This is a genomic window from Gemmatimonadota bacterium (assembly GCA_016704275.1).
GTDB lineage: Bacteria > Gemmatimonadota > Gemmatimonadetes > Gemmatimonadales > GWC2-71-9 > Palsa-1233.
The window spans coordinates 458,029-514,697 of record JADJAK010000002.1 but is presented as its reverse complement, the minus strand read 5'-3'; the positions used below and the strand labels follow the sequence as shown (position 1 = coordinate 514,697).

The following is a 56,669-nucleotide window of genomic DNA, read 5'->3' as shown; positions in this document are numbered from 1 at the left end:
GTGGACGCTGCGTGGCCGGGAGGCGCCCGTTGCCGAGGCACCGTTGGCGCCGCCGGTGAGCGGGTCCGCCGAGCGCGCCGCCACGGCCGCGTTCTGGCCACCGATCCTCGCGCTCACTCTGCTGGTCGTGAGCCGCCTCCCCGAGACGCTCCTGCTGCTCCACCTGCAGCAGCACGGCGTCGCGCTGGCGCTGATTCCGCTCGCGTGGGCCGGGCTGCACGTGGTCCGGAGCGCCTCGGCGTATCCGGCGGGGTGGCTGGTGGACCGGGTCGGCGAACGCGGCGTGGTGGTCCTCTCCGGCTCGCTCGCCGCGCTCGGCGCCTGGGCGCTGGGGGAGGCGCGGACGCCGGTCGCGATGATGGCGGTCTTCCTCGCCTTCGGGCTGGTGACCGGGATCGGCGAGCCCGCCGAGAAGAGCACCGTCGCCCGGCTGGCGCCCAAGGGAGCGGGGAGCGCCTTCGGTCAGGCGCAGGCGGTGACCGGCGTCACGTCGCTCGCGGCCGCGCTCCTCTTCGGCATGGTGGTCGACGCCCAAGGGACCGCCGCCGCGCTCTGGCTCTCGGCGGTGGCGGGGGTCGCGGCGACGATCGGCTGGTGGTTGGTCACGGCTCCGCAAAACAAATAAGCCATACAACGAAATCTCCGATCAGCGGCCGTGCCTCGCGCAATGCCGCTCGTATGCTCATTTTTTGACATTTCGTAAGACGTGCAATGATGCTTGCACCAAGGCGCGCATCGGTTAGCTTGGCCCCATTCGTGGTGGCCGAGTGTGCCACCCAGCCTCACCCTCTCGCGCCAGGATTCCCCGTGACGGACATCTCGCCCAACGACCGTGTCGACGCCCTGTTCGGGGTGGACACCTTCTCGAAGTCGGTGATGCAGAAGCGGCTCCCGAAGGCCGTCTACAAGTCGTTGCTCCGGACCATCGATCAGGGCGAGCCGCTCGACCCGCAGGTGGCCGACATCGTCGCCGCCTCGATGAAGGACTGGGCGGTCGAGCGCGGAGCGACCCACTTCACGCACTGGTTCCAGCCGCTGACCGGCCTCACCGCCGAGAAGCATGACTCGCTGGTGTCGCCCGACGGCATGGGTGGCGTGATCTACAACTTCTCCGGGGCCGACCTGACGCAGTCCGAGCCGGACGCGTCGTCGTTCCCGTCGGGCGGCCTCCGCGGGACCTTCGAGGCCCGCGGCTACACGGCGTGGGATCCGACCTCGCCGGCGTTCCTGAACCGGAACGGCAAGGCGGTCACCCTCTGCATCCCGACCGGCTTCGTCTCGTGGACCGGTGAGGCGCTGGACACCAAGATCCCGCTGCTCCGCTCGATGGAAGCGCTCTCGAAGCAGGCGATGCGGATCCTCCGCCTCTTCGGCTCCGACACCGGCGTCTCGCGCGTCCTGACGACCCTCGGCCCCGAGCAGGAGTACTTCCTGGTCGACAAGGAGCTCTTCTACCGCCGTCCCGACCTGGTGACCTGCGAGCGCACGCTCTTCGGGGCGCGGCCGCCGAAGGGGCAGCAGCTCGAGGACCACTACTTCGGCGCGATTCCGGCCCGTGTGCTGGCGTTCATGGCCGAGGTCGAGGAGGAGCTGTTCCGCGTCGGCGTGCCGGTGAAGACGCGCCACAACGAAGTCGCGCCGGGGCAGTATGAGTTGGCGCCGCTCTTCGAGGTGTCGCACATCGCGTCCGACCACCAGATGGTCACGATGGAGATCCTGCGCCGCGTCGCCGAGCGTCACGGCCTCAAGGCGATCCTGCATGAGAAGCCGTTCGCCGGCGTCAACGGCAGCGGCAAGCACAACAACTGGTCGATCGCGACGGACACCGGCGTCAACCTGCTCGATCCGCAGGATGACACGCACACCAACATGCAGTTCCTGGTCTTCCTCTGCGCGGTGATCCGCGGCGTCGACATCCACGCCGACCTGCTGCGTGCCTCGATCGCGGCCGCCGGCAACGACCACCGCCTCGGCGCCAACGAGGCGCCGCCGGCGATCATCTCGATCTTCCTCGGCGAGATGCTCTCCGACATCCTGGCGCAGGTCGAGCAGGGCCTCCCGAAGCGCACCATCAAGGGCGGCACCATCGACCTCGGGGCCAAGTCGCTGCCGCAGATCCCGCGGCACTCGGGCGACCGCAACCGCACCTCGCCCTTCGCCTTCACCGGCAACAAGTTCGAGTTCCGCGCCGTCGGCTCGACCGCCTCGGTGGCGTGGCCGACGATGGTCTTCAACGCCATTGCCGCGGAGTCGCTCGACTTCATGGCGACCGAGCTCGAGAAGGCCGCCGGCAACAACCCGACGCCGGCCAAGCTGCAGACCGCGGTGCTTGGCGTCCTGAAGAAGGTCCTCAAGGAGCACAAGCGGATCGTCTTCGACGGCGACGGCTACTCGCAGGACTGGCACAAGGAGGCGGAGAAGCGCGGCCTGCCGCACCTCCGCGATTCGGTCGAGGCATTCCCGGTCCTCAAGGCGAAGAAGACGGTCGACCTCTTCAAGAAGTACGGCGTGCTGAACAAGGCCGAAGTGGACTCGCGCTACCACATCTCGGTCGAGAAGTGGGTCAAGCAGCTGACGATCGAGGCGGAGATGATGGTGTCGATCGCCCGGACGCAGATCCTCCCGGCCGCGTTGAAGCACCAGACGCTGATCGCCGAGGCGGCCACGGCCACCGAGGCCGCCGGCGTCGACTGCGAGGACACGGTGGAGGCGCTGGAGCAGTTCACCGGCCTCGTTTCGGAGTTGCGCACCTCGCTCGCCGCCCTTGATGCGGCCGTCGCCCACGAGGACGCCGACCCGATGAAGCACGCGCAGCAGATCAAGGTGAAGGTCCGCCCGGCGATGGCCGACCTCCGCACGGCGGTGGACACGCTGGAGACGCACGTCGACGCGGGGCTGTGGCCGATGCCGACGTATCGGGAACTGCTGTTCTTGAAGTAAGGACGAGAAGCGAGAAGCGAGAAGCGAGAAGCGAGAAGCGTGGCCCGGCGGAGAGATCTTCCCGCTGGGCCACGCTTCTGGCTTGCTGTGGATCATGCACGGCTCTGACATTGTCCCCCCCCCCCCCCCCCCCCCCCCCCCCCCCCCCCCCCCCCCCCCCCCCCCCCCCCCCCCGCTTCGCGTCCCGGGTGGTGGGGGCCTGCCTGGGGAGGGGCCAGCCGCCGGCCGCGGGCCGGCAGTCGTCGGATCCTGATCTGGCAGCCGGCGGGCTGACCCCCTTCGCGTTGAACAGGGTGAGGCTGCGCCTGGAGCGGTGTAGGGCGCGCCGCCCCCCCTTGCTGGGTGCGGCCAGCGGGGGGAGCCCCACGCCTTCAACAGGCCGGAGGCAGCAGTGGGGCGGGGGGTGGGGTCGCGGGGAGGGCCCTGGACGCCGCTGCGCCAGTTCGGCAGACCCCGTCGGGCTATGACTTTCGCTACCGGCGCCGCCCATAGCGGGCGCGCGACTCAGCAGCAGCGATTCGGTCCACCCTCGTATCTGGCCTTCAGGTAGACGTCGAAATACTCCCGTTCCGTCGGCATCGGCGCCCCGGGATGGGCCTCCCGCACGTGCGCGCAGTACGCCGCGTAGTCCGGCATGCCGAGGATCCGGCGCATGGCGGTGAAGAGGCCCGCGAGCTTCATCACGCCGCCGGCACCTGGTGATCGATCATCGATGATCGATCATCGATGATCGATGATCGCCTCGTCCATACTCGAACCCCACTCACCACCACCGCCCACGTCACCAGCACGAACGCCGCGACGAGCACGGCGTTGATGCGGTCGTTGAGGATCAGCCGCGACGCGGTCGCCTGGACCATCGTCCCGTTGGCGGCGTCGGTGGCGAGCTTGGTGGCGTGCGCCAGGAAGCCGATGCGCGGATCGGTGTGGAAGAGCTTCTGCCATGAGGCGGTGGTGGTGACCAGCAGCACCCAGCAGAGCGGGAGGATGGTGGTCCAGGCGTACCGCGCGCGGCCGCTGCGGATGATCAGCGTGGTGGCGACGGTGAGCGCCACCGCCGCGAGCAGCTGGTTGCTGATGCCGAAGAGCGGCCAGAGGGCGTTGATGCCGCCGAGCGGGTCCTGCACCCCCTGGAGGAGGAACCACCCCCAGGCGGCGACGATCGCCGCCGAGGCCAGGACGGAGGCGGGGTACCACGAGGTGCGGCCCAGCGGCTTCCAGACGTGACCGGCGAGTTCCTGCACCATGAAGCGGCCGACGCGGGTGCCGGTGTCGACGGTGGTCAGAATGAAGAGCGCCTCGAACATGATGGCGAAGTGGTACCAGAGCGCGGTGAGCGACGGACCGAACGCGCCGGCAAAGACCTGCGCCATCCCCACGGCCAGTGACGGCGCGCCGCCGGTGCGGGCCAGCAGCGAACCCTCGCCCATCTGGGCGGCGAGCGCCTCGAGTTGTCCGGGCTCGAGGACGAATCCCCAGCCGCGAATGGTCACGATGGCGGCGTCGATGTTGCCGCCGAGGATCGGCAGCGGGGCATTCATCGCGAAGTAGACGGCCGGGTCGAGCGACGCCGCGGCGATCAGCGCCATGATCGCGACGAACGACTCGGTGAGCATCGCGCCGTAGCCGATGAGGCGCGTGTCCGTCTCGCGGTCGACCATCTTCGGCGTGGTGCCGCTCGCGACCAGCGCGTGGAAGCCGGAGATGGCGCCACAGGCGATCGTGATGAAGCAGAACGGGAAGAGCGACCCGGCGAAGATCGGCCCGCTGCCATCGGTGAAGCGGGTGAGCGCGGGGAGGCGGATCTCCGGCAACGTCAGCAGGATGCCGAGCGCCAGCGCGATGATGGTGCCGACCTTGAGGAAGGTCGAGAGATAGTCGCGGGGGCAGAGCAGCATCCAGACCGGGATCACCGAGGCGATGAAGCCGTAGGCGATGATTCCCCAGCCGATGGTGAGGCCGTCGGCGGTGAACATCGGCGCCAGCGTCGGCGACGCGGCGACGTAGCGGCCGCCCACCAGCGCGGCCATCAGCATGATGATGCCGAAGACCGACGCCTCGACCGTCTTCCCCGGCCGCCAGACCTTCATCCAGAAGCCCATGATCAGGGCGATCGGGATGGTGCAGAGGATGGTGAAGACGCCCCACGGCGAATGCTCGAGCGCGCGCACCACGACCAGCGCCAGCACCGCGAGGAGGATCACCATGATGGCGAGGATCGCGATCATCGCGAGGATGCCGGTAGTGGCGCCGAGCTCCTCCTTCGCCATCTGGCCGAGCGACTTGCCGTCCTGGCGCATCGAGCCGACCAGGATCACGAAGTCCTGCACCGCGCCGCCGAGGATCACGCCGATGATGATCCAGAGGGTGCCGGGGAGATAGCCGAATTGCGCGGCGAGGACGGGCCCCACCAGCGGGCCGGCGCCGGCGATCGCGGCGAAGTGGTGCCCGAAGAGCACCCACTTGGTGGTCACCACGAAGTCGCGGCCGTTGGCGTGGCGGTGCGCCGGCGTGATCCGGGCATCGTCGAGCGCCATAACGCGCGCGGCGAGGAAGCGCGAGTAGAAGCGCCAGGCGATCAGGTAGGAGCCGATCGCCGCGAGCAGCAGCCAGGCGGCGGAGATGGTCTCGCCGCGATGCAGGGCGATCGCACCCCACCCGGCCGCGCTGGCGAGGGCGGCGACGATCCAGAGGATGTTGGGCATGGCCGTGAAGGTAGTGCGGGCTCCGGAGTGGCGCGAGGCTCGGCCGCTAACGTGCCGTCAGCGCCGCCACCGTCTCGTCGACCCAACGCGCCATCGGCGGGCGCATCCGCACGGCCGACGCGTTGACCATCAGGACGACGGTGATCTTCGACGCAGGGTAATAGCGCAACTCCGTGAGATAGCCCGGGAAGAAGCCGCTGTGCCCTCGCACCGGACCCGCCGCGGTGCTGTCGCGGAGGATCATGCCGAGGCCGTAGTTCGTGCCCGCGCCGAGCATCCGCGCCGGCGTGCCATGCGTCGCCTGGGCGAGCAGCGAGTCGCCGTGAATCGCGCCGCCGAAATACGCTGCGCCCCAGCGGGCGGCATCGGCCGCGCTCGCGGCATAGCCTCCACCGGCACCCTCGAATTGCGGGTTGACGATCATCACGCCGCCGTCGAGCATCGCGTCGCGGCCGCCGAAGGGATTCTGCGCACCGGCATACCCCTGCACCACGCCGGGAAGCGTCCGTGAATCCGAGGGGAGCGTGTTGGTCAGCTTCATCGGTACCAGGAAGCGGCGGCGAATCTCGTCGTCGATCGGCTTCCCGGTGATCCGCTCCAGCACCAGCGCGAGCACCAGGTAGTTGGTGTCGGAGTAGTCCCACCCGGCACCGGGGGCAAACGGTGGCGTGGCGCCGTGCAGGTAGCGCACCTGGTCGCGCGGATCCCAGACGCGGCCGGGGTCGGACGTCAGCGTTGCGGTGAACTCGGGGCGAAATTCGTAGCGGACAATTCCCGACGTGTGCGTCATCAGCTGCCGCACGGTGATGCTCGACGCGTTGGCGACCGAGTCCCACCATCCCTGTCCTCCCACATACCGGCTCACCGGCGCATCGAGCGAGAGCTTTCCCTCGCGCACCAGCTGCATCGCGACGGCGGCGACGTAGCTCTTCCCGACGCTCCCCATCAGCAGTCGTGCATCGGGGCGCATCGGCTGCTTCAGGGCGGTGTCGGCCATGCCGCTGGCGATGGCGACGACCCGGCCATCGGGGAAGGCGACGCCCAGGACCGCCCCGGGGACACCGGTCGCGGTGCGATAGCTGTCGAGGCGGGCCTGCAGGGTGCGCTCGACCGTGTCCTGCGGGGCGAGCGTGGCGAGCGCGAGGAGCAGGAGAGGAGTCATGCCTCAAGGATACGGCAATGGTCGGGGCCGGGTTTCCCCGACCCCGACCCCTCGGGTTCACTTCGCCGGCGACACCGCCGTGACGAGGCCTCTCGCGGAGCCGATCCACTCCACGGCCATGCCACGTGCCGCGAGCCGTGCGATCAGCGCCGCCTGCTCGACCTGGTGCGTCGGGGCGCCCGCCGCCGGGAGGTAGAGCCACTTGAGCGTCGGCGAGTAGACCGCCATCGCGCCGACGAGGTCGGGCGCCGTGAACGGCTCGAGCCAGAGCGAGTCGCTGCCGACCCGAATCCAGCGCGGCGTGGTCACGACTGTCCCGGACGCGGCGCGCCCCGTGACGCGCCGGATGATCGGCGCCGCGCCAGGCGCCACGTAGAGCGGCTGCGCTTTGCCGGTGAACCACCGCGCGCCGCCATTCGCGGGGGACGGAATCGTCGCGATGCCGGCGCCGACCGGGACACCCGGTGCGACCTGCGCGAGCCACGCGGTGACCAGTCCGACCGCGCCCTCGTGCTGTGCCGTCTCCATCAGGACCCACGCTCCGCCGATCTGCACCGCGCCCGGGGTGCCCAGCATCGGCGGCGTGGTGGCGAAGCGCTCACGCACCAGCTTCCCCATCGAGGCGAGATCGACCTGCCACATCGGCCGCTGTTCGGTGGCGAGGTAGGCCCGCGCGAGCGAATCGCTGATGGCGAAGGAGTCGGCCGGGGCGGGGGCGTTGGCGACCATCGCCAGCACGGTCATCCGCTTGTAGGGCACGCCGAGCCGGCGCACATCGCGCTGACGCGGCAGCAGCACGCCGGGCGCGATGCGCTGCCACCCGGAGTACCAGAACTCCACCTCGTGGCGCCCCCACGGTGCGAGGCCGAAGTCGGCGATCTCGTCGGCGTGGAAGCGCACCATGGCCGGCAGCGCGTCGCTGCGCCGCACGAAGAGCGTCGCAGGCCAGCCATCGACGGTCGCCTGCAGCCGCGCGTGCGCCGCGCCGTCGATCGTGGTGTCGGCCAACTGGCGCAATGCGGGATCATGGCGCAACTGGAGCACCAACCGCTCCGGCGCGAAGGCAAAGAGCTCGCGGCGTTCGTCGACATACGCGAGGTTGAGCGGGCCCCACGCCGGGGCGGCGTTCGGCGCCGCTGGCATCAGTCGCACGGCAATGGTGTCGCGCACCACGTCGACGATCGCCGTCGCGGGTCCGCCGCCGAGGAACTGGCGTGTGTTGCGCCAGGCGCGGGTGGTGTAGTCGCGCAGCTCGACATTCCGCTCGTAGGACGGAAGGTCCGCAAACGGGCGATTCGCGAAGGTGGTGCGCGCCCACTGCGTCATCATGTCGAGCCGGAGCGAGCGGATGCCGCGGAGCGCCGAGTCGCCACCCATCCGGGCGATGGTGCGGTCGAGGAGGGTGGCCGCGTCCTGCGAAGGCCGAGGCATCTGGGCGGAGCCGGTCAACGGGATTCCGACCAGGAGAAACTTGAGGAGCAGGAATGCGCGCGACATGTCGCCTCAGGGGAGATGGTGACCAGTGACCAGTGACCAGTGACCAAGGCGCAGTTCCGGGTTACTGGTTACTGGTGACTGGTCACTGGTGCAGCCAGAGATCTCACCCCTCTCACGTCCCGTCTCAACGCCCCGTGGGGCGAGTCGCGTCCTCGCGGGGTGAACCGCGGCCCGACCGGCCCATTCCGGCGCTAGCTTCTTGGCATGGCCTCCTCCGAACGCCCTGCGCCCCGCGCCGCCACCTGGCTGCTGCTCGCCGTCTTCGGCGCGCTCACGCTGCTGACGGCGGCTCAGGGCTATCTCTCGCGCAAGGCCTCGGGCGAGGCGGCGAGGCTCGGCGATGTCCTCGCCGTCGGGGCGGCGGCCTGGGTCGGCTGGCTCTGCCTCGCCCCGCTGATCATCGCGCTCGGTCGACGGGTCCCGTTCAGTCGGACCACGTGGCTGCGCGCGACGGTGGTCCATACGTTGGCAATGACCGTCTGCTACGTCGTCTCGGTGTTCGTGCTGATCTGGATCTCCCTGCAGCTCCTGTCGCCAACGGAAGCCCTGACGCGCGAGATGATCACGCGCACGCTCCTCACCTCGTCGCGACTCTCGCTGGCGATCTTCACATACGTCACCATCCTGGCGCTCGACCACGTGCTGCTGACGCGCGAGGCGCTGCGCCTCCGCGAACTGCAGGCCTCGCGCCTCGAAGCCACCGCGACGCAGGCCCGACTCGACGCGCTGGCCGCGCGCCTCGAACCGCACTTCCTCTTCAACGCGCTGCAATCGGTGAGCGCGCTCATCGACAGCGACCCGGCGCGCGCCCGCACCATGCTGGCCCAGATCGGCGACTTGTTGCGCGATGCCCTCGCGTCACCGGAGTCGGGCGAGGTGTCGGTGCATGAGGAGCGTCGGCTCCTGGGGCGCTACCTCGCGATCGAGGAGACGCGCTTTGCCGATCGGCTGCATGTGGAGTGGGTCGTCGCCCCCGACACCGAGGCGGTGATGGTGCCGCGCTTCCTGCTGCAACCGATCGTCGAGAATGCGCTGCGCCACGGCCTCGCGGTCCTCCCCGAGGGTGGTCGGCTGCGGATCACCGCCACGCGCGAGCCGCAGTGCCTGCGGCTCATCGTCTGGAACGACGGCGCGCCACTCCCTGCGACGCCGCGTGAGGGGGTCGGTCTCGCGACGACGCGGGAGCGACTCGCCGCACGCTACGGTGTCGCGGCCTCGTTGACGCTCCGCGCGGCAGAGGCGGGTGGCGTCGAGACGGTCATCGAGCTCCCGGCGTGAGCACCATGCGCGTCGTGGCCGCCGACGACGAGCCACTGCTGCTCGCCGACCTCGTGCGCCTCCTCGCATCGCTGCCCGACGTCACGGTGGTGGGCGAGGCGAAGAACGGTCTCGAAGTCCTCGACCTCGTCGACCGCACCCACCCCGATGCGCTCTTCCTCGACATCCGCATGCCGGGGCTCGACGGCCTCGGCGTCGTCGCCGAACTCGACCCCGCCCACGCCCCCGCCGTCGTCTTCGTCACCTCGTTCGATGAGTATGCCGTGCAGGCGTTCGAGGCACAGGCTGTGGACTACCTCTTGAAGCCCTTCGACCCCGCCCGGCTCGCCAAGGCGGTCGATCGGGTGCGGGCGCGGATCGGCCGAGATCAGGGCGAGGCCCTGGCACGGAGCATCGCGGTGCTCGCGGCGAGGCAGTTGGTCGCCCCGGTGGAGTACCTCGAACGGATCGCGGCGCGTGGGGTCGGCCGGACCACGGTACTGGAGGTCGCCGACATTCGCTGGATCGAGGCGGCCGACAACTACGTCCGGCTGCATACCGCAGAGGGCGTCCACCTCTCCCGCCGGACCATGCGCGACCTCGAGGCCCTCCTCGACCCGAAGCGCTTCGCCAGGATCCACCGCTCCGCCATCGTCGCCCTGCGGCTGGTCCGGGAGCTGCGCCCCCTGGGCGACGGCGACCAGGAGCTCCTGCTGGAGGGCGGCGGCCGCCTGGTTCTCACCCGCTCCTACCGCGACGCCTTCGAGGCACGCTTTGGCGGGGTGGCCTGACCCCACGGCGTTCTTCAGTCCCCCTCGGCGCTGCCTGCCGTTGCCCCCCGCCGCTTCGACCCGTAGCTTCGCTGGATATGTCCCCGTACCCCGGCGCCGCCCCCGATCCTTGGTCGGCCGCCCTTGCCGCGTCGGTCGCCGAGCCGATCCCCGAGACTGAACCCCGCCCCGCGGCCGTCGACGCCGTGACGCCGGGGCGTGTCGCCGTCGTCACGGGCGGCGCCACCGGCCTCGGCCGTACCATTGCCCTCGAGTTCGGTCGGCTGGGGTATCGGGTCGCCTTTTGCTGGTTCGAGATGGGGGGGCGCGACGTCGAGGCCACCGCCCTGATGACCGAGGCCACCCTCACGACGATGGGCGCCGAGGTCTATGCCGCGCGCTGCGACGTGCGGGACCGAGCCCAGGTCGATGCCTTCATCGCCGAGGTGGTGCGCCGCTTCGGGACGGTGGACTGTCTCGTCAACAACGCCGGTATCGCCCGCGATGGCGCGCTGTGGCGGATGACGGAAGAGGCATGGACCACCGTCTTCGACACCAACGTAGCTGGCGCCTTCCATTGCGTGGCGGCCTGCGCGCCCCACTTCCGCCGGCAGCACTGGGGCAAGGTCGTCAACATCTCGGCGCACCAGGCCGCGCGTCCCGGCTTCGGGGTCGCCAATTACGCCGCCAGCAAGGCAGCGCTGGAAGGCTTCACGCGTGCCGCCGCGGTGGAGCTCGGCCCCTCGAATGTGAACGTCAACGCCGTGGCCCCGGGCTTCGTGCATACCGAGCGCCTCGACGAGCTGCCCCCCGACGTCATCGAGCGGGCCCAGAAGCGTGCCGTGCTGGGCCGCCTCGCGGAGCCGGAGGATGTCGCCGCCGTGATCGCCTTCCTCTGTTCCGATGCGGCACGCCACGTGACGGGGCAAGTCATCGCCGTAGACGGCGGGCTCTCGCTGGAATAGCTTTCCGCGGTGAAATTCCCCGCCTCCCACCATCCTGCGCTGCTTCTCGCTGCCATGCTCGTCTGCGTGGCGGCGCCAGCCTGCGCACAGGCCACCAAGGAAGCGAAGGAACCGAAGCTCGCGCCGGCCCCGGCGCTGTTGTTGTCGCCGCTCGCCGGGCAGTCGATTCCGGTGTTGCCGGTGACCTACCTGGTGGCCGATTCCGCATCGAGCATCGGGCTGCCGGCCGACTTGCATGGCCGGCTTCGCTGGGCCGACTCGCTGGTCGGCGAGGTGCTGCAGATGCGCGGCCCCGAGGTGACGTGGCTGTTGGGAGAGGAACTGCGCCGCATCGCGCGCCGCGCGCCGGGCACCATCAACGATCCCGACAAGATGGGACAGGCGATGCTGCGGGCCGACGGCCTCAAGCGCATCCCGGACCCGCTCTTCTCGCAGCTCCGCATGCTCGCCGCACTCACCAACGGCCGCCAGGTGATGGTGCCGGCGGCGGTGCGCTTCCAGTCGGTGCCGGGCGGCATCCGCGCCGAAGTGGTGCTGGTGCTGGCCGATGCACGCAGTGGCGCGCTGCTCTGGCGCAGCACCCCGTTCGCGATTGCCGCGACGCCGGCGGCAGCACTCGCCGCTGCCGTCGCCAGGATCCTCCCCGATTTCAACTGAGTCCATGACGCACACCATCACGCTCATTCCCGGCGACGGCATCGGTCCAGAAATCACCGACGCCACGCTGCATGTGCTCGCGGCCACCGGCCTCTCGTTCGCGTGGGACCGTCAGCTCGGCGGGATGGCGGCGGTCGAGGCCACTGGCGATCCGATGCCGGAGGCGACGCTCGAGTCGATCCGCCGCACCAACCTCGCGCTCAAGGGTCCGCTCACGACGCCGGTCGGTGGCGGCTTCCGCTCGGTCAATGTCGCGCTCCGGAAGGAGTTCGCCCTCTTCGCCAACGTGCGGCCCGCGAAGACCATCGTTCCCGGCGGCCGCTTCGACGGCATCGACATCGTGCTGGTGCGCGAGAACCTCGAGGGGTTGTACATCGGGCAGGAGCGGTACGTCGAGGTCAACGGCGATCCGCACGGCCAGGCGGAGTCGGTGGCGATCGTGACGCGCGCCAACTCGGAGCGGGTGATTCGGTACGCGTTCGAGTACGCGGTGCGCCATGGTCGCAAGAAGGTGTCCCTGGTGCACAAGGCGAACATCCTCAAGTTCACCACTGGCCTCTTTCTCGAGATCGGCCGCGAGATCGCCAAGGAGTACGAGGGACGCGTCGCGTTCAACGACCTGATTGTCGACAACGCGGCGATGCAGCTGGTGCTGAAGCCGGAGCAGTTCGACGTGATCGTCACCACCAATCTCTTCGGCGACATTCTCTCCGACGAGATCAGCGGCCTGGTCGGCGGCCTCGGCCTCGCACCCGGTGGCAACATCGGCGAGTCGGCGGCGATCTTCGAGGCGGTGCACGGCTCGGCCCCCGACATCGCGGGGCAGGGGCTCGCCAACCCGTCGGCGCTGATCCTCGCGGCGGCGATGATGCTCGACCACCTCCGTGAGCACGCCGCGGCCGACCGAGTCCGCCGCGGGCTGGTGGCCACGATCGTGGCCGATGGGGTCCGCACCCGTGACCTCGGCGGCAGCGCATCCACCGAGGAGTTCGGCCGTGCCGTCGCCGCTCGGGTGGCCTGAGGTCCCTTGCAGTGATTGCGGGCGACGGGTGCCCGACATCGATTTCAACGAACGGTGCCCGGACTGCCAGAAGCGCTGGCGGCGTCGGGTCACGTTGGTGGCCCGCCGGGCGGCCCTGCTGGCGGGGGCGGTCACGGCGGCGTGGAGCCTGACACGCCCAGCGACGTCTCCCGAAGGCCAGTGGTATGCCGTGATCGCCGTTCCGGTGGTCGCCGTCCTGGTTTACAAGATTGCCGGCCGTGTGGCCGAGGAGATGCAGCGATGACTCGAACCCTGCGATTGGCGATGCTCGCGCTCGTGGCGCCGGCGATGGTGGCAGCGCAACAATCGGCGGACGGCCCGTCCGTCACCCTCTTCAATTCCGGACGAGTGCTGATCCGTCGCACGCTCCCCGCCGCGATCGCCGCCGGCACGTCGACGGTGTCGCTGCCGCTCGGGATCTTCGAGCCGGCATCGCTGATGCTCCTCGAGCCGGGCGTGAAGCTCGGCCGCGTCTCCTTCGACGGTGCGTCGACGGAAGAGGCGCTGCTGCGGCGGCATATCGGCGAGGAGTTCCAGTTCGAGCGGATGAACGGCACCGGGATGTCCGTGATCTCCGCGCGGCTCATCGCACTGCAGCCGGAGCGGTGGCAGGTCGGCGGCGCGATCCTCTTCGGTCGCCCCGGCCAGATTCGCTGGGAACCCTCCCGCGTGCCGTCGACGCCGGTCAGCGACCTGACGCTGACCAGCGACCGGGCGCGCAGCAGCGTGAAGATGCTGTACGCCACGAGCGGCGCGTCATGGGGCGTTTCCTATTCGCTCATCCTGGGCGCTGCCGGCCGGATCGAAGGCGCGGCGTCGATCATGAGCGGGACGCTCGACCTGGCGAATGCCGAGGTGCAGTTGCTCGCCGGGGATATCGGGGTGCAGGCACCGAGCCCGTCGCCTCGCGCGTATGCGATGTCGGCCAAGGCCGTCAATGCGTTCGAAGACGCCGCGCCGTCGCAGGAAGCGGTCGGCGAGGCGCGGCTCTACACGTTGCCGGGGCGGATCACCTTCACGCCCGGGACGCAGCTGGTCACGCCGCTCTTCGACCCGACGCCGGCGCGCGCCGAGCGGCGCTTCACGGTGTCAGGCGGCATTCCGTTCTGGGGCGGCTTCGCGCAGGAAGAGGATGAACGCGAGGTGCCGGTCGCGGTCACGTACCGGCTTGAGCGGAAGCTCGGCACGACCTTCGGCGACCTCCCGCTCCCGGGTGGTGGCGTGCAGGTCTTCGATACCGACAAGGCGGGGCGGCTGCAGTTGATCGGGATGGGCGCGATCGGCCACACCGCGCCGGGAGAGGAGCTCAACATCTCGACCGGGACGGCCTTCGACGTGACCGCGAAGCGGACGCAGACGGCGTTCACGACCACGCGCAGCACGGCGCCAAACACCAATCGCACCATCGCGATGGCGTCGTATCGCGTCGACCTGCAGAACGCCAAGGACTCGGCGGTGGTGGTCGAGGTGCGCGAGGATCGTGGCGGTGAGTGGTCGATCGTCGAGAGCTCGGTGCCGGTGCAGAAGCGCTCGGCGACCCGCGCCGTCTTCCCGGTGACGGTGCCGGCCAAGGGGAAGGCGACGTTGACCTACCGTGTGCGCGTGGTCTGGTGACCCCCATCACGCTGCTCCAGTGCTCCGACCTGCATTTCGGTCGGGACGCCGACTTGGCACAAGTGGCCGGGCTCGAAGCCCTGGCCACCGCCCTGTCGCCGTCGGCGGTCGTCATCGCCGGCGACCTGACGCAGCGTGCCCGGCACGGCGAGTTCCAGCGCGCGCTCGACTTCGTGCAGGCGATGCGCCGGATCGCCCCGACGCTGGTGGTGCCGGGCAATCACGACGTCGAGTGGTGGACCACGCCGTTCGACGTCATCGGTGCCGCCGCCAAGTACGAGAAGTACACCCGCTACTTCGGCGTCGACCTCACGCCGACGCTGGTCATCGAAGGCGCGGTGCTCTGCGGCGTGCTGACCTCGTACGGCGTCACCGCCGGCTCGATGACGTACAACCTGAACGACATGGCGGTGAAGGGGCACCTGCCGGCGCGGGAAACCGAACGCGCTGGCACCCGCTTCGCCGAGGAAGGCCCGGAGTTGCTGCGCATCATGGTGATGCATCAAAACCTGCTGCGCGGTGGCATCTCGCGGCGCATGGGCCTGGCGCGCTGGCGCGCGGCGTGGCGCCAGGTGATGGCCGCCGGCACCGACCTGGTCCTCTGCGGCCACGATCACGAAGAAGGCGCCGGCACGCTGCCCAACGGCGTGGTCGTCGCCACCTCGAGTACCCACACGTCACGCACCCGCGGTCATCGCCCGTCGGCCTGCAACGTCATCACCGCCGACGACGAGTCGATCACCGTGCGACACTACCTCTGGGAAGCGGCCCTCGGCCTCTTCCAGCCCGGCCCCGAACACGCCTTTGCGCGGCCACGCGTCGCCGACCCCGCCACCGCCCGTGGCTGAGGTCGCCGAACGCCTCGGGGGGCTCGCCGCCGAGCCGCAGCTCTCCCTCGGACTCGACGTCGATCCTGAACGCGCGCTGCCCGACCGTCTCTTCCGTCTCGGGCTGGCGCCCGGCACGATGGTCACGCTCACGCGCAATCGCACCGTGCTGGTGAGCCATCATCCGCGCTACGGGCTCCGGCTGCACGCCGGGTACGCCTGGGCGCCCGATGACGTCCTCTCGGCGATCCTCACCTTCCTGCGCCCACGGGTGCCGAAGGCGGAACGCCTCGTCGCGCGCCGTCGCTTCCTCGCCTTTCCCGTCGACCGCCACGCGCCATCGCGGGTCACGCCGCATCGGGGCCCGCGCCCGGTCGCGCCGGAACACGAAGTCATCATCGGCCGGCTGATGCGGCTGCACGAGATCCTCAACGCCCGGCACTTTCAGGGCGCCCTCGGCACCATCCCGATCCGGCTGTCCGACCGGATGTCGACGCGGCTGGGCGAGTTCCGCGCCGATCACGACGGTCGCCCCGTCGAGATCACCCTCTCCCGGCGTCACGTCCGCCGCGACGGCTGGCCCGCCGCGACCGAGACGCTGCTGCACGAGATGGTGCACCAATGGCAGTGCGAGACAGGCCACCCGCTCGACCACGGCGTCTCCTTCCGCCGGAAGGCGAAGGAAGTGGGGATCCGACCGAACGCCACGGCCCCTGCGGGGTATCCCTCGCATCTCGATCTCTACGGAACGATTGCATGAAGCCGCTCGCCCCGCTCCATCCCGCGCCCCTGCCGGCTTTCCGGCAGGTGGACCTGATGAACACCGAGTCGCTGCTGACCGCGGAGGAGCGCGCCCTCCGTGATCGCGTGCGCGCCTGGGTCGACACGGCGCTGATGCCGAACATCTCGCAGTGGTACTTCGACGGCGTCTTCCCGCATCACCTGGTCGGCGAGATGGCCGGGCTCGGGCTGCTCGGGCCGACGATCCCGACCACCTACGGCGGGCCGGGGCTGTCGGGCGTGGCGTACGGACTCATCATGCAGGAACTCGAGCGCTGCGACTCCGGCATCCGCTCCTTCGCCTCGGTGCAGAGCTCGCTGGTGATGTACCCGATCTGGGCCTTCGGCTCCGAAGCCCAGAAGCAGGCGTGGTTGCCGCGGATGGCGCGTGGCGAAGTCATCGGCTGCTTCGGCCTCACCGAACCGGAGTTCGGCAGCAATCCTGCCGGCATGATCGTCAACGCCGACGAGACCGCCGACGGCTGGACGCTGCACGGCACCAAGAAGTGGCTCTCCAACGGGCCGTCGGCGCATGTCGCCGTGGTCTGGGCCAAGACCAACGGCTCCGACGATCCCAAGAGCATCCGCGGCTTCCTCGTGCCGACGAACTTGCCTGGGGTGACGGTGCACCGTGTCGACGACAAGCATTCGCTCCGCGTCTCGGAGTCGAGTGCGATGACCTTCGATCAGGTGAAGCTCCCGAAGGACGCGCTGCTCCCCGGGTCGGGCGGCGTGAAGAGCCCGCTGATGTGCCTCACCCAGGCGCGCTACGGCATTGTCTGGGGCGCACTCGGTGCCGCCCTCGCCTGTTTCGACGAGGCGCTCCAGTACGCCTTGCAGCGCGAGATGTTCGGCAAGCCGATCGCCGCCACGCAACTCCAGCAGGAGCGGCTCGCCGAGATGGCGACCAAGGTGACCAACGGGCAGCTGCTCGCCCTCCAGCTGGGGCGGCTGAAGGACCAGGACGCCATGACCCCGGTGCAGGTCTCCCTCGCCAAGCGCCACAACGTCGACATGGCCTGCGACGTGGCCCGCGAGGCGCGCCGCCTCCTGGGGGCCAACGGCATCCTCGGCGGCTGGCACGCCATGCGCCACATGGCCAACCTCGAGAGCGTCTACACCTACGAGGGGACCCACGACATGCACACGCTGATTGTGGGGCAGGAGCTAACTGGTTTTCCTGCATACAGATAGCGCGATTGTACGAGAAGCGAGAAGCGAGAAGCGAGAAGCGGGAACGCGCTAGTCCCCGTTCGCGTCTCTCGCTTCTCGCTTCTCGCTGCTCGCCATTAGATTGGCGCGTCCCTAACGGAGTCTCATGATGGCAGGTTCGTCGGAATTCACTGGGGTCGACTTCTACGACATGGACGCTCTCCTCTCGGAGGAAGAGCGCGCCGTGCGCGATACCGTGCGCTCCTGGGTCGACGACCAGCTGATGCCGGTCATCGGGGAGTGCTATCTCGAGGGGCGGTTCCCGAAGGAGCTGATCCCCGGCATCGCGGAATTGGGCATGCTCGGTGCCAACCTGCCGGAGGAGTACGGCTGCGCCGGGCTGAACAACGTCGCGTACGGCCTGATCATGCAGGAGCTCGAACGGGGCGATAGCGGCATCCGCTCCTTCGCCTCGGTGCAGGGCGCTTTGGTGATGTATCCGATCTACGCCTTCGGGAGCGAGGAGCAGAAGAAGCACTGGTTGCCGAAGCTTGCCGCCGGCACCGAGATCGGCTGCTTCGGCCTGACCGAGCCGGACTACGGCTCGAACCCGGGCGGGATGATCACCACCGCGCGCGAGACCGCCGACGGCTGGGTGCTCAACGGGACCAAGATGTGGATCACCAACGGCTCGCAGGCCACGGTCTCGATCATTTGGGCCAAGACCGGCGACATCGACGACCAGAAGAGCATCCGCGGCTTCATCGTGCCGACCAACACCCCCGGCTTCACGGCGAAGGACCAGAAGGGGAAGCTCTCGTTGCGCGCCTCCGACACCAGCGAGCTGCACCTCCAGGACGTCCACGTCCCGAAGGACGCGCTGCTGCCGAATTCCGGCGGGCTCAAGAGTCCGCTGATGTGCCTCACGCAGGCGCGCTACGGCATCGCCTGGGGCGGCGTCGGCGCGGCGATGGCGTGCTACGACGAGGCGCGCCGCTACGCCGCGAACCGGGTGATGTTCGGCAAGCCGATCGCCGCGACGCAGCTGCAGCAGGAACGCCTCGCCGAGATGCTGACCGAGATCACCAAGGCGCAGCTGCTCGTGCTGCAGCTCGGCCGCCTCAAGGACGAGGGGAAGGCCACGCCGTCGCGGGTCTCGCTCGCCAAGCGCAACAACGTCAACATGGCGTGCGAGTGCGCCCGCGAAGCGCGCCGACTTCTCGGCGGCAACGGCATCCTCGTCGAGTACCACTCGATGCGCCACATGGCGAACCTCGAGAGCGTGTACACGTACGAGGGGACGCATGACATGCATTCGTTGATTTTGGGGCAGGAGATTACGGGGATCGCCGCGTACTAGGTCGTAAGTCGTAGGTCGTATGTCATAGGTCCTTCGACTTCGCCCGCTCCGCGGGCTTCGCTCAGGATGACATTCGGTTCGACTTACGACCTACGACCTACGACTTACGACTTTCTTTCAGCAGGAGCTCCACGCACGTGAAAATTGCCATCTGCCTCCGCCGCGTCCCCGACACGACCGCGAAGATCGCGATCGCGGCGAACGGCACGTCGATCGACGAGACCGGGGTGAAGTTCGTCCCGAATCCGTATGACGAATACGCCCTCGAGGCCGGAATCGCGCTGCGTGATGCGGCGGGTGCCGGCGAGACCGTCGTGATCGCCTTCGGAGGCGACGCCGTGCAGGAGACGATGCGGACCGCGCTCGCGATGGGCGTCGACCGGGCCGTGCACCTGCAGGGGACGCCGTCGGCGGATGGCCTCGCCAATGCACGCGTGCTGGCCGACCACCTTCGGGACGGGGGCTACGACCTGATCCTCTTCGGCAAGGTCGCCGTCGATGACTACGGCCAGCAGACCGGTGCGATGGTGGCGGAGCTGCTGGGCCGGCCGTGTGCCACCGCGATCACCGCGCTCGTCATCGAGGGCGGCACCGCGAAGGTCACCCGCGAGGTCGAGGGCGGCGTCGAGTCGGCGCATTGCGCGCTGCCGGCCGTCTTCACCTGCGACAAGGGGCTGAACACGCCGCGTCTCCCCGGCCTCAAGGGGATCATGGCCGCCAAGAAGAAGCCGCTCGACATCGTCCCGACCACGGCCGGTGATTCGCGCGTCACCATCGTCTCGCTCGCGCTGCCTCCGGAGCGCCAGGCGGGACGGATTGTCGGCGAAGGGGCGGCCGCCGTGCCAGCCCTGATGGCGGCCCTCACGACTGAAGCGAAGGTGCTCTGACCATGGCCGACATTCTCTGTGTGATCGAACAGCGGGGCGGGGCCGTCCGGAAGGGCGCCAATGAATTGCTCACCGCGGCGCGTCAGCTCGCCGACCAGCTCGGTGGCCGCGTCGATGCGCTGGTCTGTGGTGCCGGTGCCGTGAGTGGCATCGAGAGTCTCGGTGCCGCGGGCGCGGATCGCGTCCTGACCGCCTCGCACGAGGCCTTTGCGCAGTACGCGCCCGAGGCGATCGTCGCGACGGTGCAGTCGGTGGCCGGGCAGTACGCCGCCGTGCTCGTCGCCGCAACGGCGACCGGCAAGGATCTGGCGCCGCGGATTGCCGCCGCCATCGGCGCGCCGTGCGGGATGGATGTGACCGCGGTCTCCGCGCTGAACGGCGCGGTGCGCGTGGTGCGCCCGGTGTACGCCGGCAAGGCGATCCAGACGCTCGAGTTCAGCGGCACCGCCGTGGTCGCCGTGCGGCCGGGCGCCTATCCGGCCGCCGCCTCGGGCAAGGCCGGCGCCGTCGAATCGATCGCAGTGCCGGCGTTCACCCCGCGCCTGGTGGTGACCGGCATCGCCGCGCCGGAGAAGGCGACGCTCGACGTGGCCGAGGCGCGCGTGGTGGTGGCCGGTGGCCGTGGCCTCGGCGATCCGCAGCACTTCGGGCTGCTCGAGGCATTGGCCGCGGCGTTCGGGGGCGAGGCCGCCGTCGGCGCGTCGCGTGCGGTGGTCGATGCGGGCTGGATCGAGCATGGCGCGCAGGTCGGCCAGACCGGCAAGACGGTCGCGCCCGAGCTCTACATCGCGGTCGGCGTCTCCGGCGCCATTCAGCACCTCGCCGGAATGCGCACGGCGCGCACGATCGTCGCGATCAATCGCGACAAGGACGCGCCGATCTTCAAGGTGGCCGACTACGGCATCGTGGGCGACCTCTTCGAGGTGGTTCCTGCGTTGACCGCCGCGGTGAAGGCAGCCAAGGGGCAGTAGCGGTTGTCGCGTCCCCTCGTCGTCGGCACCGGCATCGCCGGGCTCTGGTCTGCCTGGCGACTCGCTTCGGAGGGCCATGAGGTCCTCCTCGTGACCAAGGGGACGCTGGCCGACTCGAACACGGCGTGGGCTCAAGGGGGAATTGCTGTCGCCATGGGCGACGGCGATTCCCCCGCGTCGCATGCGGCTGACACCATCGCGGCGTCGGGTGGGCTCACCGATCCCGAGGCCGTCGACGTCCTGGTCAACGAAGGCCCCGATCGCATTCGCGAGCTGCTCGGCCTCGGCGCCGAGTTCGATCGGGCACCCGATGGATCGCTCCGCTTCGGGTTGGAGGCGGCGCACTCGCACGCGCGCATCATCCACGCCGAGGGCGATCGCACGGGGGCGGTGCTCGTGGCGGCGCTCAGTCGGGTGGTGCGCGCCGACCCGCGCATCGAACTGCGAGAGTCCACCCGCGTCCGCCGCCTGGTGATGCACGAGGGCCGTGTGATCGGGGCGATCCTCCTCGACACCGACGGAGACCCCACGGCGGTGGCAGCGCCCGCCGTGATTCTCGCGACCGGTGGCGTGGGCCAGCTCTTCGAGGTGACCACCAACCCGCCCGTGGCGACTGCCGACGGCTGGGCGCTCGCCTCCGCGGTCGGTGCCGAGCTGAAGCACATCGAGTTCCTGCAATTCCATCCCACGGCCCTGCACCTCGCTGGGGTGAATCCCGCCCCGTTGCTGACCGAGGCACTCCGCGGTGCGGGGGCGTGGTTGGTCGATGCCGCCGGCCGTCGCTTCACCTTCGACGCGGACCCGCGCGGCGAACTTGCCCCGCGCGACATCGTGGCGCGTGCGGTGGCTGGGCCATCGCTCCGCGGGGAGGCCTTCCTCGATGCACGGCACATCCCCGACGTCGACTCGCGCTTCCCCGGCGTCGCGGCGCTGGTGGCACAGCATGGCCTCTCGCTCAGTGCGGACCTCCTGCCGATTGCGCCCGCGATGCACTACGCGATGGGTGGCATCCGGACCGATCTTGATGGTGCCTCGACCGTGCCGGGACTCTGGGCCGTGGGCGAGTGTGCCCAGACCGGTGTGCACGGCGCCAATCGACTCGCGTCCAACTCCCTGCTCGAAGGGCTGGTCTTCGCCGATCGAGCCGGCCGGGCGGTGAGCAGCGAGTTGGCAGAGCGGGCGTGGCGTCCGGCGTCGTTCGCCCCGGCTCCCGACGACGCCGACCATGGCCCGGAGCAGGGAGGTGGTGTGCTGCTGACGGCGATGCGCCGTTGCATGACGCGCGACGTCGGACTGCTCCGCACCGAGCACGGACTCGCCGAGGCGGAACTCGCACTGGCCGGCCTGCGCGACGCGGTGCCCCCAGGGGCCTGGCACGTCGCCGACCAGCTCCGGATCGCCATGCTGATCGCGCGGGGCGCACGTCGTCGCCGCGAGAGTCGCGGCGGACATCGTCGCACCGACTTCCCGAACCCGCGGAGTACCTCGTGACGAAGGCCTTGCCCGTCATCGAAGCCGGCACCGAGTCGCCCGAGCAGATTGCCGCCCTCCAGGCGGAGATTCGTGCGCTCGCCGTCGAGAAGCACGCCATCATCCTGGCGCACAACTATCAACGTGCCGAAGTCCAGGATGTGGCGCACTTCGTCGGCGACTCGCTCGGCCTCTCGCGGCGTGCCGCCGGCGTCACCGAGGATGTGATCGTCTTCTGCGGCGTGCACTTCATGGCGGAGACCGCCAAGGTGCTCGCGCCCGAGAAGGCGGTGCTGCTGCCGGACCTCGCGGCCGGCTGTTCCCTCGCCGACACCATCACTCCCGAAGAGGTGCGCGGCTGGCGTCAGGACTTTCCCGAGTACGTCGCCGTCGGGTACGTCAACACCACCGCGGCGGTGAAGGCGGAGCTGGACTACTGCTGCACCAGCGGCAACGTCCTCGAGGTGATCGACGCGATCCCCGAGGAGAAGGGCATCCTCTTCCTCCCCGACATGTTCCTCGGCGCGCACGTTCGCCGGATGCGGCCGCACCGCCGCGTGGAAGTGTGGATGGGAGAGTGCCACGTGCACGCCGGGATCGACATCGCCAATCTCGAGGCGGCGCGCGCCGCGCACCCGGGCGCCGAAGTGCTGGTGCATCCCGAGTGCGGCTGTGCCTCCCGCCTCCTCTATCGGATGGCCGATGGCGACCTCCCGCCCGAGGGGATCCATATCGCCTCGACGGAAGGGATGATCCAGCTCACCAAGACGCTCGCGGCCGACACCTTCATCATCGCGACCGAGACGGGGATCATCCACCGGATGGAACAGATGGCGCCGGGGAAGAAGTTCGTCGCGGCCGATCGTGCCGCCGAGTGCGCCTACATGAAGACGATCACGCTGCAGGATGTGCGCGATGCGCTGCGGCACCATCAGTACGAGATCGACGTGCCGGCCGAGATTCGCACCCGCGCGAAGCTCGCCATCGACCGGATGGTGGCGCTCGGTGCTTGATCCCCGCGCGCCGGGCGTGGTGGCAGCCGACGCGGCCCGCGTCGCCGCGCTCGCCCTGGCCGAGGATGGCATCGCGGATGTCACCTCGCGCGTCACTATCGCCGAGGGACAACACGGTGTCGGCGTGATCGAGGGCCGTGCGCCGCTGGTGGTCGCCGGGCAGGCGTACGCCGATGCCGTCGTCGCCGCCTGCGGCCTCGATCCGGTGACCTGGTCCGTCGCCGATGGCGATCACCTGGGCACGCCGACGGTGCTCGGTACCATCCGCGGCCCGCTCCGCGCCATCCTCCGTGCCGAGCGCCCGCTGCTGAACCTGTTGCAGCGCGCCTGCGGCATCGCCACGATGACGCGTCAGTACGTCGACGCCGTGGCGGGAACTGGCTGTCGCGTCCTGCACACCCGAAAGACCACCCCGGGGCTCCGCACCTTCGAGGTTGCCGCCGTGCTCTCCGGCGGTGGCGCGCTGCACCGCACCGACCTGGCCACGACGCTGATGGTCAAGGACAATCATTGGCAGGCGTTGCGCGCCTCGGGGCGGACCATCGCCGACGCGTTGGCCGAGGCGGCGGCGGGCGGGGTGACCGGGCTCCAGGTCGAGGTCGAATCGATCGAGCAGCTCGACGAGGCGGTCGGGGCCGGGGCGACCCGGCTCCTAATCGACAACCAGACCCCGGAAACGGTGGCCAGCTGGGCCGCCCGTGCCCGCGCCGTCCGCCCCACCCTCGAGATCGAGGCCACCGGGGGCATCACCCTCGCCACGATCCGCGCCTACGCCCTGGCCGGGGCAGACTTCGTCTCGACCGGGGCGCTGACGCATTCGGTCGCGGCGGCGGACTTGGGGCTGGAAATTCGATGATCGATGGTCGATGATCGATCATCGATCATCGAATCGCCCCTATATATTCCGGGATTCACCCTGTTCCGGAGCTCCCCCCGTGGGCGTTGTCCTCCCCGTTCGTCATCAGCCGTCGCTCCCCGCCACCATGATCCGGGCGGAAACGCCCCATCCCGAGGCGATCGAGCTCGATGTCCTGGTGGTCGGGGCCGGCCCGGCGGGGCTCTCGTGCGCCATCAAGCTGGCGCAGGCGAATCCGGATCTCGCCATCGGGGTGCTCGAGAAGGCCGGCGCCCTGGGGGAGCATTCCCTCTCCGGCGCCGTGATCAACCCCTCGGCCTTTCGCGCCCTCTTTCCCGACCTGAAGGATGCCGACTTCCCCTTCCGCCAGCCCGTGGCCGGTGAGGCGGTCTACTACCTGACCGAGGGGGGCGCGACCAAGCTGCCGACGCCGCCGACGATGAAGAACCACGGCAACTTCGTCTGCTCGCTCTCCGAGGTGGTCCGTTGGCTCGGCGAACAGGCCGAAGGGATGGGGATCAACATCTTCCCTGGCTTCCCGGCCGAGTCGCTGCTGGTCGACGGCAAGCAGGTGATCGGCGTGCGCACCACGCCGGGCGGCCTGGATCGTGACGGGCAACCGACGGATGTCTTCCAGGAGACGACCGACCTCACTGCGCGCGTGGTGGTGCTCGCCGAGGGATCGCGTGGTCCGCTCTCGCAGGCGTGGCGCGAGTGGCAGGGTGTCGGCTCGCCGAATCCGCAGATCTTCGCGCTCGGCGTGAAGGAAGTCTGGGAAGTCACCAAGCCGCTCGACCGCGTCATCCACACGCTGGGCTGGCCGCTGCCGAGCAACGCCTTCGGTGGCTCGTGGTGCTATCCGATGGGGCCGAATCAGGTCTCGATCGGACTCGTCGTCGGCCTCGACTATCACGACGCCTCGCTCGACGTGCACGAGTCGTTGCAGCGGATGAAGCTGCACCCGCTGTTCAAGGAGATCCTCACCGGCGGGACGATGCTGGAGTGGGGCGCCAAGACGATTCCGGAGGGCGGCTTCTACTCGCTGCCCGAGCGGCTCTTCGGCGACGGCGTGGTGATGATCGGCGACACCGCCGGCTTCGTCGACGTCCCGTCGCTCAAGGGGATCCATTACGCGATGGAGTCGGGGATGCTGGCGGCCACCACGATCGTCCAGGCACTGGGCACGGAGGGGCGCGTGCCCGCCGAGCGACTCGCCGGGTATGACGTGGCGGTGCGCCAGTCGCGGATCGTGAAGGACATGCACAAGACGCGGAACATGCGGCTCGCCTTCAAGGACGGGTTCCTGCCTGGCGCACTCAAGGCGGGGCTGATGACCGTCACGGGCGGCGCGTTCCCCGGCGGGCGGATCGCGATGCCGGCCGACGCCGAAGCGCCGCGCGCCAGCGGGCCCGGCGTGCCGTTCACGCCCGACAACGTCCTGACGTTCAGCAAGGTCGATGCAGTCTTCAAGTCGGGCAATGCCACGCGCGATTCCATCCCGTCGCACCTGATCGTCGGACGCGACGTGACCGGCGAGGTCGCCGATTTCTATGCCGCGCTTTGCCCGGCGGGCGTGTATGAGCGCGACGGCAACACGCTGCGCGTCAACGCGCCGAACTGTGTCGACTGCAAGGCCACCGATGTGCTCGGCCCGCGGTGGACGCCACGCGAAGGGGGCAGCGGCCCCAAGTACCGGCTGATGTGACCGCACCGGTCGCGCGGCGCAGCACGCTGGCCCGACTCGGCGCGTGGATCACCTCCCCGCCGGACGAAGCCTTTGCCGATGCGGCACGGGACGGCGAGTTGTTGGTGGCCAGGGTGCGCACCTGGCTCACCTTCTTCCTCCTGCTTGCTCCGATCCTCTCGCTCTTTCTCGAGCCCGGTGACGCCCAGCACTATGTCGGGCTCGCGGTCACGCTCATCGCGGTCCTGGTGGCCGTCGTGCTCGAGCGGTTCATCCAGAGCCACACCTATCGACAGGGCATCGCCTTCGTCTCGTCCACCGTGGACGTCTCGCTGGTGTCGATGTCGCTCTTTGCCTTCTGGGTGGTGCAGCGCCCGATCATCACCACCAACTCCCGCGTCGTCTGGGAAGCGTACCTGATCGCCATCGCCGCCTCGGCGCTGCGTTACGACCAGCGCGTGACCCTGGTGACCGGCATCATGGCCGCCACCCAGCATCTCGGGCTCACCGCACTCACCTGGGCCACGCACCGGGGCGACGGGCTGCTCGTCGGGAGCGAGGAGTACGGCACCTTCTCATGGGCGGCGCAGGTGTCCCGGGTGGTGGTGATCGGGGCGATGACCGTCGTGGCGCTCTCGATCGTCGGCCGCACCCAGCGCCTCCGCAAGATGAGCACCAACGATCGGCTCACGGGGCTCTTCAATCGATTGTACGCCGAGGAGTACCTCGTCAACGAGGTGCTGCGCACCGCGCGGACGCGGAGCGCCCTCGTCGTGGCGCTGCTCGATGTCGATCGCTTCAAGGAGTTCAATGACACGCACGGGCACGCCGCCGGCGATGCCGCGCTGCGCGCGCTGGCGACGGTGCTGAAGGACCGGCTGCGGCGCAGCGACATGGTGGCGCGGTATGGCGGTGAGGAGGTCCTGATTGTGCTGCCGGGTGCCGATGTGCAGAGTGCGCTGGACGCGCTCGATCAGGTGCGCGTCGCGGTCGGGCTGACCGACATCACGTTGCCGAAGGGTGGGACGGCGCGGGTCCAGGTCTCGATCGGGATGGCGGCTTGGGGTGTCGATGCGCGCACGATGGACGGCCTGCTCGAAATCGCCGATGCCCGGCTCTACGAGGCCAAGGCGGCGGGCCGGAACCGGGTCGTCGGTCCCGGCACCGAAGGGATGCTGTCACTCTTCGAGCAGGCCTGACGCCACCAGCAGTTCGGCATTCTGCACCGCGGCGCCAGCCGCTCCCCGCACCAGGTTGTGTCCCAACGCCACCAGCCGCAGATGATGCAGCGGGCAGGGCCGCACGCGTCCGACCGTGACCGTCATCCCGCGGCCGCGGTCGAGGTCGAGCCGTGACTGCGGCCGGTCCGGGCGGTCATCCACTTCCACGGGCAGTGCCGGCGAACTCGGCAGCGTCGGCACCGGGTCGGTGCCGCGGAAGGCGCGCAGCGTCGCGATCGCCTCGATCGGCGTCGGCGCGGTGTCGAACTCCAGCGACGCACTCACCATGTGTCCGTCGACCACGGGGACGCGGTGCACCATCGCACTGGTCACGATCTCCGCCTCGACGATCCGCTCCCCCTCCACACGGCCGAGGATCTTCCGCAGCTCCGCCTCGATCTTCTCCTCTTCGCCCCCGATCAGCGGGATCACGTTGCCGAGGAGGTCGAGCGACGGCACCCCCGGATATCCCGCGCCCGACGCGGCCTGCAGCGTGGCGACCACGGCCTTGCGAAGGCCGTAGGCGCGGTGGAGCGGCGCGATCGCCGTCACCAGCGCGGCGGTGGAGCAGTTGGGATTCACGACGATTGCACCGGTCCATCCGCGCTCGCGCCGCTGCCGTGCGAGCAGGGCGAGGTGATCGGCGTTGACCTCCGGGATCAGCAGCGGCACGTCATCGGCCATCCGGAAGGCCGACGCGTTGCTCACCACGAAGACGCCCGCCGCGGCGAAAGCGGGCTCGACCTCGCGCGCCACCGGCGCGTCCAGCGCCGAGAAGGCAATCCGAACGCCGGCCATCGGGGCCACGGTCGTGAGGCGCATCTCGGCGATGTGGTCAGGGAGCGGCGTCAGCTCGCGCCAGCGCACTTCGTCGCCGAAGCGCTTGCCGTCGCGGGCCGCCGAGGCGGCCAGCTGGACGATCTCGAACCAGGGATGCTCCGCGAGGAGCGCGATGAACTTCTGGCCGACGGTGCCGGTGGCGCCGAGGATGGCCACGGGGAGCTTGGTCATGCGGGAGAATCTATCCGACTGCTACCGACCGTGACGAGTGACCCGTGACCCGTGACCAGGAATGGCGCCCCGGTCACTGGTCACTGGTCACTGGTTACAGGTGACCGATCACCCTGCTTCTGAAGCCGTCTTCCGCATCGACAACCACACCGACGCGCCGAGCGTCACCACGATCACGGCCAGGGAGGCCACGATCGGCAGGTGGACGTAGCCCGAGATCGTCATCTTGATGCCGACGAAGACCAGGATCAGCGCCACGCCGGCCTTGAGGTAGTGGAAGCGGTCGAGCATCCCGGCGAGCAGGAAGAAGAGCGCGCGGAGGCCGAGGATCGCGAAGATGTTGGACGAGTAGACGATGAACGGATCCTTGGTCACCGCGAAGACGGCCGGGATCGAGTCGATCGCGAAGACCAGGTCGGTGGACTCGACCACCAGCAGCACCAGCAACAGCGGCGTGGCATACCAGCGCGCGTGGCTGCGCGTGAAGAACTTCTCGCCGTCATAGGCCGCGGTGAAGGGAAAGAGCTTCCGCGCCAGCTTCACGATCGGGTTCTTCTCGGGTTCGATCCGATCCTCGCCGTCGCTGCGGAACATCCGGATCCCGGTGATGATGAGGATCCCGCCGAAGACGTAGATGATCCAGGTGAAGCGTTGGAGCAGGAGGGCGCCGAGGCCGATCATGATCGCGCGCATGATGATCGCGCCGACGATGCCCCACTTCAGCACCTTCGGTTGCAGCTCAGACGGCACCGCGAAGTACTGGAAGACCAGGATGAAGACGAAGAGGTTGTCGACCGACAGCGACAGCTCGATCAGGTAGCCGGTGAGAAACTCAAGCCCGTGCGCCGACCCCTCGCGGATCCAGAGGAAGGCGCAGAACGCCATCGCGAGGGCGACCAGCGATCCCGACCAGCGGGTCGCCTCGCGTGTCGTGAGCACGTGCGAGTGGCGGTTGAGGACCCCGAGGTCCAGCACCAGCAGCACCAGGATGACCAGCGAGAAGCCGATCCAGACGGCTGGTGGATGGACGCTCAGTTCGGTCATGCGGAGGCCCGCTGGGCGTCGAGGGAGCGCATGCCCATCTGTTCGGCGTCAAAGGCGAGGAGCGCCGCCACCCGCTCCTCGGTCGGCGGGTGCGTGCTGAAGAGCTTGGCCAGGCCGCCCGCCTTGAGCGGGTTGACGATCGCCAGCGCCGCCAACGACGGCGACACCGGCAGCGGCAATTGCTTGGCCATCGCATCCATCCGGGTCAACGCCTGCGCCAGCGGGCGCGCCTTCCCGACGATCTCGGCGCCGGTCCTGTCCGCGGCAAACTCGCGCTGTCGCGAGATGGCGAACTGGAGCATCATCGCGACGAACGGCGCCAGGATCATGAAGGCGATATCACCGATTCCGCCGCCCTCGTCGTCACTTCGGCGCATCACGCTGCCGGCGAGCCACGGGAGGACGCCGATCATCGAGCCGATGCCGGCGGCGATGGTCTGGATCAGCATGTCCTTGTTCTTGATGTGCGCCAGCTCGTGCGCAATCACGCCCTGGAGCTCGTCGCGCGGGAGCGCCTTCAGCATCCCTTCCGTCACCGCGACGATCGCCTTCGCTTCCGAACGGCCGGTGGCGAAGGCATTGGGCTGTGCCGACGGAATCAGTGCCACGCGCGGCATCAAGAGCCCCGCACGCTGCCGCAGCTCGTCGACCATCGCCACCAGGTCAGGCGCCTCGGCGGCGGTCACGATCCGCGCGCCATAGCCGCGCATCACCATCTTGTCCGAGAACCAGAACGAGACGAACGCCATGATGAGGCCGATCGATCCGCCGAACATCAGGCCGGCCGTCCCGCCCACGAGCTGCCCGCCCACCATCAGGATCGAGATGAGGCCGGCCAGCAGGATGAACGTCTTGGCAGTATTGACCATGGTGCTACCTCCTACAAATGAACGAAGGCGAGACTTCGCCGCCCCCGTTCGATCGGGTGGTGACGAAGGTCTCGCCTGAACAGCCGTACTGGCTTTCCCGGGGCACCGTGCACACCGGAGGTGTGCAGTCTTGACGATGCCGCCGACCGCCTGAATTCCGGCGGTTGGGCTACTCCCCTTCTGAGCGGTGAAGGCTAAGGGCGGGGACCCCGCCAATCAACTCCATCAAGGGAACGAGATCGCCTCCAGCGTGGTTCCGGCGGGTACCACGCCCTGGCCCGCCGGGACGCACACCAGGAATTCGGCCCCCCGCATCGTGGTCATCAGCGCCGATCCGACGGGCCCGGTGGCCCGGAGCAGGGGGGTCACGAGGTGGCTTGCTCCCTGGCGACTGGCGCGGAAATAGAGGTCCAGCACGGCGTCCCGTTCCACGTCATTGTCCAGCGTGACCTGGAGCGTCGGGCGTCGGGGGGCGGTGTCACCGAGGAGCCGGCGGATCGCCGGCCGCACGAAGAGGGTGAAGGTCACCATCGCCGAGACCGGGTTGCCGGGGAGGGCGATCCAGAGCCGTCCATCGGCCAATCGCGCCGCCGTGGTCGGCCCACCCGGCCGCAACAGCACCCGCCGAAAGAGGAGCCGCGCGCCGAGTCGTTCCAGCACCGCCGGCACGTGGTCGTGGTCGCCCACGGAGACACCGCCGACGGTGACGAGCAGTTCGGCGCTCGATGCGTGCCCGATGGCGGCGATGAGTGCATCGGGGTCGTCGGGGACAGGGCCGAGGGGCAGCGGGGTGGCCCCGGCGAGATGGGTCAACGCGGCAAGCGTCGGCGTGTTGCTGTCGGCGAGTCGGCTCCCGGCACGGACCGGCGTGGGGTCGTCGAGCGAGGCGAGTTCGTCGCCACTGCTGATGATCGCCACGAAGGGGCGTCGGTGCACGGGCGGCGTGGTGATCGCGAGGGCGGCGAGGAGCGAGATCTCGCCCGGCCCGATGTCGTGGCCGCGCGGCAACACGACGACCCCTGCCGCGACGTCGCTGCCGGCACGGCGCACATGCCGGCCGAGATCGCGATCGCCGTGGATGCGCACGACCTCGGCACCACGATCGGTGTCCTCCTGCCGGATGATGGTGTCGGCACCATCCGGGAGCGGACCACCGGTAAAGATCCGCATTGCCTCGCCGCGGGCGAGCGGCCGCGGCGCGGTGGCGCCGGCCGCGATGTGCGCAACGACCGGCAGCGTGATGGGGCGTTCGGGGGAAGCTCCGCGCACGTCGTCGCCGTGCACCGCGTAGCCATCCATCGCGGCGTTGGTCCATTGCGGCAGGGCGAACGGTGCCACGACCTCCTCGGCGAGCACGCCACCGAGTGCCTCCGCCAGCGGCACAGGCACGCTCGGCAACGGCGCGACCTCGGCGAGAATCGCCGCGATCGCGTCGTCGACGCTCAGACGAATGGCGGGCATGCGGAGCTCAGTACCGTCGGCCGCGTCGCTTCTCGAGCACGATGTCGAAGCCGACGAGAATCGAGGGGAGCGTCCTCCAGACCGAGCCCGTCTGCGGGGGCGCGCCCTGATAGATCGAGGGCCCGGTGACCACCGGCAGACGCAGCGCGGTGTAGCGCAGTTCGGCGCGGAACTGGTAGCCTGGCGACGACGAGGTCGCGATGCCGACCATGAGCGAGCCGGTCGGGCGCAACTGACCTCCGCCCGTCTGCGGATAGATGGTGACCGCGGTGTCGCCGAAGGTGCCGATGGTCGCCACCGTGCGCACCGTCCCGCGGAGTGCCAGCGCCACGCCCGCCACGCCGCGCACATACGGCTGGATGAACGTGCGGCTGGATGGGCGCAGCACCAGTCCGCCCGCGATCGAGACTGCGGAGGCCGGGCGTTCGTAGTTCGTCAACGTGGTACAGACGAGTCGGTTGAGCGGGTCACCACTCGCGGTGACGAGGGTGCAGTCGTCCACCGTGCCGAGGCCGAGGTAGTTCACTTCGGCGGTGACCCCGAGATTGCCCTTGGGATACCAGGTGCCGGTCCCGGCAAAGGTGATGTTCGAGCGGATCCGACGCTTCAGCCCGAAGACATCGACCGCTTCGGTGGTCGTGAGGATCGGTTGCGCGGGAACGGACCAGAGCTCGGTGCCGCCAATCCACCCGGCGGCGACGCCGATGACGAGTCGACTCTGGTCGCCGGTTGCCTGCGCCGCGGCGCGCACCGGGGGCAACGCCAGCAGTGCGAACAGCGCACCGCACAGGGCGAATTGCCTCGAGGGGGTATCACGCATCGGAGCCTCCGGGGGGAACGACAGATCGAACTCGACGATCGCAGGGGTCAGGCGGGTCCGCGGCACTCGGCCCAGAGGGTGGCGTCTTCCGCCACCAGCACACGCTCCACCGAGACGTCTGCGGGGAGACGTTCGGCGACTCGCGCAAAGCACCACGCGGCGATCGCCTCACAAGTCGGCAACTGCGCGCCCGGTGCAAAGGCCGGGACCGCCTCAGCAAGATGGCGCCCCGCGAGCGGCGCCGCGATGGTTTCGGTAAGGATCGTGTCAAGCAGCGGCAGGTCGATCACCATCTGCGTCTCGGGGTCGAGCATTCCGGCGACGGTGACCTCGACGCGATAGAGGTGCCCATGTCCGGGGGCCGCGCTGGTCCAGCCGAAGCGCCGCTCGTTCTCCGCCTCACTCCACGCCGGCTTGTGGTAGCGATGGCGGGCGTGAAACGTCAGCACTCGCGTCAGCGAACAGCGCATCGATCGATCGTCAGAACTTGATCCCGAGGCCGATGAGCAGCGCGGGCACCGGCGTGTACTCGCCGCCCTTCCCGGTCGGATTCACGGCGTTCGGGTTGTCGGCGGTGCCCGGCGCCTGAGCCGGTTCGTCGGCGTAGGAGTTCGGGTACTTGAGGTTCCAGAGGTACGCGCGCGCCTCGACCTTGAGGAAGAGCTTCTGGCCCAGCATCAGGCGCGACCCGACGTTCGGGGCGAAGTAGAGCTTGGTGCCGAAGCTGTAGCCGGAGGTGTCGGCGGCGGGCGTCTTCGCACCATTCACCATCCCCAGGCCGACGCCGCCGTAGGGCGCCAGACCGTGCCACGTCTTGCCGCCGGTGAGATTCAACTGGAGGGTGAACTCGCCCCCGATGAGGCGGTGGTCGATCGGCCCCGTGACCCGCGTGGCCGGCGACTTGTCCGCGTCGACGATGTAGCGCTCCGAGGAGGCCGTCCAGACGCCGAGCGCCAGCTGCAGCGAGTGATTGCCGCGGAAGTTCATCCGCGCCCCCATGAGCCGACCATCCTGCGGACCGACCTTGAGCGGGCCGCCATTGCCGAAGAGCTGGCCGCCCTGGAGTTCGAGCGTCTGGCCGAAACGGATTTCGCGGAACGGCGACTTGGCAGGGAGGTACCCGACCTGCGCCACGGCGGCGGCGGGGAGGCAGAGCGCCGCGAGGGCGACCAGGGCGGAACGGCAATGGGATGAGCGCATCAGCACCAAGCTACACCTCAGGCGAGCAGAAGGGATCGGCCGGTCATCTCGGCGGGCTGGTCGATGCCGAGCAATCCGAGAATGGTAGGCGCCACGTCGCAGAGCGCGCCACCTGTGGCGCGGAGCGGGGCGTCGTGACCGACGGTCAGGAACGGAACGAGGTTGGTTGTGTGAGCCGTGTGCGGCCCCCCGGTGACCGGGTCGATCATCATCTCGGCGTTGCCGTGGTCGGCGGTGATCAGGACCCGGGCGCCGACCGTGTCGGCCGCCGCCAGCACCTGCATCAGCGCACGATCGACCGTCTCGACTGCCTTGATCACGGCGGGAATCACCCCGGTATGCCCGACCATGTCGGCGTTGGCGAAGTTCGCGAGGAAGAAGTCGTGCTCGCGGCGACCCAGCGCGCGGCAGAGCACCTCGGCAATGCCGGCGGCGCTCATCTCCGGCGCCAGGTCATAGGTCGCGACCTTTTGCGACGGCACCAACTCACGCTCCTCGCCGGCCCAGGGCACTTCGTTCCCGCCGTTGAAGAAGTACGTGACATGCGGGTACTTCTCGGTCTCGGCGGTGCGGAACTGCGTGCGCCCGATCTCGCTCAACGTCTCCGCGAGAATCTTCGCCATCGAAAACGGCGGAAACGCCGAAGGAATCGGGAAGGTCTGGTCGTACTGCGTCATCGTGGCGGCGGTCAGCTGCGGCCGATCGGAGACGTCGAAGCCATCGAAGCTCGGGATGCAGAGCGCGCCGACAATCTGACGCATCCGATCGGAGCGATAGTTGACGAAGAAGATTCCGTCGCCGTCACGCAGCGGCGCGATCGGCGCACCGTTCGCCGTCATCACCAGCGGCTTGACGAATTCGTCGGTCTCGCCGCGGTCGTAGGCCTCGCGCACGGCGGCGAGTGGGTCCGCCACGTGGAGTCCGACACCATGCACCATGGCATCGTACGCGAGCTTCAGCCGTTCCCAGCGATGGTCGCGGTCCATCGCGAAGTAGCGCCCGACCAAGGAGGCCAGCACGGTCCGCCCGCCACCGAACTTCGCCATGTCCTGCTGCAATCCCGCCACGACCTCGATGCCCGAATTCGGCGGGGAGTCGCGGCCGTCCAGGAAGCCGTGGATGGCGATGCGGGGGACGCCGAGGCGGATGGCGGCGTCGATGGCGGCGCGGAGGTGGCCGTCGATCGCGTGGACGCCGCCCCAGCCCAGCAGACCAGCCAGGTGCAGGGTGCTGTCGGCGCGAACCACGGCGGCGCACACCGCGGCGAACGCCGGGAGGGCGATGAACTGGTCGCGGGCGATGGTCTGGTTGATCCGGACGAGATCCTGGGGGACCACCCGGCCCGCCCCGAGGTTCAGGTGGCCGACTTCGCTGTTCCCCATCTGCCCCTCAGGGAGCCCGACGGCGAGGCCGCTGGCATCCAGCAGGGTGCGCGGGGCGCGGGCCACAAGGCGATCCCAGGTCGGGGTGTTCGCCATCGCGATCGCGTTGCCGTAGGTCTCCTCGCGCCATCCCCAGCCGTCAAGGACGACCAGCACCACCGGCGCGGACTGCTTGCGGGCGTTTGACATGCTCCTCCGCGACGTCTACACTCTCAATCTGTGATCCGCGCGCCGCAATCTACCCCTGCCAGAATCCGCCTACCAGCCTGCATGCTGCTGTTGTGGGCCGCGTGCGCGTGGCCCTCCACGCCGCTCGTGTCGCAGGCGGTTGGCGCCGGGAAAATCCTCTCCGACGCCGAGTTCCAGAAGGAACCGAACGGTACCGCGCTGGGTCGGCTGATGGCCGGGACCCCGGTCACCACGGTCAGTCTCAAGGGGAACTGGGCCGAGGTGCGCTTCGACGGTTGGCTCGCGGCGAAGGCCCTTCGGGACGATCGTCGCGACGGCTACGACGTGGCGGTGGCGCTTGCGGCCGGCAGCACGCTGCGCGGTGCCGCCGGGAGCGGTGCCACCCTGGCCGCGTTGCGGGCCGGGGCGCTCTTCAAGCGGCTCGAGACCAAGGGCGAGTGGGTTCGGGTGCAGCGGAGTGCCTGGGTCCTCAAGAGCGCCCTCAAGGGGGCGGATGCGAAGTCGCCCGACGCCCCCGCGCCCGCCGCAGCTGGCCCCGCCACCACCCCACCGCCGACCAAGGCGGATTCCGGCGGCAAGGTCGGCAGCAGCACCACCCTGAGCGGCGGCGCTACCCTCTCGGCCACCTCGGGCGGCACGCCGGTGGCCACCCTCGAAGTCCCCGTGGCCGCCACCGTGCTCGAGCGCAAAGGGGGTTGGGCCCGGGTGCAGATCGAGGGGTGGGTGCGCGAGGGGAGCGTCGGTGAGGGGACCCCAGACGGGGGACCGTCTGCCGCCGACATTCGCGCCAATCCGGACCGTTACCTCGGCCAGACCGTCGAATGGACGATCCAGGTCCTCTCGATCCAGAAGGCCGACGAACTCCGCCCCGAACTGCCGCCCGGCCAGCCCTATGTCCTGGCTCGGGGGCCGATCCCTGAAACCGGATTCGTCTACCTGATCGTCAGTGCCAAGGAGGCGGAGCAGTTCCGCGCGATGGAGCCGCTCGCCAAGCTTCGCATCCGGGCCACGATTCGCGCCGGGCGGAGCCGCTTCCTTCCGACCCCGGTGCTCACCTTCGTGCGCCGGCTCGACTGAGCCCGGAGGGGCCCGTGAACGAACAACTCCGCGACCGGATCCTCCGTCGCCTCGACACGCTGCCTGACGAGCGCGGCCTGCAGCTGCTCGACTATGTCGAATTTCTCGAGAGCAAGTATGCCGAGCGCTCGACGCCCTCGAATCTCTTCGCCCGCTTCAGCGACAGTGTCCAGGACACGATGCGCGCCGGCAAGCTGCCGCTCGACGCCATCTCCGGCACCGTCGGCTTCCTCGATTCCGCCTCCAAGGTGGTGAAAGGGCTCTCGGCCGCGGCGTCCGCGGTGGTCGAGGAGGCCTCGAAGACCGCGCAGACCCTGACGGCGCCTCCGGCCCCCAAGGACAATCCGCCCGCCGTGCCGCCGGAACGCGGAGGGCCGGGTTGATCGAACCCGGCGCGGGGCGCTAGGTTTCGGGATGATTCCCTTCAGCACGCTGCGCACACCGGCCGGTCGCCCGTGAGCCGAATCCGGACGACTCCGGGGCTGACGTTTGACGACGTCCTCCTCGTCCCGCGCCACTCGCTGGTGCACCCTCGGCAGGTTTCGACCGCCACCCGCTTCACTCGCGCGATCCCCCTCCACATTCCGCTGCTCTCCGCCGCGATGGACACCGTCACGGAATCCGAGATGGCGATGGCGATGGCGCGCGCGGGTGGCATCGGCGTGATCCACAAGAACATGTCGATCGACCGCCAGGCCGCCGAGGTCGACCGCGTCAAGCGCAGCGAGAGCGGGATGATCCTCAACCCGATCACGCTCGGCCCCGATCGCCCGATCCGCGAGGCGCACGCGCTGATGCGTCGCTTCAAGATTTCCGGCGTGCCGATTGTCGACGGCGATGGTCGCCTGATCGGGATCATCACCAATCGCGACCTGCAGTTCGAGCGGGCGCTCGACCGGCCGATCGCCGAGGCGATGACGCGCGACGGTCTGGTCACGGCGCCGATCGGCACCACGCTCGACGAGGCCGAGGCGATCCTGGCGCGGCACCGGATCGAGAAGCTGCCGGTCGTCGACGAGACGGGCGTGCTGAAGGGGCTGATCACGGTCAAGGACATCTTCAAGCGGCGCGATCACCCCGACGCCAACAAGGACAGTCATGGCCGGCTGCGTGTCGCCGCTGCCGTTGGCGCGGGTGCGGAGGCGATGGTGCGGGCGCGCGCGCTGCTCGATGCCGGCGCCGACGTGATCGTGGTCGATTCGGCGCATGGTCACTCCGAGGGCGTGCTCGAGACGATCGCCGCGCTGCGTGATGCCTATCCGGATGCGCAGCTGGTCGGTGGCAACGTCGCGACGGAAGCGGGCGCGCGTGCGCTCGTCGAGCGCGGCGTCGATGGCATCAAGGTGGGCATCGGCCCCGGCTCGATCTGTACCACGCGCGTGGTCACTGGCGTGGGCGTGCCACAGATCACCGCGATCATCGATGCGGTGCGCGGCGCCGGCGATGTGCCGGTGATCGCCGACGGCGGCATCAAGTACTCGGGCGATGTGGTGAAGGCGCTCGCAGCAGGGGCGGCCTCGGTCATGATGGGCTCGATGCTCGCCGGCACCGAAGAAAGCCCGGGGGAGAGCATCCTCGCCGAGGGGCGTCGTTTCAAGATGATCCGCGGCATGGGCTCGCTGTCCGCAATGCAGGACGGCTCGGCCGATCGCTACTTCCAGGAAGGCGAGGTCTCCGCCTCGAAGATGGTCCCCGAGGGCATCGAGGGGCGGGTTCCCTACAAGGGGCCGGTCGCCGATGTTCTCTTTCAGATGGTTGGCGGCCTGCGGAGCGGGATGGGGTACTGCGGCGTCGGCGACATCGCCACGCTCTGCAGCGAGACCGAGTTCATCCAGATCACCTCGGCCGGCCTCCGTGAGTCGCACCCGCACGACGTGACCATCACCAGGGAAGCACCCAACTACCAGAAGTGATGTAACGATGATCGATCATCGATCATCGATCATCGATGATCGATGGCTGCCAACGCAGCTCCGTAGGATTGCGTACCACCCCTGTTTCCACCACACATTCGTCCCCCTAACCCCCTGAGGCCCCTGTGGCTGAAACCGTGCAACGCGAGCAATGGGGCTCGCGCATCGGCCTGATCCTCGCCATGGCAGGCAATGCCGTCGGGCTCGGCAACTTCCTCCGCTTCCCGCGCCAGGCGGTCGACAACGGCGGCGGGACGTTCATGATCCCGTACTTCATCGCCTTCCTGCTCGTCGGCATCCCGCTGATGTGGATCGAGTGGGGCGTCGGTCGGTACGGCGGCGTGCGCGGACAGGGGAGCACCCCGGGGATGTTCGACGCGCTCTGGAAGAACCCCGTGGCGAAGTATCTCGGCGTGCTCGGCCTCTTCATGCCGATCATCGTCTTGATCTACTACTGCTACATCGAGTCGTGGACGCTGGCGTGGACCTTCTTCTCGCTCACCGGCCAGACGCAGGGGCTCGATCAGGCGGGGATGTCGGCGTTCTTCAAGTCCTACGTCGATCTCCAGAACGGCAGCATCCACGGCTTCTGGGTGCCGTTCGGCTTCTTCTTCGCCACGGTGGCGGTGAATTTCTGGGTCGTCAGCAAGGGGCTCACGGCGGGCATCGAGAAGTTGGCGAAGATCGGCATGCCGATCCTCTTCATCTTTGCCGCCATCCTCGTGGTCCGCGTGCTGACGCTCGATCCTGTCACCATCACCCACGACGGCATCACCACGACGCAGGGGCCGATGGACGGCCTCCGCTTCATGTACACGCCGGACTGGTCGGCGCTCGGATCGCCGAAGGTCTGGCTGGCCGCGACGGGGCAGATCTTCTTCACGCTCTCGGTCGGCATGGGCTCGCTGCAGGCGTACGCGTCGTACCTCACCAAGAAGGACGACCTCACCCTCTCCGGTATCGCGACGGCTGCGACGAATGAGACGGCCGAAGTCGTGCTCGGTGGGTCGCTGGCGATTCCGGCAGTGGTGACCTTCTTCGGCGTCGCGGGCGCGGTGGCCGTGGCGAAGGGTGGGTCGTTCGACCTCGGCTTCATCTCGATGCCGCTGGTCTTCAACAGCCTGCCCGGCGGTCCGATCGTCGCGACTGGCGCAGGCATCATGTGGTTCGGCCTCCTCTTCTTCGCCGGCATCACCTCGTCGGTGTCGATGGCGACGCCGGCGCTGGCGTTCGTCGAGGAGAATTTCGGCTGGACGCGGAAGAAGACGGCGTGGTCGTTGGCCGCGATCACCATTCTGCTCGGCTGCCTGCACATCGTCTACAACACCCGTGGCTTCCTCGACGAGTGGGACTACTGGGCCGGCACCTTCGGCCTCGTGATCCTTGCGTTGGTGGAGACGATCATCTTCGTCTGGATCTTCGGGCCCGACAACGCCTGGCGGGAGTTGCACGAGGGCGCGGCCTGGCAGATTCCGAAGTTCTACAAGCCGATCATCACGTACGTGACGCCGCTCTTCCTGCTCATCATGATGATCTGGTGGACCATTCAGGACGCGATCCCGACGCTGCTGATGACCGGCGTGCCGGCCGAGAACGTCCCGGTCAAGTGGGCGTCGCGCGGGTTGATGCTGCTGATCCTGGTCTTTGAGCTCTGGCTGATCAAGAAGGCCTGGGCGAAGAAGGCCCTCAAGGGAGGGACGGCCTGATGGATACGCTCGCGACGGCGGCAGGGACCCTGCCGCCCAACACCCTCGGGACCAACGCCTTCATCTTCATGGCGCTGGCGTGGACGTTCGTGCTCGGCCTGATGCTCTGGTCGTTCCGCAAGCTCATGTCGACGCCTGAAAACGAGAAGCTGCCGCCGGCGGGCTCGATCCCGTGAGCCTGTTTCGCACCAAGTCGATGACCGACGTGATCCCGGACGACGAGGGGGGACCGAGCCTCAAGCGGTCCCTCACCGCCATGAACCTCACGTTGCTCGGCATCGGCGCCATCATCGGCGCCGGCATCTTCGTGCTCACCGGGACGGCCGCGGCGAACTTCGCCGGCCCGGCGATCGTCTTCTCCTTCATCATCGCCGGGTTCGGCTGCCTCTTCGCGGGGCTCTGCTACGCCGAGTTCGCGTCGATGATTCCGGTGGCCGGCTCCGCCTACACCTATGGCTATGCGACGCTCGGTGAGCTGGTCGCGTGGATCATCGGCTGGGACCTGATCCTCGAGTACCTCTTCGCGGCCTCGACGGTCGCGGTCGGTTGGTCGGGCTACTTCACCGCCTTCCTCTCGTCGGTGGGCATCCACCTCCCGGCGGCATGGGCAGGTGCGCCGTTCACGGTCGAGGGGACCCACACGCTGGTGCGCGCACAACTCTGCGTCGACCCGGCGACGGGCGGCGTGGCGGTTGATGCCGTCACCCGCACCGCCATCACGATCGAAAACTGCGTTGCCTCGGGCTTCACGCTCGGGCAGGGGGTGCTGAACCTCCCCGCGATGCTGATGGTGCTGGCGCTGACCGCCCTGCTCGTGCTCGGCATCAAGGAGTCGGCGAAGTTCAACAACATCATCGTGTACGTGAAGGTCGCGATCGTGTTGCTGGTGATCGCCTTCGGCATCAAGTACGTCAACACCGCCAACTGGGTCCCCTTCATCCCGCCCAACACGGGCGAGGCGGGTCACTTCGGTTGGAGCGGCATCCTGCGTGGCGCCGGCGTGATCTTCTTCGCCTACATCGGGTTCGACGCGGTCTCCACCGCGGCGCAGGAAGCGAAGAATCCGCAGCGCGACCTGCCGATCGGCATTCTCGGCTCGCTCGCCGTCTGCACCGTGCTCTACATCGCGATGGCACTGGTGATGACGGGCATGGCGCACTACTCCGAACTCAACGTGGCGCACCCGGTCTACGTCGCGATCGAGAAGGCCGGTCCGGCACTCGCTTGGCTCGGCTTTCTGGTGAACATCGGCGCCATCGCCGGTCTCGCTTCGGTCGTGCTCGTGATGCTCATGGGCCAGCCACGCATCTTCTACGCGATGTCGCGCGACGGCCTCCTGCCGAAGATGTTCGGCAAGGTGCACCCGAAGTACGGCACGCCGTGGATCGCCACGATCATCACCGGCATCGTCGCCGCGCTGGTCGCCGGCATCTTCCCGATCGCGCTGCTGGGTGAGCTGGTCTCGATCGGCACCCTGCTCGCCTTCGTGATCGTCTGCGGCGGCATCTGGGTCCTCCGGGTCAAGCGCCCCGAACTCGAACGGCCGTTCCGCACCCCGCTGGTGCCGCTCGTCCCGATCCTCGGCATCGCCATTTGCGGCTACATGATGTACGGCCTTCCTGCCGACACCTGGATCCGGCTCGGGGTCTGGATGGGGCTGGGGCTGCTGATCTACTTCGGCTACGGCATGAAGCACTCGCGCTTGGGCAAGCTCGAGAACAAGTAGGCCCCGCGTCCATTCCGTCATCCGGCGAGGCGATTAACTTTCCGCGATGACGAACTCCGGTACCATCACGCCCAGCGCCGCTGCCCTCGAGGTGGCGGCGCTGTGGCGTCCCGGCATGCGCATCTGCCTGACGACGCACGTGAATCCCGACGGCGACGGCCTCGGCAGCGAGGTGGCCATGGTCCACCTCCTCCGGGCCGTCGGCGTCGAAGCCATCATCACCAACCCGACGCCGACGCCAGAGCGCTTCGCTTTCCTCTTCGCCGATCTCCCCGGTGTGGACCGGAGCGACAAGGCGGTGAAGGAGCTGCGCCGCGCCGACGCTATCCTCGTCCTCGACATCGCCGACCTCTCGCGCCTCGGCATCCTCGCCGAGACGGTGCGCGAGCGCGGCGTGCCGGTGGGGTGCATCGATCACCATGTCAGCAAAGGCGACCTCCCCGCCGGGCCGCGCTACGTCGATTCGACCGCCGCGGCCACAGGCGAGCTGATCCACCGCCTCGCCTGCGAGCTCGGCTGGACCATCACCCCCGAGGCGGCGCGCGCCATGTACGTCGCGCTGGTCACCGACACCGGCGGCTTCCGCTTCTCGAACACCAAGCCCGCCACGTTGCGCGCAGCCGCTGCGCTGCTCGAATGCGGCGTCGACACCGAGCAGACGTACGTCGACATCTATGCCTCGGCACCGATCGGCCGCCCGCGGCTCCTCGCCGAGGTGCTGCAGACGCTGGTGGTCGAGGACGACTGCGGCCTGGCGTGGGTCACGGTGCCTCCCGGGGCGCTGGAGCGGCACGACGTCGATCCCGACGACCTCGACGGGATCGTGGAGCATGCGCGCTCGGTCAAGGGCGTTCGCTTGGCACTGCTCTTCCGCGAGATGTCGGGGGGGCGGGTGAAGGTCTCGCTCCGGAGCGTCGGGAAGGTCGACGTGGCCGCGCTGGCCCGTCAGTTCGGTGGTGGGGGCCATACCAAGGCCGCCGGGGTCGCCATCGCCGGGACCCTGAGCGAGGTCCAGGAAACGATCCTCGCGGCGTCACGCGCCTATCTTCTCGGCACGCCGGCCCCCGCGGCAGGGTTGTAGGGGCTAGGCGGCGTGGTACCTTTCGCAAAACCGAATAACGTAGTCGGAATTAGCAGTGGAGCAGCCGTGGACATCGTGGAGCGGATCGAGGAGGCCCTCGAGGGCATCCGGCCGTACATCGCCTCCCACAAGGGGTCGGTCGAAGTGATCGACTTCGATCCGGTGGAGGGGCACCTCCTGCTGCGCATGGGCGGCACCTGTCAGGGCTGTGCCGCGGCCACCATCACCCTCAAGCATGGCATCGAGACGCGCCTCAAGCAGTCGGTCCCCGAGGTCCGCACGGTCGAGGCAGTCTGAGCACATACAGGACGCAACAATGAGCACCACGCAGGCAGACGAAGTCCGCGCAGTCCTCGACCAGGTGCCGAACCCGCGCACCGGGAAGGGACTCGTCGCGTCCGGCATGATCCACGACCTCACCGTCGATGCGGCCAGCAAGGAAGCATCGTTCACCTTCATGCTGCGCCGCGACGACCCCGCCACGCTGGTGCGCCAGGCGCGCCAGGCGCTCGGCAACGCCGGCTATCCGCAGCCGAAGATCAAGGTGACCGATCCGGCCGGCCCCGCGCCCACCACGCACCAGCCGCCGCAGAGCGCGGCCGCCGGCGTGCCGGCGCCGACGCCGATGGAAGTGCCGGGGATTGCCAAGGTGATCGCGGTGTCGTCGGGGAAGGGCGGCGTCGGCAAGTCGACCGTCGCGGTGAACGTGGCGATCGCCCTCGCCGAGCGCGGCTTCAAGGTCGGCATCATGGACGCCGACTTCTACGGCCCGAACCTGCCGCGGATGATCGGCGTCTACGAGCGCCCGATGGTCGAGAACAGCCGCATCATTCCGCTCGATGCCTACGGCGTCAAGCTGATGTCGATTGGCTTCCTCGTCGATCGCGACGCTCCCGCCATCTGGCGCGGCCCGATCATCACCAAGATCATCCACCAGTTCCTGCACGACGTGTCCTGGGGCGAACTCGACTACCTGATCGTCGACATGCCGCCGGGCACCGGCGACGCGCAGCTCTCCCTGGTGCAGCAGGTGCTGGTGAGCGGCGCGGTGATCGTCACGACGCCACAGGAAGTGGCGGTCGGTGACGCGCTCCGTGGCGCCAAGATGTTCGAAAAGGTGAACGTGCCGATCCTGGGCGTGGTCGAGAACATGAGCGGCTTCCTCGATCCGGTCACCGGGATGCGCCACGACCTCTTCGGCAAGGGCGGCGGTGCGCGCCTCGCCGACGAGATCATGGCCCCGCTGCTCGGCGAAGTGCCGCTGCAGCCCGGCCTCGTCGAGGCCGCCGATGCCGGCCGCCCGATCATGGTCGAGGCGCCGACCTCAGCGGCCGCGGTCATGCTGCGCGAGATCGCCGACCGGATCCACGATCGGGCCGGCGAAGTCGGCGTCTCGCTGCCGACCCTCGACTAGCACACCGATGGCCGTTGCTTCAGCTGCGGCCGTCAGGCCGCGGCAATCGGCCGCGGCCTGACGGCCGCGGTTGGAGAGGCCGAGATGTTTGCGCTGCGTTGGTGTTAGGGCGTGGGCAACCAGGCGACGGTGACGCCCGCCGCCGAGGCGTTGACGGTCACCGTGAGCTTGTGCTTGGCCTGATCGAAGCCTGGCGTGGTCCAGGTGTCGCCGGTGCGGGTGAACCCCTCGGCGTCGAGCGACGAGAGAAAGCGCGACGCCACCAGCCGCACGCCGGTGCCGCGAGGAATCCGCAGGGTCAGCCCGCCCATCGCCAACGAAACTTCGGCCGTCAGGTCTCGGCGCCACGCGCCATCGAATGACAGCTCCGCCTTTCCGACACCACCATCGACGCGAATCTCGGCGCAGCCGGCGTTCGCGAGCCCGCTCACGTCCAGCTCCGCTGCGCCCAAGGCAAAGTCGGCGCGGGTGCACTCGCCCTTGGTCGGGGTCGCGAAGGTGACCGTGCTGCGACTCGCGCCGCCGCGTACCGTGAGCGAGAGGATCGTCATCCCGCCCAGGTCGAGTGTGGCATCGCTCGAACCGAGGTTGGCCTCGAGGATCGGCGGACTGGTCGGGGAGAAGTCGAAGTCGGCGCGCTGTGCCATCTGGGCGCGGGAGGTGACGCGCAAACCGGCGCTGCCATTGCCCGCGAGCCCGAGCCGCAGGATCCCGGTGCGCGGGTCGTAGCGATGGACCGGGGCATTCCGATCGGCGTCGTAGCGCAACTGCATCCGATAGAGGTCGGTGCCCTTGGCGGCGCCGAGGTGCACCACGCCGGCGCCGAATTCGACCATCGCATGCACGACGCGCTCGCCGCCGATCGGGCGCGAGGTCGCAACAGTGCGCATCGACTGCGCGGCGAGCGGCGAGGCCGTGGCGGCCGCACCGCAGAGCGCCAGGAAGGAGCGCGTGCTCATCACTTCACGTCCTTCGACGGGCGCTTGACGGCCGGAACGCCGAACTGCGGCGTGGCCCAGAGATATTCGTCGGTCATCAGTTCGGGGGGCAGGATCCGCCCGGCGAAGTGTTCGCGCACGCCACCACGCGAGAGCAGCGCGGCACCGAAGCCCACCGTGGCCACGCTCCACGTCAGCAGCACCGCGCCGCCGAAGACGAAAGCCCCGGCGACCGGCACCCAGCCGAAGCCGACCCATGCCAGCCAGATGGTGGCGAGGGAGGCGAGGCCGGTGATCACGTAGCGATAGGCGTTCGGCGAGACCATGATCCCCTGCGCCATGCGGCGACGGGTGATCGTCTCGCCCATGGCGTGCGCCACGGCGAGCAGGCCGCCGACCAGCGCGATGATCGCGATCAGCACGTAGACCACGGCCGCGAACGGCACCAGCACCGTGCCCGCGATGGTCAGCACCAGCCCGACGATCAACATCCCGAAGGTCGGCAGGATCAGCACCTGGCCGAGCAGGCCAACGAGGAAGGCCCGGCCGAAGGAGTGCACCACGGTGTCGGAGACGATCTCGAGATTGGGGCGGCCGAAGGTGACGACGCCGAGGCCGAGAATGATCAGCGTGAGGCCGACGCCGAGGAGGCCGGCACCCCGCCGGGCCACCTGAACCGGAATCGAGACGGCGGCTTCGGTTGGCGCGGCATCCGCTTCCATCTGGCTGCCGCTGATCAGGCCGCCGAGCTGGCGAACATGGCCACCGATCGAGAGGACATCGCCCGTGATGACGGCGCCGGGATGCAGGATCACATCGCCGTCGAGCGCGACGACATTGCCCTCGATGCGACCGTGGACGTCCGCGTTTCCTTTCAGCACCACCACATGCCCCGTGACACGCTCCGCCGAGCCGACGGAATAGTCACCGAGCCGGGCGCTGCCGCCGGTCACCGTGAGGCGCGTGTCGGCGAGCGGCGAACGAAGTGCCGCGCGGAGATCGCGCTCGAGCGTGGTGGCGTTGTCGAGGATCGCGGGGTTGACCGTCGGGCCCTGTGGCGCGGCGGCAGGCACAGCCTGCGGCGTGACCGTCGGATTCAGGAAAAAGAGCGCCGGGATGGCGTTGCGGGCGCGATACGAGAGCTCTTCGATGGCACCAGGGATCGAGGCCGCAGAGAGCGGACCGGCCTGAAGCAGCAGCGCGGCAGCGAAGAGGGTCGGGAGCCGGTTACCAGCCCGCATCGGTCGCGGGCTCGGCGAGGAGTCGGCTCAGGCCGGTCAGGCCGATGGCGTAGAGCCCGGCACCACCGACCACGTACGGCAACGCGCGCAGCGGCGTCGTCACCGCGTCGCGGACTGACCCGAACCAGGGCTGTTCGGCCGTGTTGGCCGCCAGCGCCTGCACCGACAGCCAGAGCGATTCGCCCACCCCGCCCATCGCGGCCCCGCTCCAGCCGGTCGCCGTGGCGGGGTGCGCCACGGCCCAGGCAAAGCCGGCCGCGATGGCACTGCCACCGACCAGCGAGAGACCGAGAATCCGCCGCTTGGCGGCGACCTCGCGGGGGGTCCGGGTCGGGGCGGTGACCACCTTGATCGACCCGTCGGCGATGGTCACCCGCGCCATCACCCGATCGGAGAAGCCCTCCGATGCGTCGATCGCCGGGAGGCCGCCGAGGAGGGCGACGACCCGGCGATCGAGGGCAACCATTTCATCGCAGAGGGGACATGTTGCAACGTGGGACAGCGCGCGCGGAGAGCTGAGACCCTCTACGAGGGCATCAAGTTCATCGGCGGAGAGGTGCTGCATCGCGGGCTGTGTCATCTGGCTCTTCTACGTCCGGGTCAGAGGGGGAGTTTCAGGCGTCGCGCGTGGCTGCGAGCAGGATCCTGAGCTCGTTGCGGGCACGATGGATGTAGGTCTTCACGGTGCCCAGCGGGAGGTCGAGCATCTCGGCGATTTCTTCGTACGGGCGCCCCTCGACATGCCGGAGCAGGATGCAGGCGCGGTATTCCGGCCGGAGCTGGGCGATGGCCACTTCGATCTGCTTTCCCAGCTCCCGGGCGGTCACTTCTTCCAGGGCGGATTCGGCGCCATCACTGATCTGCAGCGTGGTCGCCTCGACCGCGTCGGCACTCTCGGCGTGGGGCGAGCCGTCGAGCGACAAGGTGTCCAGGTTGCGACGGCGGAGGTGATCGATCGCGGTGTTGTTGGCGATCTTGAAGATCCAGCTCGAGAACTTGAACTCGGGGCGATAGCTCTCCACGGCGTTGAGGACCTTGACGAAGGTCTCCTGCGCCAGGTCCTCGGCGAGTTCGCGGTCGCGGACCATCCGATAGAGGAGCGAAAAGACCGGCCGCTGGTAGCGGCGGATCAGCTCCCGATAGGCAGCCTCGCGGCCCGCCACGGCGTGCCGCACCACCTCCTGATCGGTGAGGGCCTTCCAGTCTACGGTACCCTGCGGGCTCACGCGAGGGTCCGTGCGGCCGGGACGCCGATCCAGGGATGCGCCCGATCGGGGGCCCCGGTAGCTTTCGCCGCAATGCCAACTGCCAACGAGGCGCTACCGGTCACGGGCGGGGATGCCAAGCGCGAATATGTGCGCGGCGTCTTCACCGACATCGCTCCGCGCTACGACCTGCTGAATCACGTCCTCTCCCTCAACGCCGACACCCGTTGGCGCCGGACGGCGGTGGACCGCCTCGGCTGGGAGCGGGCCGCCGAGGGCACCTACCTGGACCTCTGCGCCGGCACCCAGGACCTGGCGGCCGAACTCGGCAACCGCCCCACCTTCCGGGGCAGGGTGATCGCGGCAGACTTCGTCCCGGCCATGCTGGTGCGCGGCAAGGGGAAGTCGGCGCGCGTCCGCCCGGCGGCGGCGGATGCGCTCCACCTGCCGTTCGAGGATGGCACCTTCGACGGGGCGACGGTCGGCTTCGGGGTGCGCAACCTGATGGATCTCGATGCGGGACTCCGGGAGGCGGCACGGGTGCTGAAGCCTGGCGCGCGCTTCGTGATCCTGGAATTTTCGACTCCGCGGAGGCAACCGCTCCGCAGCCTCTACCTCACCTACTTCCGTCACATCCTGCCGCGGGTGGGACGGCTCGTCTCGAAACATACGAACGCCTACGACTGGCTACCAGCGTCTGTCCTCGCGTTTCCCGAACCGGCCGCCCTGGCCGCCCGGATGACGGCGGCCGGCTTTGCCCAGGTGCAATGGGAAACGCATTGGGGCGGGATCGTGGCGGTGCATGTGGGGGTACGGGAGGAATCATGACACTCGACACCATTGCCGACTACATCGCCGCCATCGAGCGGATGGGTGAACTGGTCCGGATCACCCAGCCGGTCAGGACGCACCTGGAGATCGCGGAGATCGCCGATCGGACGATGAAGCTCCCCGATGGCGGCCCCGCGCTGCTCTTCGAGCGCCCCGTCCTCCCCAACGGCCGCGAGTCGACCATCCCGGTGGCGATCAATCTCTATGGGTCGCGGAAGCGGATGTGCCTCGCCCTGGGGGTCGACCGCCTCGACGCCATCGGCGATCGGATCGCCGAGATGGTGCAACTCAAGGTGCCTGAGGGGATCATGGGGAAGCTGTCGATGCTCCCCAAGCTCGCCGAGATGGCCAAGTACCCACCGAAGACGCGTTCGGGGAAGCCGGCCTGCCAGGAGATCGTCCTCCGCGGCGACGACATCGACCTCGAGGCGCTGCCGATCCTGCAGACCTGGCCCGGCGACGGTGGCTGCTACCTGACACTGCCGATGGTGATCACCCGCGACCCGAAGACGGGAGGTCGCAACGTCGGGATGTACCGGGTGCAGGTGCAGGGGAAGCGCGACCTCGCGATGCACTGGCAGCGCCACAAGAGCGGGGCGGCGCACTGGCGCGAGATGGCCGAGCGGGGCGAGACGATGCCCGTGGTGATCGCCTTGGGCGGTGACCCGGCGTCGGTCTATTCCGGCTCCGCGCCGCTGCCGCCGGCGATCGACGAGTTCCTCTTCGCGGGCTTCCTCCGCCGCGAACCGGTCGAACTCGCCAAGGCGCTCACCTGCGACCTCGAGGTGCCGGCCGAAGCGGAGATCGTGATCGAGGGGTACATCGATCCGAGCGAGGAACTGGTGATGGAGGGGCCGTTCGGCGATCACACCGGCTTCTACTCGCTGGCCGACCGCTATCCGCGGCTGCATGTGACCGCGGTGACGATGAAGAAGAAGCCGACCTACATCGCGACCCTCGTCGGGCGGCCGCCGATGGAGGATTACTGGCTCGGTCACGCGACGGAGCGGATCTTCCTCCCGTTGTTGCGGCTCACGGTGCCCGAGATCGTCGACTATCACATGCCGGCCGCGGGGATCTTCCACAACCTCGTCTTTGCCAGCATCGACAAGCAATATCCCGGGCAGGCCTACAAGGTGATGCACGCGATGTGGGGCACCGGATTGATGTCGTTGTCGAAGGTGCTGGTGATCGTCGACAAGGACGTGAACGTGCAGGACCAGGAGGAGACCTGGTGGGTGGCGCTCAACAACATCGACCCGAAGCGTGACGTGGAATTTGCGCGCGGGCCGGTGGATGTCCTCGACCACGCGTCGCAACACTTCTCGTTCGGCAGCAAGATGGGGATCGACGCCACGCGGAAGTGGCCCGAGGAGGGTTTCACGCGCGAATGGCCCGACAAGATCGTGATGGATGAGGGGACGAAGGCGAAGGTGGATGCGATGTGGGCAGGGCTGGGGATTGTTCGATGATCGATGATCGATCATCGATGATCGATCATCGCGAAGGCCAGACCTTCACCGGCGGCTCCGCGCTCGCTCGGTGGGCATCCTTCGTCAAGCTCCCGCACACCCTCTTCGCGCTGCCATTCGCGCTGCTCGGCGTGCTCGCAGCGAGCCGCGTGGCGCCGGTGACGTGGGGCACGGTGGCGTGGGTGGCACTCGCGTTCTCGTCGGCGCGCTTCGCGGCGATGGGGTTCAATCGGATCGTCGATCGGGCCTTCGATGCGAAGAATCCGCGCACCAAGGCGCGCGAGTTGCCGAGCGGGGCGATCGCGGTCGGCACGGCGAAGGTGGCGGTGGTGGTGGCCGCAGCGCTCTTCATGCTGGCGAGCTGGCAACTGAATCCGCTCTGCCTCTATCTCTCGCCGATCGCGCTTGCCTGGGTGCTCGGCTATTCGTACGCGAAGCGCTTCACCTCGTGGCCGCATCTCTGGCTCGGGTTGTCGCTGGCGATCGCCCCGGTCGGTGGCTGGATCGCGGTGACGGGCGCGTGGAGCACACCCTGGTGGCTGCTGCTGGTGATCACCGTCGGCGTGATGACGTGGGTGGCGGGCTTCGACGTCTTCTACGCGCTCCCCGATGAGGGCTTCGACCGCGATCAGGGGCTTCGGAGCGCCGTCGTGCGCCTGGGGCAGACGCGTGCGATCTTCTTCGGCAAACTGCTCCACGGCATCACGATCCCGGCGCTCGCCGTCTTCGGGTGGGGCGCCGGCTTCGGCCTCTGGTACTACGTCGGCGTCGCGGTGGCGGCGGCGATCCTGACCTACGAACACCAGTTGGTGAAGCCGGGCGACCTGTCACGACTCGACGCGGCGTTCTTCACGATGAATGGGGTGATGAGCGTGACGGTGTTTGCATTCGCGATGATCGATGTGCTGGTGAAGTAGGAGAAGCGAGGCGAGAGAGCGAGGAGGGGCCTCGGCCCCAGGACTCCCGCCTTCCGCCGTCCATCGCTCCTCGCTTCCATCATCGATCATCCCCCCACGGGGTCTTCCGATCATGCTGCCCGTCGTCCTCGCCATCACCGGCGCCTCCGGCGCCCCCTACGCCGTGCGGCTGCTCGACGTGCTCGCGCGGGCGCAGGTGCCGGTGGACCTGATCGTCTCCTCGCATGGCTGGCGGCTCTTGCAGACCGAGTCGGGAGTCGGCGACCTCGCCGCGCTGCAAACGGCCACCGGCGGCGACTGGTCGAGCATCACCGTGTACGACGATGGCGACCGTGGCGCGAAGCCGGCATCGGGGTCGTACCGGACACGCGGGATGGTGATCTGCCCCTGCTCCATGGGCACCGTGGCCGCGATTGCCGGTGGGACGTCGCGGTCGTTGGTGGAGCGCGCCGCCGACGTGATGCTCAAGGAGCGGCGGCCGCTGCTGCTGGTGCCGCGCGAGACGCCGTTCTCGCTGATCCACCTCCGCAACCTCACCGCGGTGACCGAAGCGGGGGCAACGGTGATGCCGGCGGCGCCCGGCTTCTACCACCAGCCGACCACCATCAGCGAGTTGGTCGACTTCATGGTGCAGCGGATGCTCGACCACCTGGGCGTCGACATCGCCCTCGCGCCGCGCTGGGGCGGCTGACATGCGTCTCGGCATCATCGCCGACACCCATGGCTTGCTCCGCCCCGAGATCTTCGAGGTCTTCGCCGGCGTCGATCATATTCTCCATGCCGGTGATGTCGGACCACTCGACATCATCACCGAGCTCGAGGCAATCGCGCCGGTCACTGCCGTCTTCGGCAATACCGACGGCTTCGACGTGCGCGCCCGGCTGCCGCGCGTGGCGCGCATCGAGCTCGACGGCTTCGACATCGTGGTGACGCACGGCGACCAGTTCGGGCGTGGCGTGCCGAGCGAGGAATTCCATGCGGCGTATCCGACGGCGGACATCCTGATCCACGGGCACACGCACATCCCCAAGCTCGAGCTCGTGGACGTGGTGGTGACGGTGATGAACCCGGGCGGGGCGGGGCCGCGCCGCTTCGACATTCCGGCGTCGGTGGGAATTCTCGAGCTCGAAGCGGGGATTCCGCCGAGGGGACGGTTGGTGCCGTTGACGGGGGCGGATGAGGAGTGAGAGGCGAGTCGTTGGTCGTTAGTCGTTAGTGTCGTAGGTCGTAAGTCGTAAGGGTTCGTCATCCCGAGCAAAGCGAGGGACCTGCGTGGCAGCCAGCACGCAGGTCCCTCACTTCGTTCGGGATGACAGTCGTCGCAGGACATACGACCTACGACTTACGACTCACGACTCACGAATCACACCCCATCCGGCTTCGGCGCCGCGCTCTTCGGATTCATCCCGCTCCCGATGACCTTTCCCTCGGCGTTCATGACCCAGCGGACCACCACCGGTTCATTGGAGAATTCGCTGAATTCCGCCTCGTACCAGTACTGCGGCATGCCGTTCCGGTAGGTGAGCTTCTCGACCAGCACCTTGGTCGGGAAACCGGCTCGCTCGGAGATCTGCTGCATCATTGCGGTGATCCCGGCCACGCCCTCCGCCTTCGCCAGCATCCCGGCGTCAAAGACGCCCGCGAGTGAGTCGGCCAGCCCGGCAAAGAACCAGCGCGTGTAGGTCTTGCCGAGCGCGGTGAGCTTCGTTTCCTGCTCGGGCGTCAGCTTGACGGGAGCCGGGGCGGCAACTGGGGCAGCCGGAGCGGTTGTCTGGGCGGCGACGGGGGCGGTGGCCAACATGAGCAGGGCGGGGGCGAGGAAGCGCATCGGGGTCAGTCCGGTTGAAGGTTCAGCCCGGACGAGGCGGGGAGGCACATGGTTTCAGTGTGGAACCGGCGGTCGCGAAGCGAGAAGCGAGGGACCCTGGTCACAGGTCACAGGTCACAGGTCACTGGTCACCGCCGCCGATCATCGATCACCATTCCTCCCCATTCACCAAGCGGCACCGTCCACCGCCAGGCATTCGGTCGGTTCCGGAACCAGGACATCACCAGCAGGCGCTGATGCAGTCGCTCCGGCGAGACCCGGCCGATCGGTTCCGGCGGTTTCGCCAGTTCCGTCGCCACTACCCCGGCAAAGGCCTCCCGCTCGATCGGGGAGACCGGGTCGGGGTAGCAGGCGCGCACTTCGCCCCTGACGATCACGAAGGCCCGGGCATCGCCACGGGCCCCGGGGTCGCGATAGACGAACGAGAGCGCCTCCAGCGAGGCGCGGCTGCGCGCCACGGCGGCCATCAGCCACTCCAGCGACTCGAACTTTCCACGCCAATACGCCGCCCGCTCGAAGTCGCCGTCGTCGGCGCGCTCCGTCATCGAGGCGACGACCCGATCGATCGGGGCGATGCTGCGCCCCTCGCAGAACGCCGCCGCCAGGTCCGCGCGCGTCCGATACGCCGGCTCCGCCACAAGTCCCGCGCAGGGCCCGAGACAGGTGCCAAAATCAAACCGCGGACAGGCCGCGCGAATCGGGTCGGAGAAGAGATCCTGCTGGTCGGCGTAGTGGACCGGCATGTCGGCTCGGCAGTCGCGAATGCCGAGGAGGTCCGCCAGGACTCGCGCCGCGTCGAGGGTGCGGGCGCGCGAGGGGAAGGGGCCGTAGGTCCGGCCCCGATAGCGCTCGGGGGCCGCCGTCGAGACCAGTCGTGGCGCCCGTTCGTCGGTGACCACCAGGAAGCCGGCGGCCTTGTTGCGGTTCATCGCCACGTTGAACGGCGGCCGGAACTTCCGGATCAACTCCAGCTCGGCCAGCGCCGCGGCGAACTCGCTCGGGGTCGGGTCGATCCGGATGTCGCTCGCCGCATGGAGGATCCGGGCCCCCTTGTCCTCGGGGTACGACGCCCGGAAATACGAGAGCAGCCTGGTGCGCAGCGCCTTCGCCTTGCCGACGTACAACACGCGACCATCGGCGCCGAGCATCCGGTAGGTGCCCGGACGGTCGTCGGCAAGCCGCTTGACCCGAAAGCGGAGCGCCTCGAGGTCGGTGGCGGGGAGGGGAAGCGCGAGGGAGCGCATCAGGGGCAGATAGGGGCGAGAAGCGAGAAGCGAGAAGCGAGGTCAGGGGACGGATCTCCCCGCCGGACCTCGCTTCTCGCTTCTCGCCTCTCGCTTCTCGATTACGTCTGACACCTCCAACACAACACCGTCCCCCGTGCATCGATGTCATGCGTCATCACCAACCGCGTGCCGCAGACCTTGCAGGGCTCGCCCTCGCGGCCGTAGACGTAGAGCTCGAGCTGGAAGTTGCCCGGGGCGCCGGTGGAGGAGACGTAGTCGCGGAAGGTGGTGCCTTCGCTGGCGATGGCGGCGTCGAGGATCCGGACGACGTGGCCGTGGAGGGCGAGCAGCTTCTCCGCCGGGACCTTGTTCGCGGGCTTTGAGGGATCAATCGCGGCCGCGAAGAGCGCCTCCGTGGCGTAGATGTTCCCCACGCCGACCACCACGCGCTGGTCCATCAGCACCTTCTTGATCGCGGCGCGTGACTTGGCCAATCGAGCGGCAAAGCGTTCTGCCGTGAACTCCGGGTCGAGCGGCTCGGGACCGAGGCGCGCCTCGTACGTGGCCCACGCCGTGGCATCGCACCAGCGCAGCGTCCCGATACGGCGCACGTCCCGATAGACCAGTAGCGCACCATCGTCGAGCGCGCACACCAGCACCGCGTAGCGATCCTCGTCCTCCGACATCGGGCGGTCGTACACCAGCAGCGAGCCCGTCATCCCCGGTTGCACCGCGAGCAACTTATTGTCGGTATGGAGGAGGGCGTGCTTGGCACGACGGGTCACGTCGGTGATCGTCCGCCCCGCGAGCCCGCGGAGCAGGACGCCCTTGGTCACGCCGTCGAGGACGTTGTCATGGCGGAGCGCGGCCGACACGATGCGGCGCCCCACCAGCCGGACGCGCAATTGACGAACAAGGGTTTCGACTTCTGGCAGTTCAGGCATCTGAATCGATGATCGATGATCGATGATCGATCATCGATTCGCCTCGCGCCAGCCGATGTCGCGTCGGTACTGCTTCCCTGCGAACTGGATCGCCTCGGCGGCGGCGCGGCTCTTTGCCTGAGCGTCGGCGAAGGTCGGTGCGACGGCGGTCACCGCGAGGACCCGGCCGCCGTTGGTGACGAGGGTACCATCGCTTTGGAGGGCCGTCCCTGCGTGGTAGACGGTTACGCCCTCGGGGAGGCTGGTCGGAATCGTGATCGCATCGCCCTTCCGGCTCGACTCCGGGTAGCCGGCACTCGCCAGCACCGTGGTGACGGCCGCGTCGCTGCGGAGATCAAGCGCGGGGAGTGGCTCACCCTTCGCGGCGGCGTCGAGCAACGCCGTGAGTCCCGAGCGGACCAGCGGGAGCACCACCTCTGTCTCGGGATCGCCGAGGCGGCAATTGAACTCCACCACATTGGGGGTGCCGTCGGGATGGAGCATGATGCCGGCGTAGAGCACGCCGCGGAACGGTGCGCCGCGCCGCTCGAGTTCGCGCAGCGTCGGCAGCAAGACCTCCTGCTCGATGCGCGCCATTGCCGCGGGGGTCGCGATCGCGACGGGAGTGTAAGCGCCCATGCCGCCGGTGTTCGGCCCGGAGTCGCCCTCGCCGATCCGCTTGTGGTCCTGTGCCGGCGGCAGGATGCGCACGTCGCGGCCATTGGTCACCGCCAGCACCGACAGCTCTTCGCCCTCGAGAAATGCCTCGACGACCACGACGTCGCCGGCAGCGCCGAGCTGATGCGCCCCCATCATCGCCTGCAACGCCTCGCGTGCCTCCGCGCGCGTGGCACAGACCACCGCGCCCTTCCCGGCGGCGAGCCCCGACGCCTTCACCACCAGCGGCTCGGCGTGCGCGTCGACGTACGCCAGCGCGGCGGCGAGCTCATTGAAGGTGGCGCTCGCGGCGGTCGGTACGCCGGCTGCGAACATCACGTCCTTGGAGAACGCCTTCGACGACTCGATCTGCGCGGCCGCGGCGACCGGGCCGAAGACGGTGCGCCCCTCGGCCCGGAGCCGATCGGCGAGGCCGAGGGCGAGGGGCACCTCGGGGCCGACGACCACGAGGTCGATGGCGTGTGCGTCGGTGGCATCGGCCAGGCGGTCGATGTCATCGGCGGCGATCGGGAGGTTGGTGGCGAAGGAGGCGGTGCCGGGGTTGCCCGGCGCGACGTAGATCTGGTTGGACGGATCGTCCTGCAGGAGCGCGAGGGCGAGCGCATGTTCGCGCCCGCCCCCGCCGACGACCAGCAGCCTCACGCGGAACCCTTCGCGCGCGCTTCCTGGAAGGCTTCCTTGGCGCGCTCGGTGGCGCGCTTGGCCGCGTTCTTCAGGTGCTCGCCCACTTCCTTGATCTCCTGCTTGTAGTGCTCCTTGGCGTCGTGCATGTCATCGCGCAACGGCCGCTCCGCCTGCTCGGTGCCGCGCCGGACGTACTCGCCGCGCAGAATGCGCTCGTAGTCGCCGCTCTGCACCCACTTCTGCACCTCGGCGGCGCGCACCACGTTCATCGGGTGCGTCAGCGACAGGGTGCTCAGGATCTTGTAGACCACGTCGAGGCCGTCGTTCGAGGACGCGTACTCGTTGGCCTGCACCATGAAGGGCTCGAGGTTGAGGTCGCCCGGGCGGATGTTCGTCGTGTTGCCGCCGCCGGCCATCTTCATGAAGAGGCGCATCGTCGCCTGCAGATCCTGCGAGCCGAGCAGTGAGGCGCGGTCGGCCGAGAGCTCCGACTTCCGTGACCACTCGAGGAAGGCAAACTTGACCGGCAACAGGATGAGCGACGCGAGCATCGGCAACGCGCCGAGGGAGATCATCACCATGATCGCCGCGATCGTGCGATAGAGCGAATGCCCGCTGATCACGTGGCCGAGCTCATGCGCCAGCAGCACGCGCTGCTCGTCGGTGTCGAGCAACTCGAGCGCCGACGAGTGGATCACGATGAACGGATCGTCGATGCCGTACGCGCCGGCGTTGAAGATCGGCGTCTGGGTGACGTAGAGCTCAGGAATCTTTTCCCACCCGAAGGTGGAACAGTTCTCGACGTGCAGCGCCCAGAGGAGCGGGAACTGGGTGGGCCCGACGCGGACCGCATTGCCCTGGAAGAGGAGGCGGATGCCGCGCTCCCCGCCGAGCATGCCGAGAATCTTGCGAATCACCTCGTCGACGCCGGGCACGGCGCGGAGGGTCTGCAGCGCGGCGCGATCGGCCGGATGCTCCCACGCGACCGCCGAGATGTCGGGGAGGGCAATGCGGGGACGGGCAGCCGGAAGCGAGGTCATCAGAGGCTCGTGCGTTGAGGTTCC

At 68.9% G+C, this 56,669-nt stretch carries 55 protein-coding genes (1 of these 55 running past the window's edge); 34 read left to right on the top strand and 21 right to left on the bottom strand.

Annotated elements, in window-relative coordinates; genetic code table 11:
- Together IPG05_06180 and IPG05_06175 are read left to right on the top strand one after the other, a co-directional pair.
- A protein-coding gene (locus IPG05_06180; GenBank protein MBK6494673.1) for an MFS transporter crosses the window boundary here: on the top strand, positions 1 to 625 show its 3' portion. It extends 524 nt beyond the left edge of the window; only the last 625 of its 1,149 coding nucleotides appear in the window; its start codon lies off the left edge, out of view; its stop codon occupies positions 623 to 625.
- Between the two features lie 89 nt (positions 626 to 714).
- On the top strand, positions 715 to 2,940 hold the full coding sequence (locus IPG05_06175; GenBank protein ID MBK6494672.1) for a glutamine synthetase III: 2,226 nt from the start codon (positions 715 to 717) through the stop codon (positions 2,938 to 2,940).
- Positions 2,941 to 3,444: 504 nt separating this feature from the next.
- Here IPG05_06175 and IPG05_06170 read toward each other — a convergent pair.
- From IPG05_06170 to IPG05_06155, 4 genes are read right to left on the bottom strand one after another with little or no spacing between them, the layout of a single operon-like run.
- Positions 3,445 to 3,621 carry a YbdD/YjiX family protein gene (locus tag IPG05_06170; protein ID MBK6494671.1) on the bottom strand — a complete coding sequence of 59 codons (177 nt, stop codon included), beginning with the start codon at positions 3,619 to 3,621 and terminating at the stop codon, positions 3,445 to 3,447.
- Positions 3,621 to 5,645, bottom strand: a complete 2,025-nt coding sequence (locus IPG05_06165; GenBank protein MBK6494670.1) for a carbon starvation protein A — start codon at positions 5,643 to 5,645, stop codon at positions 3,621 to 3,623. The genes IPG05_06170 and IPG05_06165 overlap by 1 nt, the downstream gene beginning before the upstream one ends.
- 46 nt (positions 5,646 to 5,691) lie before the next feature.
- Positions 5,692 to 6,807: a beta-lactamase family protein gene (locus tag IPG05_06160; GenBank protein ID MBK6494669.1), complete on the bottom strand. Its 1,116-nt coding sequence runs from the start codon at positions 6,805 to 6,807 to the stop codon at positions 5,692 to 5,694.
- Positions 6,808 to 6,864: 57 nt separating this feature from the next.
- Positions 6,865 to 8,304 (bottom strand): hypothetical protein, encoded by a 1,440-nt coding sequence (locus tag IPG05_06155; protein ID MBK6494668.1) that lies wholly within the window; start codon positions 8,302 to 8,304, stop codon positions 6,865 to 6,867.
- Between the two features lie 204 nt (positions 8,305 to 8,508).
- Between IPG05_06155 and IPG05_06150 the strand changes: the two genes are divergently transcribed.
- The 18 genes from IPG05_06150 to IPG05_06065 all read left to right on the top strand — a co-directional run bounded on the left by IPG05_06150 (position 8,509) and on the right by IPG05_06065 (position 26,808).
- Positions 8,509 to 9,582 carry a histidine kinase gene (locus IPG05_06150; GenBank protein MBK6494667.1) on the top strand — a complete coding sequence of 358 codons (1,074 nt, stop codon included), beginning with the start codon at positions 8,509 to 8,511 and terminating at the stop codon, positions 9,580 to 9,582.
- Entirely contained in the window at positions 9,579 to 10,352 is a 774-nt protein-coding gene (locus IPG05_06145; GenBank protein ID MBK6494666.1) for a response regulator transcription factor, read from the top strand. The genes IPG05_06150 and IPG05_06145 overlap by 4 nt, the downstream gene beginning before the upstream one ends.
- Before the next feature lie 77 nt (positions 10,353 to 10,429).
- Positions 10,430 to 11,296 carry an SDR family oxidoreductase gene (locus IPG05_06140; protein MBK6494665.1) on the top strand — a complete coding sequence of 289 codons (867 nt, stop codon included), beginning with the start codon at positions 10,430 to 10,432 and terminating at the stop codon, positions 11,294 to 11,296.
- Positions 11,297 to 11,305: 9 nt separating this feature from the next.
- Positions 11,306 to 11,953, top strand: coding sequence for a hypothetical protein (locus IPG05_06135; protein MBK6494664.1), 648 nt, complete (start codon positions 11,306 to 11,308; stop codon positions 11,951 to 11,953).
- A gap of 4 nt (positions 11,954 to 11,957) precedes the next feature.
- Positions 11,958 to 12,974 (top strand): NAD-dependent isocitrate dehydrogenase, encoded by a 1,017-nt coding sequence (locus tag IPG05_06130; GenBank protein MBK6494663.1) that lies wholly within the window; start codon positions 11,958 to 11,960, stop codon positions 12,972 to 12,974.
- A 28-nt stretch (positions 12,975 to 13,002) separates the two neighbouring features.
- A complete protein-coding gene (locus tag IPG05_06125; protein ID MBK6494662.1) occupies positions 13,003 to 13,239 on the top strand; it encodes a hypothetical protein in 237 nt (78 codons plus the stop codon).
- Positions 13,236 to 14,609, top strand: a complete 1,374-nt coding sequence (locus IPG05_06120; protein ID MBK6494661.1) for a hypothetical protein — start codon at positions 13,236 to 13,238, stop codon at positions 14,607 to 14,609. Before IPG05_06125 ends, IPG05_06120 begins: the two co-directional genes overlap by 4 nt.
- Positions 14,606 to 15,457, top strand: a complete 852-nt coding sequence (locus IPG05_06115; protein ID MBK6494660.1) for a metallophosphoesterase — start codon at positions 14,606 to 14,608, stop codon at positions 15,455 to 15,457. Before IPG05_06120 ends, IPG05_06115 begins: the two co-directional genes overlap by 4 nt.
- The gene (locus tag IPG05_06110) at positions 15,450 to 16,196 is read left to right on the top strand and encodes a SprT-like domain-containing protein (protein MBK6494659.1); all 747 of its coding nucleotides are present in this window, start codon (positions 15,450 to 15,452) and stop codon (positions 16,194 to 16,196) included. Before IPG05_06115 ends, IPG05_06110 begins: the two co-directional genes overlap by 8 nt.
- Before the next feature lie 56 nt (positions 16,197 to 16,252).
- Positions 16,253 to 17,410 carry an acyl-CoA dehydrogenase family protein gene (locus tag IPG05_06105; protein ID MBK6494658.1) on the top strand — a complete coding sequence of 386 codons (1,158 nt, stop codon included), beginning with the start codon at positions 16,253 to 16,255 and terminating at the stop codon, positions 17,408 to 17,410.
- Positions 17,411 to 17,537: 127 nt separating this feature from the next.
- Positions 17,538 to 18,728 (top strand): acyl-CoA dehydrogenase family protein, encoded by a 1,191-nt coding sequence (locus tag IPG05_06100; protein ID MBK6494657.1) that lies wholly within the window; start codon positions 17,538 to 17,540, stop codon positions 18,726 to 18,728.
- Between the two features lie 137 nt (positions 18,729 to 18,865).
- Positions 18,866 to 19,615, top strand: coding sequence for an electron transfer flavoprotein subunit beta/FixA family protein (locus IPG05_06095; GenBank protein ID MBK6494656.1), 750 nt, complete (start codon positions 18,866 to 18,868; stop codon positions 19,613 to 19,615).
- 2 nt (positions 19,616 to 19,617) lie between these two features.
- Positions 19,618 to 20,586 carry an electron transfer flavoprotein subunit alpha/FixB family protein gene (locus IPG05_06090; protein ID MBK6494655.1) on the top strand — a complete coding sequence of 323 codons (969 nt, stop codon included), beginning with the start codon at positions 19,618 to 19,620 and terminating at the stop codon, positions 20,584 to 20,586.
- A gap of 3 nt (positions 20,587 to 20,589) precedes the next feature.
- The gene (gene nadB / locus IPG05_06085) at positions 20,590 to 22,077 is read left to right on the top strand and encodes an L-aspartate oxidase (GenBank protein MBK6494654.1); all 1,488 of its coding nucleotides are present in this window, start codon (positions 20,590 to 20,592) and stop codon (positions 22,075 to 22,077) included.
- A gap of 17 nt (positions 22,078 to 22,094) precedes the next feature.
- A complete protein-coding gene (gene nadA, locus IPG05_06080) occupies positions 22,095 to 23,069 on the top strand; it encodes a quinolinate synthase NadA (GenBank protein ID MBK6494653.1) in 975 nt (324 codons plus the stop codon).
- A complete protein-coding gene (nadC, locus tag IPG05_06075; GenBank protein MBK6494652.1) occupies positions 23,062 to 23,925 on the top strand; it encodes a carboxylating nicotinate-nucleotide diphosphorylase in 864 nt (287 codons plus the stop codon). Before nadA ends, nadC begins: the two co-directional genes overlap by 8 nt.
- A 79-nt stretch (positions 23,926 to 24,004) precedes the next feature.
- Complete coding sequence (locus IPG05_06070; protein MBK6494651.1) at positions 24,005 to 25,630, top strand: 4Fe-4S dicluster domain-containing protein; 1,626 nt, start codon at positions 24,005 to 24,007, stop codon at positions 25,628 to 25,630.
- Positions 25,627 to 26,808 (top strand): GGDEF domain-containing protein, encoded by a 1,182-nt coding sequence (locus tag IPG05_06065; protein MBK6494650.1) that lies wholly within the window; start codon positions 25,627 to 25,629, stop codon positions 26,806 to 26,808. The genes IPG05_06070 and IPG05_06065 overlap by 4 nt, the downstream gene beginning before the upstream one ends.
- On the opposite strand, the gene asd is transcribed toward IPG05_06065, so the two are convergent.
- The 8 genes from asd to IPG05_06025 form a co-directional block, all read right to left on the bottom strand.
- Complete coding sequence (asd, locus tag IPG05_06060; protein MBK6494649.1) at positions 26,788 to 27,840, bottom strand: aspartate-semialdehyde dehydrogenase; 1,053 nt, start codon at positions 27,838 to 27,840, stop codon at positions 26,788 to 26,790. The genes IPG05_06065 and asd overlap by 21 nt on opposite strands.
- 108 nt (positions 27,841 to 27,948) lie before the next feature.
- Positions 27,949 to 28,884: a TerC family protein gene (locus IPG05_06055; GenBank protein MBK6494648.1), complete on the bottom strand. Its 936-nt coding sequence runs from the start codon at positions 28,882 to 28,884 to the stop codon at positions 27,949 to 27,951.
- Positions 28,881 to 29,753 (bottom strand): M48 family metalloprotease, encoded by an 873-nt coding sequence (locus tag IPG05_06050; protein MBK6494647.1) that lies wholly within the window; start codon positions 29,751 to 29,753, stop codon positions 28,881 to 28,883. Before IPG05_06050 ends, IPG05_06055 begins: the two co-directional genes overlap by 4 nt.
- A gap of 225 nt (positions 29,754 to 29,978) precedes the next feature.
- The gene (locus IPG05_06045) at positions 29,979 to 31,214 is read right to left on the bottom strand and encodes a molybdopterin molybdotransferase MoeA (protein ID MBK6494646.1); all 1,236 of its coding nucleotides are present in this window, start codon (positions 31,212 to 31,214) and stop codon (positions 29,979 to 29,981) included.
- 7 nt (positions 31,215 to 31,221) lie between these two features.
- Positions 31,222 to 32,034, bottom strand: a complete 813-nt coding sequence (locus IPG05_06040; GenBank protein MBK6494645.1) for a hypothetical protein — start codon at positions 32,032 to 32,034, stop codon at positions 31,222 to 31,224.
- Positions 32,035 to 32,081: 47 nt separating this feature from the next.
- Entirely contained in the window at positions 32,082 to 32,504 is a 423-nt protein-coding gene (locus IPG05_06035; protein MBK6494644.1) for a 6-carboxytetrahydropterin synthase, read from the bottom strand.
- Between the two features lie 10 nt (positions 32,505 to 32,514).
- A complete protein-coding gene (locus IPG05_06030) occupies positions 32,515 to 33,234 on the bottom strand; it encodes a hypothetical protein (GenBank protein ID MBK6494643.1) in 720 nt (239 codons plus the stop codon).
- A gap of 17 nt (positions 33,235 to 33,251) precedes the next feature.
- Complete coding sequence (locus IPG05_06025) at positions 33,252 to 34,805, bottom strand: 2,3-bisphosphoglycerate-independent phosphoglycerate mutase (protein MBK6494642.1); 1,554 nt, start codon at positions 34,803 to 34,805, stop codon at positions 33,252 to 33,254.
- 81 nt (positions 34,806 to 34,886) lie between these two features.
- Here IPG05_06025 and IPG05_06020 point away from each other — a divergent pair, with 81 nt between their 5' ends.
- From IPG05_06020 to IPG05_05980, 9 genes are all read left to right on the top strand, one after another.
- Positions 34,887 to 35,882, top strand: coding sequence for a hypothetical protein (locus IPG05_06020; protein MBK6494641.1), 996 nt, complete (start codon positions 34,887 to 34,889; stop codon positions 35,880 to 35,882).
- A gap of 14 nt (positions 35,883 to 35,896) precedes the next feature.
- Positions 35,897 to 36,265, top strand: a complete 369-nt coding sequence (locus IPG05_06015) for a hypothetical protein (GenBank protein ID MBK6494640.1) — start codon at positions 35,897 to 35,899, stop codon at positions 36,263 to 36,265.
- Between the two features lie 72 nt (positions 36,266 to 36,337).
- Positions 36,338 to 37,795: an IMP dehydrogenase gene (guaB, locus tag IPG05_06010; GenBank protein MBK6494639.1), complete on the top strand. Its 1,458-nt coding sequence runs from the start codon at positions 36,338 to 36,340 to the stop codon at positions 37,793 to 37,795.
- A 125-nt stretch (positions 37,796 to 37,920) separates the two neighbouring features.
- On the top strand, positions 37,921 to 39,501 hold the full coding sequence (locus IPG05_06005; protein ID MBK6494638.1) for a sodium:calcium symporter: 1,581 nt from the start codon (positions 37,921 to 37,923) through the stop codon (positions 39,499 to 39,501).
- A complete protein-coding gene (locus IPG05_06000; protein ID MBK6494637.1) occupies positions 39,501 to 39,677 on the top strand; it encodes a hypothetical protein in 177 nt (58 codons plus the stop codon). The genes IPG05_06005 and IPG05_06000 overlap by 1 nt, the downstream gene beginning before the upstream one ends.
- Before the next feature lie 20 nt (positions 39,678 to 39,697).
- The gene (locus tag IPG05_05995) at positions 39,698 to 41,227 is read left to right on the top strand and encodes an amino acid permease (GenBank protein MBK6494636.1); all 1,530 of its coding nucleotides are present in this window, start codon (positions 39,698 to 39,700) and stop codon (positions 41,225 to 41,227) included.
- Between the two features lie 46 nt (positions 41,228 to 41,273).
- Positions 41,274 to 42,308 (top strand): bifunctional oligoribonuclease/PAP phosphatase NrnA, encoded by a 1,035-nt coding sequence (locus IPG05_05990; GenBank protein MBK6494635.1) that lies wholly within the window; start codon positions 41,274 to 41,276, stop codon positions 42,306 to 42,308.
- A gap of 66 nt (positions 42,309 to 42,374) precedes the next feature.
- Positions 42,375 to 42,605: a NifU family protein gene (locus IPG05_05985; protein ID MBK6494634.1), complete on the top strand. Its 231-nt coding sequence runs from the start codon at positions 42,375 to 42,377 to the stop codon at positions 42,603 to 42,605.
- 19 nt (positions 42,606 to 42,624) lie between these two features.
- Entirely contained in the window at positions 42,625 to 43,722 is a 1,098-nt protein-coding gene (locus IPG05_05980) for an Mrp/NBP35 family ATP-binding protein (GenBank protein ID MBK6494633.1), read from the top strand.
- A gap of 104 nt (positions 43,723 to 43,826) precedes the next feature.
- On the opposite strand, the gene IPG05_05975 is transcribed toward IPG05_05980, so the two are convergent.
- The 4 genes from IPG05_05975 to IPG05_05960 form a co-directional block, all read right to left on the bottom strand.
- The gene (locus tag IPG05_05975; GenBank protein MBK6494632.1) at positions 43,827 to 44,681 is read right to left on the bottom strand and encodes a hypothetical protein; all 855 of its coding nucleotides are present in this window, start codon (positions 44,679 to 44,681) and stop codon (positions 43,827 to 43,829) included.
- Positions 44,681 to 45,901, bottom strand: a complete 1,221-nt coding sequence (locus IPG05_05970) for a polymer-forming cytoskeletal protein (protein MBK6494631.1) — start codon at positions 45,899 to 45,901, stop codon at positions 44,681 to 44,683. The genes IPG05_05975 and IPG05_05970 overlap by 1 nt, the downstream gene beginning before the upstream one ends.
- A complete protein-coding gene (locus IPG05_05965; protein ID MBK6494630.1) occupies positions 45,888 to 46,367 on the bottom strand; it encodes a hypothetical protein in 480 nt (159 codons plus the stop codon). Before IPG05_05965 ends, IPG05_05970 begins: the two co-directional genes overlap by 14 nt.
- 148 nt (positions 46,368 to 46,515) lie before the next feature.
- On the bottom strand, positions 46,516 to 47,127 hold the full coding sequence (locus tag IPG05_05960) for a sigma-70 family RNA polymerase sigma factor (GenBank protein ID MBK6494629.1): 612 nt from the start codon (positions 47,125 to 47,127) through the stop codon (positions 46,516 to 46,518).
- A gap of 72 nt (positions 47,128 to 47,199) precedes the next feature.
- Here IPG05_05960 and IPG05_05955 point away from each other — a divergent pair, with 72 nt between their 5' ends.
- The 5 genes from IPG05_05955 to IPG05_05935 all read left to right on the top strand — a co-directional run bounded on the left by IPG05_05955 (position 47,200) and on the right by IPG05_05935 (position 51,513).
- The gene (locus IPG05_05955; GenBank protein ID MBK6494628.1) at positions 47,200 to 47,934 is read left to right on the top strand and encodes a ubiquinone/menaquinone biosynthesis methyltransferase; all 735 of its coding nucleotides are present in this window, start codon (positions 47,200 to 47,202) and stop codon (positions 47,932 to 47,934) included.
- The gene (locus IPG05_05950; protein ID MBK6494627.1) at positions 47,931 to 49,409 is read left to right on the top strand and encodes a menaquinone biosynthesis decarboxylase; all 1,479 of its coding nucleotides are present in this window, start codon (positions 47,931 to 47,933) and stop codon (positions 49,407 to 49,409) included. The genes IPG05_05955 and IPG05_05950 overlap by 4 nt, the downstream gene beginning before the upstream one ends.
- A gap of 17 nt (positions 49,410 to 49,426) precedes the next feature.
- Positions 49,427 to 50,326: a UbiA family prenyltransferase gene (locus IPG05_05945; protein ID MBK6494626.1), complete on the top strand. Its 900-nt coding sequence runs from the start codon at positions 49,427 to 49,429 to the stop codon at positions 50,324 to 50,326.
- Positions 50,327 to 50,438: 112 nt separating this feature from the next.
- Positions 50,439 to 51,017: a UbiX family flavin prenyltransferase gene (locus tag IPG05_05940; protein ID MBK6494625.1), complete on the top strand. Its 579-nt coding sequence runs from the start codon at positions 50,439 to 50,441 to the stop codon at positions 51,015 to 51,017.
- Between the two features lies 1 nt (position 51,018).
- Positions 51,019 to 51,513: a metallophosphoesterase family protein gene (locus IPG05_05935; protein ID MBK6494624.1), complete on the top strand. Its 495-nt coding sequence runs from the start codon at positions 51,019 to 51,021 to the stop codon at positions 51,511 to 51,513.
- Positions 51,514 to 51,689: 176 nt separating this feature from the next.
- On the opposite strand, the gene IPG05_05930 is transcribed toward IPG05_05935, so the two are convergent.
- The 5 genes from IPG05_05930 to IPG05_05910 all read right to left on the bottom strand — a co-directional run bounded on the left by IPG05_05930 (position 51,690) and on the right by IPG05_05910 (position 56,645).
- Complete coding sequence (locus tag IPG05_05930) at positions 51,690 to 52,154, bottom strand: hypothetical protein (protein ID MBK6494623.1); 465 nt, start codon at positions 52,152 to 52,154, stop codon at positions 51,690 to 51,692.
- Between the two features lie 128 nt (positions 52,155 to 52,282).
- On the bottom strand, positions 52,283 to 53,398 hold the full coding sequence (locus IPG05_05925; protein ID MBK6494622.1) for a nuclease: 1,116 nt from the start codon (positions 53,396 to 53,398) through the stop codon (positions 52,283 to 52,285).
- A 101-nt stretch (positions 53,399 to 53,499) separates the two neighbouring features.
- A complete protein-coding gene (gene mutM / locus IPG05_05920; protein MBK6494621.1) occupies positions 53,500 to 54,324 on the bottom strand; it encodes a bifunctional DNA-formamidopyrimidine glycosylase/DNA-(apurinic or apyrimidinic site) lyase in 825 nt (274 codons plus the stop codon).
- Positions 54,325 to 54,354: 30 nt separating this feature from the next.
- Positions 54,355 to 55,623, bottom strand: a complete 1,269-nt coding sequence (purD, locus tag IPG05_05915; GenBank protein ID MBK6494620.1) for a phosphoribosylamine--glycine ligase — start codon at positions 55,621 to 55,623, stop codon at positions 54,355 to 54,357.
- Positions 55,620 to 56,645 carry a M48 family metallopeptidase gene (locus IPG05_05910; protein ID MBK6494619.1) on the bottom strand — a complete coding sequence of 342 codons (1,026 nt, stop codon included), beginning with the start codon at positions 56,643 to 56,645 and terminating at the stop codon, positions 55,620 to 55,622. Before IPG05_05910 ends, purD begins: the two co-directional genes overlap by 4 nt.
- Positions 56,646 to 56,669: the final 24 nt, after the last annotated feature.

What these genes read in the sequence shown, in the direction of transcription:
- IPG05_06175 (MBK6494672.1), top strand. Translation starts at nt 715, where the DNA reads ATGCTTGCACCAAGGCGCGCATCGGTTAGCTTGGCCCCATTCGTGGTG.
- IPG05_06170 (MBK6494671.1), bottom strand. Translation starts at nt 3,621, where the DNA reads ATGAAGCTCGCGGGCCTCTTCACCGCCATGCGCCGGATCCTCGGCATG.
- IPG05_06165 (MBK6494670.1), bottom strand. Translation starts at nt 5,645, where the DNA reads ATGCCCAACATCCTCTGGATCGTCGCCGCCCTCGCCAGCGCGGCCGGG.
- IPG05_06160 (MBK6494669.1), bottom strand. Translation starts at nt 6,807, where the DNA reads ATGACTCCTCTCCTGCTCCTCGCGCTCGCCACGCTCGCCCCGCAGGAC.
- IPG05_06155 (MBK6494668.1), bottom strand. Translation starts at nt 8,304, where the DNA reads ATGTCGCGCGCATTCCTGCTCCTCAAGTTTCTCCTGGTCGGAATCCCG.
- IPG05_06150 (MBK6494667.1), top strand. Translation starts at nt 8,509, where the DNA reads ATGGCCTCCTCCGAACGCCCTGCGCCCCGCGCCGCCACCTGGCTGCTG.
- IPG05_06140 (MBK6494665.1), top strand. Translation starts at nt 10,430, where the DNA reads ATGTCCCCGTACCCCGGCGCCGCCCCCGATCCTTGGTCGGCCGCCCTT.
- IPG05_06130 (MBK6494663.1), top strand. Translation starts at nt 11,958, where the DNA reads ATGACGCACACCATCACGCTCATTCCCGGCGACGGCATCGGTCCAGAA.
- IPG05_06120 (MBK6494661.1), top strand. Translation starts at nt 13,236, where the DNA reads ATGACTCGAACCCTGCGATTGGCGATGCTCGCGCTCGTGGCGCCGGCG.
- IPG05_06105 (MBK6494658.1), top strand. Translation starts at nt 16,253, where the DNA reads ATGAACACCGAGTCGCTGCTGACCGCGGAGGAGCGCGCCCTCCGTGAT.
- IPG05_06100 (MBK6494657.1), top strand. Translation starts at nt 17,538, where the DNA reads ATGGCAGGTTCGTCGGAATTCACTGGGGTCGACTTCTACGACATGGAC.
- IPG05_06090 (MBK6494655.1), top strand. Translation starts at nt 19,618, where the DNA reads ATGGCCGACATTCTCTGTGTGATCGAACAGCGGGGCGGGGCCGTCCGG.
- asd (MBK6494649.1), bottom strand. Translation starts at nt 27,840, where the DNA reads ATGACCAAGCTCCCCGTGGCCATCCTCGGCGCCACCGGCACCGTCGGC.
- IPG05_06055 (MBK6494648.1), bottom strand. Translation starts at nt 28,884, where the DNA reads ATGACCGAACTGAGCGTCCATCCACCAGCCGTCTGGATCGGCTTCTCG.
- IPG05_06050 (MBK6494647.1), bottom strand. Translation starts at nt 29,753, where the DNA reads ATGGTCAATACTGCCAAGACGTTCATCCTGCTGGCCGGCCTCATCTCG.
- IPG05_06045 (MBK6494646.1), bottom strand. Translation starts at nt 31,214, where the DNA reads ATGCCCGCCATTCGTCTGAGCGTCGACGACGCGATCGCGGCGATTCTC.
- IPG05_06040 (MBK6494645.1), bottom strand. Translation starts at nt 32,034, where the DNA reads ATGCGTGATACCCCCTCGAGGCAATTCGCCCTGTGCGGTGCGCTGTTC.
- IPG05_06035 (MBK6494644.1), bottom strand. Translation starts at nt 32,504, where the DNA reads ATGCGCTGTTCGCTGACGCGAGTGCTGACGTTTCACGCCCGCCATCGC.
- IPG05_06030 (MBK6494643.1), bottom strand. Translation starts at nt 33,234, where the DNA reads ATGCGCTCATCCCATTGCCGTTCCGCCCTGGTCGCCCTCGCGGCGCTC.
- IPG05_06025 (MBK6494642.1), bottom strand. Translation starts at nt 34,805, where the DNA reads ATGTCAAACGCCCGCAAGCAGTCCGCGCCGGTGGTGCTGGTCGTCCTT.
- IPG05_06020 (MBK6494641.1), top strand. Translation starts at nt 34,887, where the DNA reads ATGCTGCTGTTGTGGGCCGCGTGCGCGTGGCCCTCCACGCCGCTCGTG.
- IPG05_06000 (MBK6494637.1), top strand. Translation starts at nt 39,501, where the DNA reads ATGGATACGCTCGCGACGGCGGCAGGGACCCTGCCGCCCAACACCCTC.
- IPG05_05995 (MBK6494636.1), top strand. Translation starts at nt 39,698, where the DNA reads ATGACCGACGTGATCCCGGACGACGAGGGGGGACCGAGCCTCAAGCGG.
- IPG05_05990 (MBK6494635.1), top strand. Translation starts at nt 41,274, where the DNA reads ATGACGAACTCCGGTACCATCACGCCCAGCGCCGCTGCCCTCGAGGTG.
- IPG05_05980 (MBK6494633.1), top strand. Translation starts at nt 42,625, where the DNA reads ATGAGCACCACGCAGGCAGACGAAGTCCGCGCAGTCCTCGACCAGGTG.
- IPG05_05975 (MBK6494632.1), bottom strand. Translation starts at nt 44,681, where the DNA reads ATGAGCACGCGCTCCTTCCTGGCGCTCTGCGGTGCGGCCGCCACGGCC.
- IPG05_05970 (MBK6494631.1), bottom strand. Translation starts at nt 45,901, where the DNA reads ATGCGGGCTGGTAACCGGCTCCCGACCCTCTTCGCTGCCGCGCTGCTG.
- IPG05_05965 (MBK6494630.1), bottom strand. Translation starts at nt 46,367, where the DNA reads ATGGTTGCCCTCGATCGCCGGGTCGTCGCCCTCCTCGGCGGCCTCCCG.
- IPG05_05955 (MBK6494628.1), top strand. Translation starts at nt 47,200, where the DNA reads ATGCCAACTGCCAACGAGGCGCTACCGGTCACGGGCGGGGATGCCAAG.
- IPG05_05950 (MBK6494627.1), top strand. Translation starts at nt 47,931, where the DNA reads ATGACACTCGACACCATTGCCGACTACATCGCCGCCATCGAGCGGATG.
- IPG05_05945 (MBK6494626.1), top strand. Translation starts at nt 49,427, where the DNA reads ATGATCGATCATCGCGAAGGCCAGACCTTCACCGGCGGCTCCGCGCTC.
- IPG05_05940 (MBK6494625.1), top strand. Translation starts at nt 50,439, where the DNA reads ATGCTGCCCGTCGTCCTCGCCATCACCGGCGCCTCCGGCGCCCCCTAC.
- IPG05_05935 (MBK6494624.1), top strand. Translation starts at nt 51,019, where the DNA reads ATGCGTCTCGGCATCATCGCCGACACCCATGGCTTGCTCCGCCCCGAG.
- IPG05_05930 (MBK6494623.1), bottom strand. Translation starts at nt 52,154, where the DNA reads ATGCGCTTCCTCGCCCCCGCCCTGCTCATGTTGGCCACCGCCCCCGTC.
- IPG05_05925 (MBK6494622.1), bottom strand. Translation starts at nt 53,398, where the DNA reads ATGCGCTCCCTCGCGCTTCCCCTCCCCGCCACCGACCTCGAGGCGCTC.
- mutM (MBK6494621.1), bottom strand. Translation starts at nt 54,324, where the DNA reads ATGCCTGAACTGCCAGAAGTCGAAACCCTTGTTCGTCAATTGCGCGTC.
- IPG05_05910 (MBK6494619.1), bottom strand. Translation starts at nt 56,645, where the DNA reads ATGACCTCGCTTCCGGCTGCCCGTCCCCGCATTGCCCTCCCCGACATC.